We start from the raw sequence: 57671 nt of genomic DNA, 5'->3' as shown, positions 1-57671 counted from the left end.
GGAGAGCACCCTGTCCCGGCTGGAGAGCGGCCTGCGCCGGCCGACGCTGGAGCTGCTGCTGCCACTGGCCCGTATCTACGACGTTCCGCTGGACGACCTGGTGGGCGCGGCGCGCACCGGCGACCCCCGGATCCACCTCAAGCCGATCAGACGCTTCGGTATGACCTTCGTGCCCCTGTCGCGGCGGCCGGGCGGGGTGCACGCGTTCAAGATGATCATCCCCGCCCGGCCGGAGCCCCTCGCGCCGACCCCGCAGACCCATGAGGGGTACGAGTGGCTGTACGTGCTCAACGGTCGTCTGCGGCTGGTGATCGGCGAGCGCGATCTGACGCTGCCGGCCGGTGAGGCGGCCGAGTTCGACACGTCCGTACCGCACTGGCTGGGCAGCGCCGACAGCGGGGCGGTCGAACTCCTCATCCTGTTCGGCCTCCAGGGGCTGCGGGCGCATGTGCACACCGGCCCCGACCGGCGGCCCGAGGCCGGGTCCCGGTGAGGGATGCGCGTCCGGTCAGCTCCAGGAGCCGCCCGGAGTGCTGGACGAGGCCCGGCCGCGCCGCCCTCCAAGTGGCCGACGCGGGTCCGCGGGCAGGCTCTCAGCGCCGTACCAGTGCGGCGTTGGCCTTCATGAGCAGCGGGATGAAGACGTACGCGGCGATGGGGACGACTATCACCGTGAGGATCAGCGTCCGCAGCACCAGCGGCAGATGGGCCGTGGTCGGGCCGAGCAGGCCCAGGACGGCGGTGATCGTCGGATAGACGGCGAGCCAGGTGATCACGGCGCGGCGGTGGATCGACGGAGCGGCGGCAGGCTGGCGCGCGGACATGAGACCTCCTGGTCAGACGTGGTGGAGTAAAGATCTCCAACCATCGGGTTGGAGTCTGGCACGGCTGCGGTCCGCATGTCCAACCCTTCGGTTGGAAATGGGTTACAGTCACGGCATGGCCTGGGACACAGCACGCACCAGACAGCGTCTGCTCGACGCGGCGGTCGAGGAGTTCGCCGAGCACGGTCCCGAAGGGGCCCGCGTCGCCCGGGTCGCGACCCGCGCGGGCATCAACAAGGAGCGGATCTACCAGTACTTCGGCAGCAAGGAGAAGCTGTTCGTCGCGGTGCTGGAGTCCGAGCTGGAGAAGGTCGCCGCGGCCGTGCCGCTCACCGCCGAACAGGCCCTCGACCTGGGCGACTACGCGGGCCGGATCTTCGACTACCACCGTGAGCACCCGCACTTCGTACGGCTGTTGGCCTGGGAGGGACTGCTCTGCCAGGACCGGGTGGCGGCCGAGTGCGAACGCACCGACCACTACGCCGAGAAGATCGCCACCGTCGCCGCCGCCCAGCGCGGCGGCGCACTGACCGACACGGTCGGCGCGGGCGAGCTCATGCACGCGGTGATCGCGCTGACCGCGTCCTGGTTCACCCTGCCCCAGCTCGCCCGCATGCTGCTGGCCCCGGCCGGCCAGGGCGCCCCCGAAGACCGGCGCGAGGCCCTGGTCACCCTGGTCCGACGGCTCACCTCCGCCTGAGAGTCTGTCCCTGAGAGTCTGTCGTCGAACCGCCGTCCGCCGCGGCGGCGGACGGCTCGCTGCCGGCGCTGTCAGAACCAGTGCAGGCAGTGCGGGGCGCGGTCGCTGTGGAAGAGGGCGTCGGCGAGGCCGGCCGCGCCCGGCCGGTGGGCCCGGATGTGTCCGGCCCGCACCAGGGTGCTCGGGGTGGTCCCACCGAGGTAGACCGAGCCGAGATCGCTCACGTCCAGGGACAGGTCGGGCTCGCGGTCCGTGGGGACGCACTCGGCCTTGCTGTCCCGCACGCTCAGCAGATAGCGGCCGCGCTCGCCGAGGAACGCGTCCTCGACGTCGAGGACGAGCTCGCCGTCCGTGAAGTAGCCGCGGGCGCTCAACGCGCGCGGGATGTCCAGCAGCCGCACCCAGAGCCAGTCGGTGTCCTGGGTGATCTCGCCGGCGCGGAAGTCCATGAGCTGCCAGCGCAGCGGATGGCCGGGCGGGAAGTGCTTGAAGACCACCTGCTTGACCAGGTCGTGGCCGAGGAGGAACCGGGCCAGTGCCGTGAAGGCGGCGTCGTCGGCGGCGATGGTCTCGTCGACCGTCAGGGTGTGGGGCTCGGTCAGCGAGTAGCTGGCGTACCCGTCCGGCACTCCGTCGGCGTCCCGGTGGACGGCCACGTAACGCGGCGCCGGGGAGATGGGCGGCTGCCCCGCGCGCAGGGCCCACCAGCGGTGCGGCCGGGACAGCGCGCCGGGCTGGGTGCGGCGGTACCGGTCGTACACCTCCTCCAGGAGCTCGCCGCACTCCGCGCGCCGCAGCAGCTCGACCGAGCCGGTGTCCGGGGCGTCGGCCGCTCCACGCGCCCGGGGCAGGGTGAGGGCGGCCTGGTGGCGCGGCACGGTCAGCCGCTGGGTGTAGGTCGCCGGGCCGTAGCCGAACCTGCGGTAGATCACGGCCTCGGAGGCCAGCAGTACGGAGAGGAACTCCCCTCGGCCGCGCAGCTCGGTGAGCTGATGCCGCATCATCGCGCTGAGCACGCCCTGGCGTCGGTGCGAGGGCAGGACACCGACGGCGGTCACCCCGGCGGCCGGGGCGAGTACGTCACCGGGCAGGGTGAGCTCGAAGGTGTACGCACCGGTGGTGCCGACGGTCTGCCCGTCGGCCGTCACGGCGAACAGGCCGCGGTCCATTTCGAGCGCCGACCACCACGCCCCGCCACCGTCCTCGGCCGGGGTGTCCGGGAAGCGCGCGAACGGCGCGTGGAGGGTGGCGACGAAGGCATCGAAGTCCTCGTCGTTGGTGGGACGGATCTCCATCGCTGCCGCTGCCTTCCGTGATGTCCGGCACCACGAAGCGTGGCGCCCGGCCACAGTGCATCCCCGACCCATGAGCGGGTCAAGTGAATTACGGCCGGGTCAGCAGGCGTTGGAGCGCGCGGCACCTGGAGGGCGGCCCGGGTCAGCCGGGCGACGGGACCGTCGTCGTGGTCTCCGGCGTCTTGAACAGGTCGGTCATTTCCTTCTGCAACTGCGCGAAACTCGCCTGGGCTTCCTTGATGGCGTTCTTGACGTCGTCCTGGGCCGTCTTGGCGTCCCCCTCGACCGTCTTCTTCTGGTCCGCGATGAACTTGCTCCACTCGGCGATCCACGCCACCGTCTCGGTCTTCCCGGCCGCATCGCCGTCCCGGCGGTCCTGGACCGGCGCCCGGTCGCCGACAGGCACAGGCTGGGACGCGGCGGCGAAGGCGGGCCCGGCGGTTCCCGCGGCGACGGCCCCGCACAGGGCGATCGCGGCGACGGTGGCGCATCGGCGCATAACGCGCTCCTCATCAGTGGAGAGATCTCGTATCAGGCGTACTCCCGGCCCACTCTTGGCCACCCTCCGCCCGGGCAGCCACCCGGCTCCGTCGAACGGGTGACGCCGCCTCATGCGGCCCGGCCGACCACAGCGGTGGGGGACCGGCTGCCGACCCGCCGTCAGGCGAGCGCGGAAGGCGGCTGACGGGCGGCGGTGGCCGCGAGCGTGCCGAGCAGTGTGAGGGCCTGGGCGCCGGGGCTTCCCGGCTCGGCGTGGTAGATCACCAGCTGCTGGCCGGGAGCACCGCGGACGTCGAAGGTCTGATACGTCAGGGACAGCGGGCCCACCTCGGGGTGCACGAGTTCCTTGGCGTCGTGGGTCTTGCCCCACACCGTGTGAGAGGCCCACAGTGCGCTGAACGGCGGGCTCGCCGCGCACAGGGTGCGTACCAGTTCGTCGAGTCTCGGGTAGTGCGGGGTGAGCCCGGTGGCGTGGCGCAGGGCGGCGACCGTGGCCTGTGCCGTCTGTTCCCAGCGGGCGAAGAATATGGGCGCGGCCGGGTCCAGGAACGTCATCCGGGCCAGGTTGTCCGCCGCCTGGAACGGGGAGAACAGGGCGCCCGCGAGGGTGTTGGCCGCCAGCAGGTCGAGGGGCGGGCTCACGACGAACGCCGGGGTGTGCGCCTGGGTGTCGAGGAGCTGCCGCAGCAGCGGGCTGACCGTCTCGCGTGGCTGCGCCCCGAGCCCGGCCGGGGTGGTGCCCGCGAGACGGTGTGCGTGCTCGCGGGCCTCGGCGTCCAGCCTGAGCGCGCGGCAGAGCGCGTCCAGCAACTGCGCGGAGGGGTGGCGCTCACGCCCCTGTTCCAGCCGCGCGTAGTAGTCGCTGTTCATTCCGGCCAGGACCGCGACCTCCTCCCGTCGCAGCCCGGCCACCCGGCGCCGCCGGTAGGAGGTGAGGCCGACGTCCTCCGGCGCCAGCTGTGCGCGCCGGGCCCGCAGGAATTCCCCGAGTTCGCTGCTCGTCATGGGGAGAGGCTATGGCCAGGGGTTCTCCGCTGCCTGGGTGTGTCCCACCCAGGCAGCGACGGGCCTGGCGGGGGGCCTAGACTGCCGACGCGGGCGCCGTCGCAGCCGGTCGCGGCTGTGCCGCCATCTCCAGCACCTCGTCCAGGACATCGCGCGAGCGCAGCAGATCGGCGATGAGGCGGTCGATCCGCTCCCGCTCCTGGGCGAGTTCGGCGACCAGACGTTCCGTGGCCCGCGCGGAGGGGCCGCCGTCGGCGTCGCGCATACAGGGCAACAGGGTCGCGATCTTGGTGCTGTTGAGGCCCGCCGCGTACAGGGCCTGGATACGGATGACCCGGTCGACCGCCCAGTCGCCGAACTCGCGGTGGCCGCCTGGGGTCCGCTCGGCGGTCAGCAGGCCCTGCTTCTCGTAGTAGCGCAACGAGCGTTCGCTGACGCCCGTGCGTTCGGCCAGCTCCCCGACCCGCATGCTTCCCCCTGCCCCGGACGGCAGCGTCCCGTCCGACTTGAACCTGACACCGGTGTCAACTTCTACCGTACGGTCATGACGCACACAACAGCGAACACCGGTCTCTTCGCCCCCACCCGCCTCGGCCCGCTCCACCTCCGCAACCGTCTGGTCATGGCACCGCTGACCAGGAACCGGGCCGACGCCGACGGCGTCCCGGGGGACCTGATGGCCACCCAGTACGCCCAGCGCGCCTCGGCCGGACTCATCATCGCCGAGGGCACCACCCCGAACGCCGTCGGACAGACCTACGCCAACATCCCCGGGATCCACACCGCGGCCCAGATCGCCGGATGGCGCCGGGTCACCGACGCGGTACGTGCCGAAGGAGGCGCGATGTTCCTCCAGCTCCAGCACGGGGGCCGGGTCGGCCACCCCGACACCAGCGGACTCGTCCCGGTCGCCCCGTCGGCGACAGCACTGCCCGAGACGATCCACACGGCCACCGGACGCCGGCCCTCGGTGGTGCCCCGCGCCATGACGATCGACGACATCCACGCCACGGTCGCCGACTTCGCCCAGGCGGCACGCAACGCGCTCGAAGCGGGCTTCGAAGGGGTGGAGGTGCACGCCGCCAACGGGATGCTGGTGCACCAGTTCATGGCCGAGAACACCAACCGGCGCGGCGACGCCTACGGCGGCTCCGTCCAGGGCCGCATCCGCTTCGCGGTCGAGGTGACCCGGGCCGTGGCGGACGCGATCGGCGCCGAGCGGACGGGGCTGCGGATCTCCCCGGCCAACACGGTCAACGGCATCGAGGAAGGCGACACCGAGAACATCTACCCGGAGCTCATCAAGGCCCTGTCGGACCTCGACCTGGCCTATCTGCACCTGGAGTTGGCCGACCCGCAGACCCCGCTCTTCGCCCGGATCCGCGCCGACTGGCCCGGCACCCTGCTGGCCAACCCGAACCTCGGCTGGCCCGCCCCCCTGCCCGCCGACGGCGGGCGCGCCGCGGGGGAGCGCCTGCTGGCGGCCGGCGCCGACGTCATCGCGCTGGGCCGCGCCTTCCTCGCCAACCCCGACCTGGTGGAGCGTCTGCGGATCGGCGCACCGCTGAACGAGGTACGGGACAAGTACACGATGTACGTGGGCGGGCCGACCGGTTACACCGACTACCCCACGCTGAGCGAGACCGCGGACCTGGCGCTCACCTCGGGGCGTGCGGCCTGACCGGCGGCGCGAGGGGGTCGGCACGGTCTGGGTGCGCAGATGCCCCGCGAGTACGCGCGACACCCTCACACGCGGCCGTACGCGTCGACGGCCAGTTGCGCCAAGGTGGCGGCACCTGCGGCGGTTGCCAGCGCTCTCGCCCGGGCCAACTGGGCGAGTGCGTCAGGGCGGGAGCGGGAGGCGGCCGGCGCGCTCCCCGCGATCAGGCGTGCCCGCACCTCGTACAGGGGCATACGGGCCGTCGCGAACACGTCGGCCGCCCGTAGGGCTGTCGACGCCGCGCCGCCTCCCTGCTGGAAGAGCTCCACCTCGGCCCGGGCGAGCAGGGCGAAGCCCGCGCAGGCGGGGGGCCCGTCCGGCGCCACGGCGGCGACCGCGCACCGCACCCACCGCTCGGCGGCCGCGCTATCGCCCCGCGCCAGTTCGGCACTCGTCAGCACGCCGAACCAGAGGGGACGCAACGGGGCCTCGTACCCGGTGAGTCCGGGGCCGCCACCGCCGTCGAGGACGGCGCGCACACATCCCTCGGGGTCCCCGGTGAGCAGCAGTGCCTGGCCGAGCAGGCCGGTGACCGTCGCTCTGCGCGAGCCCGGGTCCGTGCTCGTACGGGACAGGGACTCCTGGCAGATCCTCAGCGCGCCCGGGGCATCCCCTCGCCACAGGTGGACAGCGGCGAGCGCGGACTCGGCCAGCGAACAGGGCTCGTCGCTGCCGACCAGTGCCGCCGCCTCCAGCGCGTCCTGGGCGCAGGCCGCAGCCTCGTCCAGTCGGCCGAGCCACAGGTACACGTAGGCCCTGGCCTCCAGCAGGTCGGCCAGGAGCGTGCCGCGGCCGGTGCGTCGGCAGACGTCCAGGCCACGGTCGATCTGGTGCAGGGCGGCGTCGTAGCGGCCCTGGAACATCTGCGTCCAACCGATCGTGACCAGGGTGTTGAGCCAGTCGGCCGACTCCTCCGTGCTGTCCAGCGCGCTCAGCGCACGGTCGAGGTGGTGAGCCGCGCCGACGTTGTCACCCGCCTGGACGTGCGCCAGGGCCAGCATGCCCTGCGCCTCGGCCAGGCACGGCAGGTTCGTGGTCCGGTCCGAGGCGACGCGTGCGCGTTCGGCCCAGTCGACGGCGGCGGGAAGGTCGAAGGAGCGCAGGGCCACGGCCGCACCTGCCAGGTACAGGCCCGCCCTTGGGGCCTCCGCCACTCGCCCTGCTCCGTGTGTCAGCTCCTGCCGCAGGAGCGAGAGCGCCTCCCGGTAGCGGCCGAGCAGCCATTCCGTCCTGGCGAGCGAGGCGGTCAGACGCGCCCGCGCGTCCCAGGCGTCGGCGGGCAGCAGCGTGGCCGCTTCTCGCAGGACTGACCGGCTGTCCCGCAGCTGACCGGCCAGGCTCAGCGCGTCGGCCTGCTGGAGGAGGAGTTCCGGCCGGTCGGGACCGGGAGCGTCGAGCAGCCGCAGCGCCTCGCCCGTCCACGAGGCCGAGGTGACCGGGGCGACGGTCATGATCTGACGGGCGGCACGCACCAGCAGCCGGGCCGCGTCCGTGTCCCCCAGGCGGGCCGAGCGCTGGATGTGCGAGGCCCTGGCGGCCAGGGAAGCGCCGCGTGCCGCCAGGCCCTCGGCGGCCCGGGCGTGAGCCTCGATCCGCCATCCCGCGCCCAGCCCCTCGTACACCGCCGTACGCACCAGCGGATGGCGGAACCGGAACCGCCGGGTGAGGCCCACCTGCCGTACGAGGTCGCGCTCCGTGAGCTGGTCGACGGCTGACAGGGTCCGCGGTACGCCGATCCGGGACACGGCCGCGGCCAGCTCCACGTCGAAGGTGTCACCGAGCACGGCGGCCGCCCCGGCCGTGGCCCGCGCGGCGGGTGACAGCCCCTCCAACTCCTCCTGCAACGCGGCCCGCACCGGCCGCGGCAGCTCGTCCACCTGACCGGGCGGGCGGAGGAGGTGCGGCTGCTGCGGGCCAATGCCTCCAGGTAGAACGGGTTGCCCTCGGCGGCCGCGTACAGCTGCCCGAATTCCCAGCCGCGCGCCGCGACACCGCACAGCTCCGCGCTCTCGGCCGGGGAGAGCGGCCCCAGCTCGACCCTGGTGAAGTGGCCCGCCTTCTCGGCTCGGGCCAGCGATGCCACCAGCCGAGGCGGCGACTGCCGGGGGCGGTGGGCGAGTACGAGCAGCAGCGGTGTGCGGGGCGGGTGCCGCACCAGGTGGTCGAGGAACTCCACCGTCGCCGGATCCGACCAGTGCAGGTCGTCCAGGCCGAGGACGAGTCCGCCGGAGCCGCCGAGCGCCTTCAGCAGGCCCTGTAGAGAGCGGTGGAACCAGTACCGTTCCGCTTCCAGCGGCTTCGGCCCCGAGCGCCGCTCGGCAAGGGTGGGGAACACCGTGCCGAGCAGATCGAGCGAGGGGTCCGGTAAGTCGACCGGGGCGGCCAGGTGTGGGTCCAGCGCGTCGACGAGCACGCCGTACGGAGCCTGGTCGAGCTCCGCGCAACGTCCGGCCAGGACCGTCAGGCCGCGTCGGCGGGCCCGCTCGCCCACCTCGTCGAGCAGGCGGGTCTTCCCGATGCCGGGCTCGCCCACGACCTCCAGCACACCCGTCCGGCCGGCCACGGCCGCGTCGATCGCGCGCTGGGCGAGCGCGAGTTCCGCCGTGCGCCCGACGAGCCGCCGGGCCGGGGCGGCGCGGAGCACGACAGCGGGTTCGGCGGCGACCGGGAGGTCGAGCGCGGGGTCGGTGGTGAGGATGCGCTGGTGCAGCTCCCGCAGCCGTGGACCCGGGTCGCAGCCGAGCTCCTCGCACAGCCGCTGAGTGAGCTGCCGGTAGTGGTGCAGGGCGTCGGCCGGCCGGCCGCACCGGTACAGGGCGAGCATGAGCTGCCCGGCCAGTCTCTCGTCCAGCGGGTGTGCCTGGGCGAGCCGGGCCAGTTCACCCGACAGCTCGGCGTGGCGGCCGCACCCGAGCCGGGCGTCGACGCGGTCCAGCTCGGCGGCGAAGCGCTCGTGGTCCAGGGTGTCGCGGAGTTCGTTGGTCCACGGTGTGTCGAGGCCGGACAGGGCGTCCCCGCGCCACAGGGCCAGCGCCCGGTCGAACAGGTCGGCCGTCCGGTCGTCGCGGTCGGCCGCCCGGGCCCTGCCCACGAGGTCGCGGAACCGGTGCAGATCCACCACCGCCCGCCCGACCCCGAGGACATAGCCGCCGGAACGACGGGTGATGTCCACACCTTCCACGTCCGCCAGAGCACGCCGCAGCCGGGAGACGTAGCCGTACAGCGTGTCGCGGGCGCGTCGGAGGGAGGCCGGGTCCGTCCACACGCGCTCGACGAGCCGGTCGGCCGGCACGACACGGTCGACGTCCACGAGGAGGGCCGCCAGCACGCACCGCTGCCGTGCGTGGCCGAGGTCCACCGGCCGACCGTCCACATGGGCCTCGACGCTGCCGAGCAGACCGAACTCCACCAGCCGGTTCAAGGTTTCCCCCAGATTCACCACAGGCCGACCGTGCACGGTAACGAACCGAACGATGGCATGAGCATCAACGGGAATCCACCACGGGAATCCACCGCTGCTCAGCCCCTCCACCCACCCATCAAGGGAGCGTGCACCATGCGGAGAACCGGCACGAAGGCCGCGGCCCTGCTCGGCGGGGTCGCGTTGATCGGGGGCGCGGCCCTCGCGACCGCACCGCTCGCCCAGGCCGACAGCGCGCCGGCGGCGAAGGCGGCCGGGACAGTGGCACGGTTCGAAGGCAGGACGATCGACCTCTCCAAGGACTGGGGCGCCGCGAAGGCGTGCACGGTCTGGCGGACCCAGGGCGTGGTCGAGTGCTACCGCACGCAGAAGGAGCAGGAGCAGGCCGCCACGAAGCTGGCGCGGCTCCAGAGCCGGACCATGGCCCTCGCCTCATGTTCCACGCCACTGCGTCTGTACGAGCACGGTGAGTTCAACTACAACGGCTCCGTCAACGGCCGCACCCTGTCCTTCTACGACCGGGGCTACTGGCAGAACCTGACCGACTTCGGCTTCAACGACGAGGCGTCGTCGTACCGCACGGGCAGCTGCGGAGCGCACCTCGCCGAGCACACCGGGGGCCAGGGCTACTGGTACCCGGGCAACACCAACGCCTGGTACTCCGAGGGAGTCATGTACCAGGGCTGGAACGACCGGATCAGCTCCGTCTACAACACCTGAGCCCACAGACCGGGTGGGCGGCTCCTACGGGGGAGGAGCTGCCCACCCCGACGGGGAAGCGGCGCGTGTACGGCTGCCGGGCAGGTGCGGCAGGCCCCGGTACAGGAAGCCGGGGCCGCGCGCCACGCCAACCCGCCCACACCCCTTGACATTTGATCATGCACCTGACTGGAGTGGCACCGCACGACTGCTACGTACGGGCACCACACTCCGAGGGGGCGGATCAGCGCATGACCACATCTGAGAGCGCGGGAGACGGCTACGACGTCGTCATCAGCGGAGCCGGCCTCGCCGGCTGCGCCGCGGCGATCCTGCTCGCCCGGCGCGGGGCCCGCGTCGCACTGCTGGAGCGCCGCTCGGACCCCGAGGCGTACAAGGTGCTGTGCACCCACTCCATCACGGCCAACGCGTACCCGGTGCTGGACGAGCTCGGTCTCGTGCCCGCGCTGGAGAAGGCGGGGGCTCCGCGCAACTCGGCCCGCTGGTACACCCGCTGGGGATGGATCGAGCCGAAGGCCGCGCCGAGCGGTCCCGAGCTGCCGTACGCGTACAACGTCCGGCGCAGCACCCTCGATCCGCTCATCCGGTCCCGGGCGGCGCAGACCCCCGGCGTCGATCTGCTCCTCGGGCACCAGGTGACCGCGGTGGTGCGAGAAGCCGGGCGAACCGTCGGCGTGCGTGCGTCGACGCCGCAGGGGGAGCGGGAGCTCCGGGCGCGGCTGGTGGTCGGGGCCGACGGGAAGGACTCGGCCGTGGCGAAGTTCGCCGAGGTGCCCGCCCGGCAGCACGAGAACGCGCGGTTCGGCTATCTCGCCCACTTCCGCGGCCTCCCCGTGCACGAGGGGATCGGCCAGGTCTGGTTCCTGGACCCCGACATGGCGTACGCGTTCCCGAACGACGACGGGATCACGGTCCTCGCGGTGCTCCCGGACAAGAAGCGGCTGCCCGCCTTCCGGGAGGACCTGGAGGGCAGTTTCCTCGACTTCGTCCGCGCCCTGCCCGAGGCGCCGGCGGTCGACTCCGCCGAGCGCGTCTCGAAGATCACCGGCACGGTCAACTACCCGCTGATCAGCCGGGAGCCGACCGCGCCCGGCCTCGCGTTGATCGGCGACGCCGCCCTGACCGGCGACCCGCTGTGGGGAGTGGGGTGCGGGTGGGCCCTGCTGTCCGCGCACTGGCTGGCCGAGGCGGCCGGTGCGGCCGTGACCGGCCGGGGCGACCTCGACCGGTCGCTGGCGGCCTACGCCCGCAGACACCGGCGCCAACTGCGCGGTCAGCACTTCCTGGCGGTCGACTACGCCAAGGGCCGCCCGTTCAACCCCGTGGAGCGGCTGATCTTCTCGGCGGCGGCGCGGGACGCGTCGGTGGCGCGGCACATGCATCTGTTCGCCTCCCGCCTGATCAGCCCGTCGCGGTTCCTGAGCCCGGTGGCGCTGGCGAAGGCGTCGGTCGTCAACATCAGGCATCGGGGGAAGGCGAAGGCGCCCGCGCGGCGGTAACACGCGGGGCCGTGACCGGTGAGGGGCCCGGGCCCGGTGTGTTCCACGGCCCGCGCCGCCGACCCCGTCACCTCCGTCACTCCTCCCCGCGCAGCCGTAGGACGTACGCGGCCGTCAGCGCGACGGCGCGGTCCTCGTCCCGCGACAGCTCCACGAGGGCGCGTGTCGCCCTCGCTCCCGGGATGCCCGCCAGCGCCTGGGTCAGCCGGCCGCGTGCGGGCTCCGGCGTGGTGGCGTCGGCGAGGCGGTCGACGAGGCGGGTCGCGATCCGGTCCGTCGTGGTGGGGTCGCACGCCAGCATGCTCAGCGCGTCGGCCGCGTCGGTGTCGTTGCGGCCGTCCACGACCATGTCGACGAGCGTCGGGATCGCCTCGGTGACCCCACGCGTCCCGAGCGCCGACGCGGCCTGCGCGCGGACCACGGCGTCGGGGCTCGCGAGGGCGTACCGCAGGTGCTCGGTGGCGTCGTCACCGGGCAGCTCGGCCAGGGAGCGGACGGCGCGTTCGCGCACCGCGGCCACCGGTGAGCCGAGGCCCCGCGCCAGCAGGGCCGGGCCGCCGTCGCCCGATCGCGCCAGCGCCCATCGAAGGGCTCCGGCGACGTTCGGGTCCGACTCGTTCAATACCGCCTCGACCAGGGCCTCCACCGGAACCGCGCCTTCGTCTACGGAGGAGAGGGCCGCCCGCTGCCGCGTGTCGGCGCTCTTCGACCCCAGTGCCTGAAGGAGCGCGACGACCTGGAGGACGTCCTCCCAGCCGCCGGGCTCCGACGCGTCGATCCGGCGCAGCCGCGTGAGCAACTCGGTCTCGGCCGCGATGCGTTCGCGTGTCTGACGGATGAGGTCGCCGACGAGCGCCGAGGGCGTGGAGCCGGGGTCGTCGAGTGCGCGCCCGATCTCCCGCAGCGACAGCCCCAGCGACCGCAGGCTCTCGATCTGGAAGATCCGCCGGATGTCCTCGCCGCAGTACTCCCGGTAGCCGGAGCCCGTACGCCCCGAAGGCCGCACCAGGTCGAGCGACTCGTAATGCCGCAGCATGCGGGCACTGACCCCGGACCGTCGCGCCACCTCACCGATCAACACACCTCATCATCCCTCCTGGCGTTCCCCGCCGAGAGCCACGACCCGCTTCGCCTCCTCGATCGCGAACGCGAACCCGGTGTCCGGGTCGCGCAGCAGCCGCTCGGTGGCGAGCGCGTGCGCCCGTACGTGCGGGTCGGGGCTCGCCGTCGCCGTCCGCAGAGCAGGCACGGCCACTTCACCCAGCTCGACCAGCGCCCGGCTGAGACTCAGCTGCGTCTCGCGCCCGCCGCGCCCGAACTGCGTGGCCAACGCCTCGGCCAGCGAGGGCTCCTCGCCCTCCGGTACGAGGAGCACGGCGGTCCGCCAGGCGGCCCGCGCCACCTCGTCGTCGGGGTCGGTCAGCAGCGCCCGTGTGATCGACGGCCACGCCCGCCGGTCCCCGATCTTGGACAGCGTGTGCAGCGCCTGGCTCCGCGCCTGCGCGTGCTCGGAACGGACCGCGCCGAGCAGCCCGGGGAGCGTCATGGACACCGGGTGGCGGGTGAGCGCCCAGGTGAGCATGTCGCGGACGAAGAACTCGGGCTCGACCGCGCAGCGCTCGACGAGCTTGTCGACGAAGCGGGGGTCGGGCGTCGTACCGACCGTGAGGGCGGCCCGCAGCCGTACGGACGAGCGGTCGTCCTCCAGCCCCTGAAGCACCCGCATCGCCTCCGTGCCGTCCTGCTCTGTGATCGTCATCGGACCACCTCCTTGGTGAGCAGTGAAGGCCTTGTCACGGTGTCAAGGTCAAACGGAGCCGGGCCGGCTGCGGCGATCCGACGCCCTCCTTCAGCCCCGCAGAGGCCTCGGCAGGCGTACGTACGTCACGGTCGTCTCGACGCCGCTGTCCACCAGTCGGCCGTTCGGGTCGAAGGCCGCTGAGCCGTCGGTCATCCCGAAGTCGTTGTCGTTGATGAGCGCGAGGGTGTCCGGGCCGGTCTGTGCGATGCCCTCGATCTTGCCGGGCACGCCCGGGACCTTGCCGAAGTCGGCCACCAGGGTCTTGCGCAGTACGGGGGCTCCTGCGGCGGTGGGGTCGTCCAGCTGCTCGTACGACGGGGAAGCCGTCGGGTCGTCCCAGCGGCTGTCCAGGAAGCCGGGGCCGACCGGGAGCGTCACCCGGTGCACACGAGAGGTCCTGTCGGTGCGCTCCTGCACCAGCAGCTTGTTGCCGCCGACGGCCACCAGGGAGGAGATCTTGAGTTCGGAGGTGTCGTGCTGACCCGGGTCGACGACGTCCACCGGGTCGAAGCGGTAGGCGTACTCGGCCGTCACGGCGCGCTTCTTGGGGGAGAAGCGCAGCAGGCGCGTGTTGCGGGAGCTGTTCCCCGCCGCCGCGTCCGGCACGGACAGCGGGCTCTGCACGGCGAGGACCAGGTCGCCGCCCGGGAGTTGGGCCAGCCCCTCGAAGCCCCGGTTGGTCTTGCGCTTGAGCAGGATGGCGGGCAGCGACTCGACGACGGGGTAGTCGGCGCCCTTGAGGGCCAGCCCTCGGGGGACGTACCGCGTGAGCACCTGTCCGCGCGCGGAGACGTGCACGAGCGACGGACCGTACTCGTCGACGAGCCAGAAGGTGCCGTCCGCCGCGCGGACGATCCCCTCGGTGTCCAGGCCGTTCGGGTCGTACGGGAGCGGGGTCCTCGCGTCGTACGTGTACGGCGCCTCGTCGCGCGAGGGCTGGTTGGGCAGGCCGGTGACGGGCTTGCCGGAGCGCGTGGTGACCGCGATCGCCTTGAGGACCCGCACATGGTGGCCGGACACCCGGATCTTGACGATCGCCGGGTCGAAACCGGGCGTCGGGAAGGTGCGGCGCTTGGCGCCGTCCACCTTGATCTGGCCGTTGGGACCTCGGTCGGTCACCGTCCAGAACTCGCCCTCGCGCCCGGCGGGGTAGAGGTCGCTGCCGATCCCGCCGAGGTCGATGCCGCGGTCGTCCGCGACCGAGCCTGGCAGCAGCGCGTTGCTGAACGGGCCGAGCGGGATGTCCCCGAGCGTGGCGCTTCCCACGACACGCGCGTCCCGGCCTTCGGCGCCGGGTGCGCCCGTGGCCGTCCCGGCGACGGTGAGCGCCGCGAGCAGCGCGAGGGGCACGCCCACGGCGACGGAACGGCGTACGGTGCGCTGGGTGTGCGCGTGGGATGACATCGGGCCTCCTGGCCGGCAGGGCGTGTGACTGTGGCCAAGCTGAAGGCTCCGAACGAACGTGACGAGGCGTCAGGGTGAATGCCGCCCGACGCGCTGCCGACGCGCTGCCGACGCGCTGGGAACCGGTGGGCCGCTGTCTCGGAGTGCGCCCCCGCGCGGCGGCTCCGCGGGGGCGCGCACCAGCCGGTGGGGGAGCGCGGTCAGTGGTGCAGCTCGGCGAGGAGCAGGTTGGGATCGGCCGCGGTGAAGTAGGCGGCGCTGGTGACGTAGACGGTCTTGCCGCGTACGGCCACCGAAGTCGGGTTGGACAGGCCGTCGCCACGGGTGAGGACGGTGTGGTGGGTGCCGTCGCCCGAGATGTAGGCGGCCTCGTTGGCGAGGTTGAGGGTGGCGATCGCGTGGTCGTCGTGCCCGGTGAAGGCGAAGTCGTCGATGCCCGGGAGGTCGCCCGCGCGGACCTCGGCCGCTCCGGCCTCGCCGCCGCGGCGGATGGGGATGCGCAGCAGCCGGCCGGTGTCGGTGTTGCTCACCCAGACGGCGTGGCGGTGCACCTTGAGGCCGTTGGCGCCGAACGCGGTGGTGGGCTTCAGCAGGTCGTCGTCGGACCAGGTCGTGGCGGGGCCGCCCTTCGTCGGGACGACGTGGACCACGCCGAGCGCCGAGTCGGCGACGTAGAGGCAGTGTGCGCCCTCGTCGAGGTCGAGGCCGTTGGGGAAGCCGGTCACGGGGAGGGCGGCGATCCGCTCGGGCCTGCCGCCGGGGCGCAGCCGCCAGATGCCGTGCAGGCGCTCGGTGCCGGTGGCGTAGCCGAAGTAGAGCGTGCCGTCGTGGGCGCGGGCGATGCCGGTGACGAGGGCCGCGCCGATGAGCGGAGTCTCGGCGTGGGCCGGGGCGGGCAGGGTGGCGAGGGTGGTGAGGCGGCCCTTGCGGTCGATCCGGGCGATCCGGCGGGCGAAGGACAGGGTGACGTCGGCCGAGCCGTCCGGCTCCAGGGCGATGTTCTCGGGCTGCTGCTTCTGGGCCAGGTCGAGGTGGCGCAGGACCCGGGGATGGGACAGCGGCGGCGAGACGGCGACGGCCGGGGTCGCGGCCGGCAGTGCCAGGGCCAGGCCGGCGGCGAGGACGGCGTAGGCGGTACGGAGCGTGCGACGGGCGGGCCGGGAAGGGTGGGCCATGGTTTCTCCTCGTCCTGTCGACCGGTCACCCTGTCCATGGGGCGTCGGCCGTCGGGTGGGGTGCTCACGCCAGCAGAGCACGCCCCTCGCCCTGCCGGCCCGGACCGCCGTCCCACCCGCCCCAACATCCCCCGGTCGGCCGCCCGCACGGCGCACGCTCCCGCGCGACGGCGGCCGCTCGCGCCCCGGTCTCCGCCGACGGAGCCGCGGCCCCTTGCGTGAAGCCAGGTGCCGACCTGATCACCCACAGTGAGGGAAACTTCCGGATAACGGACAGACCAGACGCAAGATCGCCTATTCGTCTCACAATCGGGCGTACTTCGATCTCAGCAATTGGACATTTCCCGTATGAGCCGGACCCTCCCTTCCCCCTCCCCGCAGCAGGACGAACACGAGCAGCGACAGGACGCGCCCGAGCGCGAGCAGGGCGCGCCGCTCTCAAACGGCCTCAAGCAGCGGCACCTTTCGATGATCGCCCTCGGGGGTGTCATCGGGGCCGGTCTCTTCGTGGGGTCGGGCGCCGGGATCGCCGCCGCCGGGCCGTCGATCGTGCTGGCCTACGCGCTGTCCGGCGTACTGGTGATGTGTGTGATGCGCATGCTCGGCGAGATGTCCGCGGCCGATCCGGCCTCCGGCTCGTTCTCCGTGCACGCCGACCGGGCGATCGGCCCATGGGCCGGGTTCACCGCCGGGTGGATGTTCTGGACCCTGCTGGTCGTGGGCGTCGGGATCGAGGCGATCGGCGCCGCCCACATCATGCAGGGCTGGTTCCCCGGCACCCCGTCCTGGCTGTGGGTGCTGGCCTTCATGGCGCTCTTCTGCGGGGCCAACCTGGCCGCCGTGTCGAACTTCGGCGAGTTCGAGTTCTGGTTCGCCGCCCTCAAGATCGGCGCAATCGCGCTGTTCCTGGTCCTGTGCGCCCTGGCGGTCCTGGGGCTGCTGCCCGGCACCGCTTCTCCCGGCACCGCGCACCTCGTCCACGACGGCGGATTCCTGCCCACCGGGGTCAGCGGACTGCTCGTCGGACTGCTCGCCTCGGTCGTCGCCTACGGCGGGCTGGAGACCGTGACCATCGCGGCCGCCGAGTCCGACGACCCGGTGCGCGGTGTGGCCCGGGCCGTGAAGACGACGATGTGGCGAATCGGCATCGTCTACGTGGGCTCGATGCTGATGATCGTCACCCTGATCCCGTGGCACGACCCCGCCGTCACCGAGGCCGGCCCGTACGCCGCCGTCCTGGACCGGCTCGGTGTCCCCGGCGGCGCGCGGATCATGGAGGCCGTCATCCTCGTCGCGCTGCTGTCCGCGATGAACGCCAACATCTACGGCTCCTCGCGCATGGCCTACTCGCTGGTCGCACGCGGTCAGGGGCCCGCCTTCCTCGGCAGGGTCTCCGGCCGGGTCCCGCGCCACGCGGTCCTCGCCTCCTGCGCGTTCGGCTTCTTCGCGGTGCTCCTGTCCTACTGGTGGCCCACCACCGTCTTCGCGTGGCTGCTCAACATGGTCGGCGGGGTCGTGCTGATCGTCTGGGGCTTCATTGCCGTCTCCCAGCTGGTGCTGCGCCGCCGTCTGGAGCGCGAGGCGCCCGAGAAGCTCACGGTCCGGATGTGGCTCTTCCCGTATCTGACCTGGGTGGCCCTCGCCGGTGTGGTCGGCGTGCTGGTCCTGATGGCCGTCGACTCCGGGACGCGCGTCCAGGTGTACTTCACCGGCGGCCTGGCACTTGCCCTGGCGGTGATCGGGTACGCGCGCCAGCGGGTGGCGACGGCACGCTGAGCCGGCGGGTGACCGGGCGACCGGGCGGCCGGGCGAGGGGGCGACCGGGCGGTGGGGCGGCCGGGCGCCGGGCGAGGGGTGGAGGAGGGGCGGCCGTGAACTCCACCCATAGCTCCACCCATGGGTCCAGGTGCTGAGCGCCTTCTCACAGCAGCCTTGAAGGCATGACAACCACCGAGTGGATCACCGACATCGCCCTTCTCCTGGTCGTCTTCCGGCAGCTGCGGGAAGGCCGGCTCGACCTCAGGTCCTTCGCGATCCCGCTGGGGATCGTCTCCTTCGTGGCCTACTCCTACCTGGACACCATCCCCACCGAGGGCAACGACCTGGTGCTGATCGCGGCCCTGATGGGCGTGGGAGCCGCGCTCGGGATCGCCGGAGGCGTCTACACCCGGATCCGGAAGCTCGACGGCCACGTCCTGATCAAGGCGGGCGCGGTCTCGGCGGTCCTGTGGGTGGTCGGCATGGGTGCGCGGATGGCCTTCCAGCTGTGGGTCGAGCACGGCGGCGGCGCCGACGACGTCGCCCGGTTCAGCCTCGCGCACCACATCACCGGCGACCAGGCCTGGGTGGCGGCGTTCGTCCTGATGGCGCTCACCGAGGTGGTCACGCGACTGGCCACGATCTTCATACGCAGCCGGGCCCGGGCGGTCACCGCGAGCCCCGCGCCCGTCCTCGACCGTACGGCCTGACCGTGCAGTATGTTCGGCCCGTGTCCGCGACCGAGAGCGCCCCGCCCCCCGAGGGGACCCCGTCCCCCGGGAAGGCCGGGGTGCCCGGGGCGGCCCCGCGGCGGGTTCCGGGGCAGGACCCCCGGGTGCGGTGGGTGCTCACCCTGGCGGTCGTTGTCGTCGGTGCCCTGACCATCAGGCCCATGGGCTTCAGCGGCCGGGGGCCGGCCGTCACCGCCCTCTTCGTGGTGAGCTCGCTGGCACTGCTGGCCCGGGCCCTGCCCGAGAACGCCGTGTCCCCGCGTCTCACCCTCCTCTGGCTGACCCTCGGCATCGTCGCGGCGGCCGGCTTGATCGGCGCGAGCAGCAGTGGTACGAGCTATCTCTTCGCCTACTTCCTGGCCGGGCACATCGGATACCGGCTCGACACCAGACCGGCTCTGGTGCTCGCCGGACTGTGCAGTCTGCTCTGCGGCGGGGTCCTCTATCTGCGGCTCGGACCCGGACACCATCTGCTGCCCTGGGCACTCGGTCTCGCCGCCGGTACCCCGGTCCTGATCGGCATCATCAACCGCGGTCAGCGCCGGGCCGTGGAGGCGGTGATCGCGGCGGCCGAGTCGGCCGAACGCGCCGCCCGGGCCGAGGCCCGCACGGCGGTGCTGACCGAGCGCGGCCGGATCGCCCGCGACGTGCACGACGTCCTGGCGCACTCGCTGGCCGGGATCAACATGCAGTTGGAACTGGCCGACGCGCTGCTCGACACCGGCGACCTGGAGAAGGTCCGGGAGGCCAACAACAAGGCGCACGGCCTGGTCAAGGAGAGCCTGAAGCAGGCGCAGTGGACCGTGCACGCGCTGCGCGAGGACGCGCTGCCGCTGCTGGAGAGCCTGACCGCGATGCTCGAGTCGTCCGGCCACCGCGACGCGCTCACGGTCACGGGGGCCGTCCGCGAGGTGCCGTCCCCGGTCACCCAGAACCTGCTGCGGATCGCCCAGGAGGCGCTGACCAACGCCGCCCGGCACGCCCCTGGGGGAGAGGTCGGCGTGGAGCTGGCGTTCACGGCCTCGTCGACCACACTGAGGATCCGCAACCGCCCCGCGACCCGCGAGGCGACGGCGGGAGCCGGCAGCGGGATGGGGCTGATCGGCATGCGTGAACGCGTCGCCCTGCTGGGCGGCACGGTGACCGCGGGCCCGGTCACCGAGGGACCGGACCGGGGCGGCTGGCAGGTGGAGGCGGTGATTCCGGGATGAGTGAACCGACGGAGAAGCAGCAGCGGTTGAGGGTGGTCGTCGCCGACGACCAGGCAGCCGTACGGGAACCGCTCGCCGCGGTGCTCGGGCTGGCCGAGGACATCGACGTCGTGGCGGCCGCCGCCGACGGCGCCGAGGTGTTGACGGCGGTCGCCGCCGGGCCGGTGGACGTCGTGCTGATGGACCTGAGAATGCCCGTCATGGACGGGATCGAGGCGACCCGTCGGCTGAGCGAGGAGTATCCGGGGGTGGCGGTGGTGGTGCTGACCACCTTCGCCGACGACGACTCGATCCTGGGCGCCCTGGGCGCGGGCGCCCGGGGGTACTTGACGAAGAACGCGGGACGCCAGGACATCACCCGGGCGATCCGGGCCGCCGCCGCCGGTCAGTCGGTGCTCGACCGCGAGGTCCAGGACCGGCTGCTCGCCACCGTACGGACCGGGGCGGCGGCGGTGGGACGAGCCCTGCCCGGGGACCTCACTCCCCGCGAGCGCGAGGTGCTCGCGCTGATCGGCCAGGGCCTGCCCAACCGGGGCATCGCCGAGAAGCTCTTCATCAGCGAGGCCACCGTCAAGACCCACATCAACAACCTGTTCGCCAAGGCGGGGATCCGCGACCGCGCCGATGCCGTCCGCCGCGCCATCGAGGCGGGCCTGACCTGAGAGCGGGTACGTGACCGGTCTCCCCGATGGGTTTCCCAGGTGAAGAGGGGGGCTGGCCCTACCATCGGCCACCTGGTGCCCGGATGGTCCGGCAGGCCTCGGGCGACGAGGCTGCATACATACGGATTCACCGAGCAAAAAGGGAAGCCTCTGTGTTCAGCCTCAAGCCGTTGCGCCACCGTACCGCCCGTACCGCCCGTACCGCCGCCGTCGGCGTTCTCGCCGCCGCTGCCTGCGCCACCGTCCTGTCCGGCAGCGCCGGAGCCATCGTCAACGGGTCCGACTCCACCGAGAGCTACCCCTTCATGGCGGTCGTCCCCGAGTCGGCCCCGGACCAGGGAGTGCTCGACGCCAACTGCGGGGCGTCGCTGATCGACAAGCAGTGGGTGCTGACGGCCGCCCACTGCGTCCAGGGCGAAGGCCTCAAGCTGGACGGCACCGTGCGCATCGGCAGCGACCACCGCAAGTCCGGCGGCACCGTCCGCAAGATCGACCGGACGTTCGTCCACCCCGGCTATGTCAACGGCGACAACAAGGCGGCCAACAAGGACGACATCGCGCTGATACGCCTGGACCGCCCGGTCACCCAGAAGCCCATCAGGATCGCCGAGCAGGCCGGCCGGCCCGGCACGCCGACCCGGCTGCTGGGCTTCGGTACCACGGTCGACACCGAGTTCGCGTTCCCGGACCGGCTCCAGCAGCTGAACACCCGCCGGGGCGCCGAGTCCGAGTGCGCGCCCGGCTACGCGGACCGGACCCGGCTGTGCACGATCTCCACCGTGCCCCACGCCATGGCGTGCTTCGGGGACTCCGGCGGACCGCAGATCCGCAAGGGCCGGGACGGCCGCTGGGAGCTGATCGGCGTCACCTCGGGGCCCGGCGCCCCGGACGTGCCGTGCTCGCAGGGCCCCGGCCTCTACACCAGCGCCCCCGCGTACGCGCAGTGGATCCACACGACCATGCGAACCCGGGGCTAGCCCGGATGGCGAGCGGGGCCCGCTGACGCCAGTCCGCGGGCACCGATCGCCCATGTCAGCCTGAACGAAAGGGGGTTGGGGGACCGCGATGAACAGCGGCTCCCCGCCCCCGCTACGGTCTCCCCGTGACCGAACTCGACACCCTGCACGCCACTCGCGAGGCCTACGACGCCATCGCCCCCGTCTACGCCGAGCAGTTCCACGACCCGCTGCACGACCGCCCCCTGGAGCGCGCCCTCCTGGGTGTCTTCGCGGAGCGGGTGCGGGCGGACGGCGGCGGCGACGTCGCGGATCTCGGCTGCGGACCGGGCTACCTCACGGCTCACCTCGTCGGCCTGGGCCTGAACGCCTTCGGCGTCGACGCCTCGCCCGTCATGGTCGAACTCGCCCGTGAGGCCAGCCCCGGACTGCGCTTCGAGGTCGGCTCGATGGCCGCACTGGACCTCGCGGACGGCGAGCTGGGCGGGGTGCTCTCGCGGTGGTCCCTCATCCACACCCCGCCACGGGACCTGCCCGCCGTCCTGGCCGAGATCGCCCGGGTCCTGGCCCCCGGCGGGCACCTGCTGATCGAGTTCCCGGCCACGGACGGCCCCCACATCGAGACCCAGTCCTACGACCACAAGGTCGTGACGGCCTACCGCTGGTCCCCCGACCACCTCGCCGAGCTCTTGCGCGAGCACGGGCTGGTGGTTTCTTCCCGTACGGTGGTCGAGCCGAGGCCCACCGACCAGCGGCAGTTCCAGGAAGTCCTGCTCCTCGCGCACAAGATGCCGGCCGAGGAGTCCTGAAGGGGTCAGGCCGGGCCCTCCCTGTGCCCCGCGGCGGCGGTCCCGGCGACCGCCGCGCGGCGGACCTTGCCCAGCGAGGTCTTGGGCAGCGACGCCACGAACTCGATCCGCGCGGGCACCTGATGGGCCAGGAGCCGGTCACGGCAGTGCGCGGCGAGCTCGGCCCCGCTCAGCGGGGAGCGCGGCACGACGGCGGCCCGTACGCGCTCGCTGGTCTGTTCCTCCACGAGTTCGCCCCAGACCACGGCCTCGGCGACGGCCGGGTGGGCCAGCAGGACCGCCTCGACCTCCAGCGGGTTGACCTTCTTTCCGCCTACGTTGATGAACGAGTCCTTGCGGCCCACCAGGTGCAGTCGGCCCTCACCGTCGAGGCGCGCCATGTCGCCGGTGACGTACCAGCCGTCGCGGAAGGCCCGCTCGGACGGCTCCGGGGGACCCAGGTAGCGGGTGAACATGGCGGGGGTGCGCACCAGCAGGGCGCCCGTGCCGCCCGGTGGCACCGGTCGGTCCTCCTCGTCCACCAGGCGTATCCGCACCCCGCGCACCGGCCTGCCCACCCCGGCGTCCGCCGCACCGTCCGGCTGGGGGAGCTGCGCGGCGACGACACCGGCCTCGGTGCTCCCGTAGACCTGCTGGACAGCCGGGCCGCAGTGCTCGGCGAAGCGGTCCGCGACCGCCGGGGGCAGGGCCGCCCCGGACGACAGACACAGCCGTACGGTGTCGCTCAGCCGGGACGTCTCGCGCCCCGAGGCCGCCGAGCGGGCCGCGAGGTCATAGGCGAGCGGCGTGCCCACCACGATGGTGCAGGCGTGCTGACGCGCGGTCCGGAGCATGTCGGCGGGTGCGAACCGGCCGAGCAGCACGAGCTCCGCGCGGGCGTGCAGCGCGGCGGTGAGCGCGGCGACCATGCCGAAGGAGTGCAGCAGGGGCACGGCGGCGAGAATCCGGTCGGCGGGGGTGATGCCGTAGGTGTGGACGTAGATCTCGCCGCCGCGGACCAGGTCCTGCTGGGAGTGGACCGCGGCCCTGGGCTCGCCGGTGGAGCCGGAGGTGTAGTGGTAGAGGGCCTCTGCCGGTGGAGCGGGCAGCGGTGCTGGTGCCGGTCCGGTCTGCGCGCCGGGGCGGGCGGTCAGCTCGTGTACGTCGACGAGGACACCGCCCCGCCACCCCTCGGGTGAGCCGGTGCCGGGAGGGCACAGAGTGCGCAGCCTCGTCTGCCGGCCGATGAGGTGCAGCGGGCCCAGGTCGCCGTGGACGCCGAGGAGATGGGACTCGGCGCTGTCGGGTTCCAGGGGGGTGAGGGGGACGCCCGCGCGCAGCGCCGCCAGGAAGGCGACGGCGCCCTCCAGGGTGTTCTCGAAGAGCAGCCCCACGGTGGCGTCCCCGGGCGGGAGACGGGTGCGCAGGCGCTCCGCCGCGGCCTGGACCCGGTCGGCGAGTTCGCGGAAGGTCAGCGCCCGTACCCCGTGGCGTACGGCGGTGGCGCCCGGGGAGAGGCGGGCGGCGTGTTCGACGAGGTCCCACAGGGTGGCGGGGGAGTCAGTGGTCGACGGCATCGCTGGCCTCCGCTGGGTGCACGCCCGCGCCGACCGCTGCCCGCTCGGTGCCGGACGGTTCGTCGGCGGGGTCGTGGTCGGGGTGCTGGTGGTGGAAGTACTGCCGGTACAGGCGGCTGTAGGCGCCGCCTCGCCGCATCAGGGTGGCGTGGTCGCCCTGCTCGACGAGGCGTCCGTCGTCGACGACCACGATGCGGTCGGCCTTGCGGACGGTGGGCAGCCGGTGCGCCACCACGATCGTGGTGCGCCCTGCCGCGAGCGCGTCGAGCCCCTCCTGGATCTGGGCTTCGGTGAGCGGGTCGACGCTGGCGGTGGCCTCGTCGAGGATGAAGATCGGGGCGTCCTGGAGGAAGACCCGGGCCAACGCGACGATCTGGCGCTGCCCGGTGGACAGGTTGCGGCCGCCCTCGTCGGTGGGCGTGTCCAGGCCCTCGGGCAGCTGCCGCAGCCAGGCGCCGGAGGCCACCGCGTGGGCCGCGGCCTCGACCGCCGCGCGGTCCGCGCCGGGCCGGCCCAGCGCGATGTTGTCCGCGACGGTGCCGGAGAAGAGGAAGGGCGTCTGGGTGACCACGCCGAGGCAGCGCCGGTACTGGGCCAGGTCGAAGGTCCGTACGTCCCGGCCGTCGGCGAGCAGGGTGCCTTCCTGGAAGTCGTACGAGCGGGTCAGCAGGCGCACCAGGCTGGACTTGCCCGCCCCCGTGTGGCCCACCAGCGCGAGGGTCTCCCCGGCCGCGACGGTCAGGTCGATGTCGTGGAGCACGGGCCGCTCGGGGGTGTAGTGGAAGCTGACACCGCGCAGTTCGAGTGCGCCGCGCAGCCGGGGCGGGGGCAGCTGTGCGCTCTGGCGGACGGCGGGTTCCCGGTCGATCAGGGCGAAGATCCGCTCGCCGGCCGAGAGGCCCTGTTGAAGCTGCTGCCAGAAGGAGGCGATGGCGGCGACCGGCGACCAGAACAGGGCGAGGGCCTCCAGGAAGAGGACCCACTCACCGGCCGAGAGGTCGCCGGAGGCGACGTTGTGGCCGCCGACCAGCACGACCGCCGTGGTGCCCAGGCCGGTCAGGGAGATGAGCAGCGGGAAGATGCCGCTGAAGAGGCGGTTGAGGCGCACACTGGCCTGGTACCAGCGGCCGTTGACCTCCCGCAGCCCCGCTTCGGCCGCCGCTTCGCCGCGGTGGTTGCGGGCCACGGTGATGCCCCGCAGGGTCTCCTGGACGTAGCCGCTGACCTCGGCGAGGGCCTGCTGCTGGCGGGTGGAGGCGGTACGGGCGCGCTTTCTGAAGGCGAGGCTGACGGCGACGATCAGGGCGACCACCGCCGTGGTGAGCAGCGCCAGCGGCACGTTGATGACGAAGAGGGCCGTCAGGATCAGCAGGACGACGAGGACCTGGCCGAAGAGGGAGAGCACCAGGGAGAGCAGGGCCCCGAACGTCTGGGTGTCGTTGGTGACGCGGCTGACCACCAGACCCGTGGGATGGCCGTCGTGGAACGCGAGGTCCTGGCGTACGGCCGCGGCGAAGGCGTCCTCGCGCAGCTTCAGCACCGCGTCGCCGACCAGCGCGCCGGTGAGGCGCTGCTGGAGGACGGTGAACAACCAGGCCGCGGCGCCGGTGAGGAGGACGGCCACGGCCAGCAGCGTCATCACCGACCGGGCGTCGTCGTCCAGGGCGGAGTCGACCGTGCGGGCCAGCAGGATCGGTACGGCGCTGCCGGCGGCCGCCGCCACGACCACGGCCGCGGTGACGAAGGCGACCGCGCCGCCGCGGCCCCGGAAGTAGGGGGTGATGCGGCGCAGCAGCTGCCGGTCGCCGTAACGGCGGTCGTAGCTGTCCTCGGCGCCCGCCTCGATGCCGTCCAGGAGTGCCATCAGCGGGCCCCTTCCTCTGCTCCGGCCGCGACCGGGGCGGTGGTTCCCTCCGCGGCCGGTGCGTACGGCGCGAAGATCGTGCGGTAGAGCGCGCAGGTGCGCAGGAGGTGGTCGTGGGTGCCCTGGCCGACGATCCTTCCGGCGTCCAGGACGACGATGTGGTCGGCGGCGCGGATACGGGAGAGCCGGGGGGTGACGAGGAAGGTGGTGCGGCCGGTGGCGGCGCGGCGCATGGCGAGTTGCAGCTCGTGTTCGGTCACGCTGTCGACGGCGCTGGTGGCGTCGTCCACGGCGAGGATGCGCGGGTCGGTCACCAACGCGCGGGCGATGGCGAGACGTTGGCGCTGGCCGCCGGAGAGGGTGACACCGCGCTCGCCCAGCACCGTGTCGTAGCCGTGCTCGCTCGCCATGACGAAGTCGTGCGCCTGGGCGGTGCGGGCCGCCTCTTCCAGCTGTGCCCGGCCCGTGCCCGGCGCGGCGCCGAAGGCGAGGTTCTCGGCGATGGTGCGGGAGAAGAGGACCACGTCCTGCTCGACGACGGCGACCTGGCCGCGCAGCGCCGAGGGGTCCCAGGCGGTGGTGGCCACGCCGTCGACGAGGACGCGGCCCTCGGTGGGCACATAGGTGCGGTTCAGCAGGTGCAGCAGGGTGGACTTGCCGCTGCCGGTGGCGCCGACGACGGCGACGGTGGTGCCGGGGGCGGCGCGGAAGGAGATGTCGTGCAGGACGGGCTTGCCGTTCCCGTAGGCGAAGGAGACGTTGTCGAAGACCACTTCGCCGGCGATGACCGCCGTGTGCCGGCCGCCTTCCTCGTCCTCTCCGGCCCGGTCGTTGATGATCTCCAAGATGCGCTGGGCGCCGGAGAAGCCGAAGAAGATGAGCCCGATGCTGAAGGGGGCGAGCTGGGTCGGGGCGCGCAGACTGCCCATCAGGCCGAGGACGGCGACCAGTTCACCGATGCTCAGTGAGCCGTCGCGCAGCAGGAACACGGCGTGCAGCAGGGTTCCGGCGGTGGCCACCGCGAGCAGCAGCGGGGAGAAGGACAGGGCCTGGACGCGGGCCTGCTCGACGGCGGCGTCCCGGTAGGCGGCGGCGGTCCGGCGGAAGCGCTCCTGCTCGCGCTCGGCTCCGTCGGTCGCCTCGACCGCCTCGATGCCGGTGATGCTCTCGGTGGCCTGGGCGGACATCGCGCCGAACTCCTCGCGGGTGAGGTCGGAGACCGGTTCGAGGCGCCGCCCGTGATCCATCAGGGCGACGACGAACAGGACGACGAACACGCCGGGGAAGAGCAGCAGCCGCCAGTCGAGGACCGCGATGAAGACCAGCGGAATGAGGGTGTTGAGCGCCATGTCGAGCGTCATGTCGAATCCCGGCGACACCATGAGTCCGAGCGCCTCGGCGTCGCCGGTGGCGCGGGTGGACAGATCGCCGGTGCGGTGCCGGTTGAAGAAGCCCTGCTTCTTGCGGAGCATGCTGGCGAACACGTCCGCCCGCGCGTCGCGTTCCAGTCCGCTGGCGAAGGCCTCCAGGGCGTAGGTGGAGGCGATGCCGCAGACGCCCCGGACGACGACCAGGCCGAGCAGGGCCGCGCACACGGCGTGCAGGGCCCCGAGGTCCGCCTCCTGTCCGTTCTTCTTGAGTACGGCGTCGAAGGCCAGCCCGACGACCAGGGGCAGGGCCGCGGTGAGGGACTGCCAGAGGAGGCTTCCGGCGAGGTGGACCGCGATGTGCCGACGGAAGTGACGCATATGCAGGCGGAGCCAGTGGCCCACGGTCAGCTCGGGCTCGGGGGCCGGCGCCGGGCCGGACGCGGAGTGGGTCTGCGCGGCGGTCTCGGTCGTCATCGGTCTCTCCCGTGCGGTGTCACGGAGCCGGAGGGGTCGGCGGTCAACGGTTCGGTGCTCCCTTTTTCCTCGGGCGAACGAATTTCTGACGGGCTTTCACGCCGGACGGGATCCACCACGGTGTTTCCGGGCGGGCTTCCGGTTTTTTCCAGCCCCCTGCCGTGCCCTTCGGGCAGGCGGGAGCCGGGGCGGTAAGTGCTGCGTCAGGACGCGAAGTTAGCTGTTTTTTAGAAAAAACGAAACCGGGGTCCGAGGGGGCTGCTTCCTGCCGGAGCGGGAAATCACGAAGAGGTGCGGCACGTTCGCGCCATGCCCTGTATGGGATTATATGACCGGTTTATTAAGTTTGTTGGTCTGTAAAATTTACCGATGGCTCATTGCGAGGGTAATTGGCCGGATGGTACTGGTCCTTCTGAGTCACGGTTGTTATAGTCAAGGTAAATTCGCGACAGGAGTCGACGGTGGCGAATTAGTCTGGACGCCCACGGTCGCCGCGTCCGCGGAATGCCCACTTACAGCCTTGATCCGGAGGAGTACGGTGAGCGATTTAGCATGCAAACCCCCCGCCCCCTCACGACGCTTGGTCGTCGCGACCCTTGTCCACGACGGTGGTGCGCGCCAGGAGTTGGAAGCCGCCCTCGCGCAGGCCGCACTCGTCCGCGAGACCCTGCACTGTGCCGACCGGCGCGAGGTGCGGGAGGTGCTGGGCGCCGGGCGGGTGGACGTCTTCGTCGTCGCCAAGCCCGACTACGACGCCCATGCCGACTTGCTTGACGACTTCCGCTTTCCGCTGCCGAGCATGCTTGTGCTGTTGAGCCACGCCGACCCGGATGAAGCGATGCTGTCCGGTCCACCAGCGCCCGACGGATTCCTGCTGCGGGGCGCCCTGACCGCTGCGGACGTGGACAGCGCCCTGCGGCGCATGGCGGCCGGTGAGGTGCCCATGCCGGCCCCGCTGGCCCGCGCCCTGATGGACCGCGCCAGTACGACCCGCCGACCGCACGGACGGCGTGACATCGCTGTCACCGCCCGGGAGACCGAGGCGCTCCTCCTGCTCGCCGAGGGGTTGAGCAACAAGCAGATGGCCCGGCGCCTGGAGATCACCAGTCATGGCGTGAAACGGCTGGTGGCCAGTCTGTTGCTCAAGCTCGGGGCGCCGAACAGGACGGCCGCGGTGGTCCTGGCCATCCACGCCGGTCTGATCCGCACGACCCTGCCGGACCAGGGCACGGCCGACCGCCGACCGGTCCGCGTGCAGCTCGCCGGGGGAAGAGCGGACGTCCGGCTCCCGGTTCCAGCGGCGCGATTCGTCAGTCGCGAGGCGGAACAGGAGCGGGCCTCCTGACCGACCACCGGCTCCTGTGACCACGGGCACCGGCGCGGCTGCTCCACGACCGACGGCACCCGCCGCCGTGTGCCCGTCCGCCCCTTCGGCCATGCCCAAAAGGGCAGATCTCCTTCGCGGGATTCCCCAGCTAGCGTGAAAGCGTTTGAGGGAATCGAGAGAAGGGAATCCTGCCGTGGAAAAAATCGAGACCCGTGCTGTCCCCTTTTACGGACGCCGTTCGGTCACAGCACCGGCCACCTGTGCGCAACGGCACATGTGGGATCTGATCCGCCGTGAAATGCCGGACGCCTCCTTCTATGATTTCTGCCAGGAGGTATTCCTTCCCGGCAAAGGAACCGTGGACGACGTCGTCGCCGTGTGCGCGGAACTCGTCACCCGGCACGAGTCGCTGCGTACGAAATTCTTCTCCGGCGCGGACGGGAGCCTGGTGCAGGCCGTCGCCCGCTCCGGTTCCCTCGAGGCGGAGATATACGCCACCGGGCCCGGCGAGGACGCGCAATTCGTGTACGACGCCTGGCGGCGGCGGTCGCGTGACAGGACGTTCGACCTGCGCGGCGGGCCGCCGCTGCGGGCGCTGGTCGTCGTCACCGGCCACACCCCCGTACTGGCGGCGTTCTGTGTGTCGCACCTGGCCGCCGACCTCATGTCGATGCGCACGCTGGCCGCTGAGGCCCTGTCCCTGCTGGCCGCGCGGACCGCCCGTACCTGCGGCCCGCCGCCCGCCGTGACGCGCCAGCCCGTCGAACAGGCCGAGTTCGAGCGCTCCCCGCAGGGCCGCGCCCTGCTGGCCCGGTCCCACGCGCACTGGCGGCAGCAGCTGGCGAGCGCCCCCGTCACGATGTTCCCCGGCCGCCCCGACCCCCGGGGACCCGGCCGGCCGGACCGCTCCAGCGCGGCCATGGACTCCACGGCCGCCTTCCTGGCCGTCCGCGCCCTGGCCGGGCAGTGGCGGGTGAGCACCTCCGCGGTCCTTCTGACGGCGGTCGGGCTGCTGCTCGGCGCCCGCTCCGGACAACCGGTCTGCGCGCTGCGGCTGCTGGCCGCCAACCGTACGCACCCCGCCCTCCAGCACACCGTGGCCAACCTCCACCAGGAAGTCCTGACCAGCTTCGACCTGCGTGCCGAGAACGTACGGGCCGTGGCCCGCCGGGCGTTCGCCGCGGGCACCGTCGCCTACGCCAACGGCCTGTTCGACCCCGACGGGGCGAACGAGCTGATCCGGGCCGAAGGGCTCAGAAGGGGCGAGCCGCTCCATCTGTCGTGCTGCTTCAACGACATCCGCACCGACCACGATCCGCGGGCCATGGGCGAGGCGGCGTCCGCCGAGGAGATGCGTGCCGCCCTGGCCCGTACCGTCGTCGCTCCCTGCGACTTCGAGGAGGCCGAGACGTTCTTCCTGGTCGTCGTCGACACCGACCCGGGGTGGCTCAGGTTCGTCCTGTGCGCCGAGACGGCCGTCCTGCCGCCCGAGGAGGTGCGGGCCTTCCTGCGCCGCCTCGAAAGGCTCCTCGTCGACTGCGCCGAGCAGCCCGAACGCCCCTGGCCACGGCTCCTCCAGGGGCCGGATCCGCAGGCCGGCCGGCCCCTGCGGACGGCTGCCCGGGGGTGACCGGATCTTGGCCGTAGCCGAATGGGCATGCCCCAAAGCGGAGGATGCCTCAGGCACTTGCGCGTGGTGAGACTGGGACCTGTCCGAGCAGGGCGCGCAATGCCGCAGCACCGGGTGACGGGGGAACGACTGTGTTCACGCAAGCACCGGCACGTGAGACCGCCATGGGCGTGGAGAACCCCGCGCACGGGACGGTCTTCGCCCACGCTCCCCGCTGCACCGAGGCCGAACTCGACGCGGTACTGGCCGACTCGGCCCGGGCGTTCCCCGGATGGGCGGCACTGCCGCCGGACGGCCGCCGCCGGCATCTGTACGCCTGCCGGGACGCGCTGCGCGCCGCCGAGGACGCCGTGGCGGAGCTGCTGACCCGGGAGCAGGGCAAGCCGCTGCGGCACGCGCGCCAAGAAGTGCGCCTGGCCGCCGAGTGGTTCGGGCACACCGCCGCGCTCGCCCTGTCCCCGGAGCTGATCGTGGACGAGCCGACCGCCCGGGTCACCCTGGAGCGGGTGCCGCACGGCGTCGTCGCGGCGATCGCCCCGTCCAACTACCCCGTCCTGCTGGCCGTGTGCAAGATCGCCCCGGCGCTGCTCGCGGGCAACACGGTCGTCCTCAAACCCTCGCCGGCCACCCCGCTGTCCAGCCTGCTCATGGGCGAGGTGCTGGGCCGGGTCCTGCCGCCCGACGTACTGCGGGTGGTCAGCGGCGACAGCGCGCTGGGGGCACAACTCACCGGTCACCCGGCCGTACGGCTGGTCTCCTTCACCGGTTCGACGGCCGCCGGCCGTGCCATCGCCCGCTCGGCCGCCGCGGACTTCAAACGGACCATCCTCGAACTCGGCGGCAACGACCCCGCCATCGTGCTGCCCGGCACGGACGCCGAGAGCCTGGCGCGCGCCCTGTTCGACCGGGCGATGGTCAACAGCGGGCAGTTCTGCGCCGCCGTCAAACGCGTCTATGTGCCGCGCGACCAGCAGGCCCGGCTCACCGGAGCACTGGCCGCCCTGGCCGAGGCCGCCGTGGTCGGCGACGGCCTCGACCCCGCGACCGAACTCGGCCCGCTGGTCAGCCGCGAACAACTCGCCCATGTCGCCGGCCTGGTGGACGACGCGGTACGGCGCGGCGCCCGGCTCGTCACCGGCGGGCGCGCCCTGGAGCGGCCCGGCCACTTCTATCCGCCCACCGTCGTCACGGACCTGCCGCCGGGGACACGGCTCGCCGAGGAGGAGCAGTTCGGCCCGGTGATCCCGGTGATCGCGTACGACGACCTCGACGCCGTCACGGCACACGTCAACGCGTCCCCGTACGGCCTGGGCTGCTCCCTGTGGGGCGACCCGGACCGGGCCGCCGCGGCGGCCGGGCGGCTGGACTGCGGAACGGTGTGGACCAACACCCACGGCGACCTGCGGCACGACGTGCCGTTCGGCGGCCACCGGCACTCGGGCACGGGCGTCGAGTACGGGCCATGGGGCCTCCTGGAATACACCCAGATCACCATCCACCACCTCGCGCTGCGCGGGGGAGATGAGGGGAAGGCATGAGCGATACCGTTTCCGGCGGCGCCCCCGGCGCGGGCCTGGTCGATCTGTCGGGGCTGCGCGTGTTCGTCGGCGGACCCATCCAGCACGCCCTCGGCCCCGACGGCCTCGACCACACCCTCGGCCACGACATCTTCCACCGACCGCTGCGCGACACGATCCAGGCCGTCGTCTCCGCGGTGACGGAGGCGGGCGCCACCGTCTTCTCCGCCCATGTCGTCGAGAAGTTCGGCCTGGAGACACCGCACTTCTCGCCGGAGGACGTGAGCGTGCGGGACCTGGACTGGATGCGCCGGTGCGACGTGTTCGTACCCGTGCTGCCCGCGGACGCCGACGGCGGACTGCTGCGCACCGACGGCACCCACATCGAACTGGGCTGGGCGTCCGCGCTCGGCCGCCCCATCGTGATGGTGGCGCCGCTGCCGGTCCCGGCCAAGGCCAGCCATCTGCTGCGCGGGCTGCCGTCGGTGGCCGACGTGAGCACGGTCGACCTGGCCGAGCTGCGCCGCAGCGGCCCCGGTGAACTGCTGCTGCGGCTGGGCAAGGTGGGCCGCGACACGGTGGTGACGCCATGACGACCGTCGAGCACACCGCGTCGGCCACCGAGGTCCTCGGGCTGCGGCTCGACAGCCCCCTCGTCGTCGGCTCGGGCCTGCTCACCGACCAGGAGCGCAACATCCGCCGGCTGCTCACCGGGGGCGCGGGCGCCGTGGTCACCAAGACCATCCACCCCGGACCGCTCCCCGGCGGCGACGAACGGCTGCTGCACCTGCCGACCGGAATGATCAACAGCACCACGTACTCCCGGCGCGGCGTGGCCGCCTGGTGCGCCATGCTGAGCCGGTTCGCCGAGGACGACCTGCCGGTGATCGCCTCCCTGCACGCGAGTTCGCCCGCCGCGCTGGCCGAGTTGGCCGCGCGCGTCGCCGACACCGGCTGCCGCGCCCTGGAGCTCGGCATCTCGTGTCTGAACGAGGACGGCGGGCCGGACGACAGCGCGCGGCGGGTCGCCGACTACACCAGTGCGGTGCGCCGGGCGACCCGGCTGCCGTTCAGCGTGAAGCTGGCCATTGGGGAGCGGGCGGGCGAGCGCGTCGCCGCCGCGGTGGAGGCGGGCGCCGACGCGATCACCCTCAGCGACACGATCGCCGGGCTCGCGGTGTCCCCCGACAGCGGAGAAGTGCTGCTCGGGCGGGCCTTCGGCTACTCGGGCGCCGGGATCAAACCGCTGGTGCTGGCCGCGATTTACGAGCTGCGGCGCGGCGGCCTCTCCGTACCGGTGATGGGCAGCGGCGGCGTGCGCAGCGGCACCGACGTGGCGGAGTACCTCACCGTGGGCGCCGACGCCGTACAGGTCTACACCGCCCTGCACACGCGGATGCACCAGACCCTGGCGGAGATCCGCCGGGGCTTCGACACCTGGCTCGGCGCACGCGGCGGATCCCTCGCCGACGTGGTGGGGCGGGCACTCGACGGCGCGAAGGGGTGAGCCGCGTGCGGCAGCGGACCACGAACGTGACGGCCTACGGCGATCTGACCAGTCCCGAGGCACCCGCGGCGCTGAGCGGCGCCACCCTGGTGTGGCCGGTGGGCGGACTGGAGCAGCACGGCCCGCATCTGCCCCTGTCGGTGGATTACGACATCCCCGACGCGCTCGCCCGGCAGCTGGTCGCGGACGTCGACGGAGTCCTCTTCCCGGGCCAGCCGCTGTCCGCCAGGTCGCTGCCGCACAGCGGCGGCGGACTGCGCTTCCCCGGCACCGTCCACATCGACGGGGGAACCTTCATCGACTACGTGGCCCAGTGTCTGCGGGGGCTGGCGAGGCTGGCCCCGGCCCGGCTGGTCGTCGTCAACGGGCACTACGAGAACGAGGCCCTGCTGTTCGAGGCGATCGACGGACTCGACCCGGCGCGCACCTTCCCCGCCACCGAGATCGTCGCCTTCAGCTGGTGGAGCCTGGTCGAGGAGGACTGGCTGCGCAAGCGGCTGCCCGCGTTCCCCGGCTGGCACGCCGAGCACGCCGGGGTGACCGAGACCAGTCTCATGATGTATCTGCGCCCCGAGGTGGTCCGCCCGGTGCGCGTGGACCACCCCACACCGCCCGCCGCCGGGGTGTACCGCCACCCGGTCGACGCGGACCGGATGTCCACCCAGGGGGTGCTCACCACGACCTCCGGTGCCAGTGGCGAGCTGGGGGAGGAGCTGTTCTGGCACGTGATGGACGGGGTGGCGCGGACGCTCGCGGACAGCCCCTCCCCGGGCACCGGGCGGCGAGCGAGCGAGTGACGACTTCCAGCAGAGGGGGATCCATGCGCCTGCCGACGACCGAACGCGATGCCTTCGAGGCCCGGCTGCAAAGCCTCTTCGGCGACAAACTCCGGCCCGTGGAGGAGTGTTTCGAGGCCATCCAGCACTTCAAGGACGGATCCTTCGCGGTGGGGCAGCTCGGGCTGATGCTCTACACCAACGGATACAACCTGCGGGGCACCAGCACCCTCCACCCCAACGGCATGGTCTTCCACGACGGGCAGAACCTCTTCGGCGTCGGCTACTTCAGCAAGGAGCAGGACGACCGCAAACACCTGCACATCGTCGCCCCCAAGGGCAGGGACCGGGTCGCCGCGGTCCGCTCGTTCATCTCCGCCACCCGCGAGGCGGGCCTGGCGCGGACCTCCGTCTACGTACGCCACCTCTCGCCCGACGACCACGCGCTGTTCCTCGCCGCGGGCTTCGAGACGGTGGCGGCCGACCCGTGGCACCCCGAGGCCCCGGAGGAGGACGAGACCTACCCCAACCGGGTCTACCGCCTGGACGAGCTGCTGGCGCAGGACGCCGACGGCCGTCTGGTGGTCAAGAACCTGGAAGGCGACGACAACCGGCGGCACAGGAACAAGAACCGGCTCGCCTACCGCCGCTTCCAGAACTTCCTGGCCCGCAACGACCATCTGGAGCTGCGGATCCGCCCGTACGGGTACGGCCCCGACGAGGCGAAGATGGCCAGGTCCGTCGTCGAGGGCTACTTCGAGGCCCGCCGGGAGCAGGGCGAGGTCGTCGGATCCACCCCGGAGGACTACGCGGCGATCGTCAACCAGCGGCCCGGAGGCCGCAACGGACACGACTACTTCGCCTACCTCGGCGTGCTGGCCCGGCAGGGCGGCGACGAGGTGCCCGTGATGTTCTTCGCGGGCGAGCGCACCGCGCCCGAGCGGGCGTCGCTGTACTGCACGATGTCGATGCGCTTCGCGGACCGGCTCAGCGACCTGTTCAAGGACGCCACGGGATTCACCGCGATACCGCAGTACATCTGGCTGACCGTGTTCAAGAAGCTGTGGGACCGCGGTATCCGCGTGGTCGACGCGGGCGGCTCCGAGGTCAAAGGCCTCGACGACCAGAAACGGCAGTTGGGCGGACGGCCCGAAAAGACCCACTGGGTCGTGGGCTGACCTCCCCGACCCGGACCTTCCCAAGTCGCGCCCAGGGGGTACGTACACATGCAATCGCGCACCACGCAGCAGGACTTCACACCCTTCGACGTCTGCGTCGTGGGGATGGGATACGTCGGCGTCACCCTCGCCGCCGCCCTCCTGTCCACCGGCAAGCGGGTCCTGGGGTACGAGAGCGACCCAGCCGTCGCGGGCGACCTGGCCCGGGGCCGGCTGCGGCTGGCCGAGCCCGGCGTCGCCGAGCTGATCGAACGAGCGGCCGCCGACGGCACGCTCGCGGTCACGGCGGACCTCGCCGGGCACCGGCTGCCACCCGTCGTCGTCATCTGCGTCGGCACACCCATCGCGCCCGGGGGCACCACCCCCGAGCTCGCCCACCTGACGGCCGCCGCCGAGGCGGTCGCGGCGGGCGCCGACGAGAACACCCTGGTGATCGTGCGCAGCACCGTCCCCGTGGGCACCACCCGCGAGCTGGTTCTGCCGGCCCTCGCCCGCCGCATACCCGAGCCGCTGCTCGCGTTCTGCCCCGAGCGGACCATCCAGGGCAAGGCGCTGGCGGAGCTGCTGTCGCTGCCGCAGATCGTCGGCGGGCTGACCGAGGAGGCGACCAAGCTGGCGGCGGGGTTCTTCACCACCGTCAGCGGGCGCGTGGTCCCCGTCTCCTCGCTGGAGGCCGCCGAGCTGGTCAAACTCGTCAACAACTGCCACACGGACCTCATCTACGGCTTCGGCAACGAGGTCGCCCTGATCGCCGAGAAGCTCGGCCTGGACGCCATGGAGGTCATCACCTCCGCCAACGCGGACTATCCGCGCCCCGACCTGAGCCGCCCCGGCTTCGTCGGCGGCAGCTGCCTCACCAAGGACCCCTATCTGCTGGCCCACTCCCTCGCCCGCCACCAGCACACCCCGCAGATGGTCATGGCGGCCCGCTCCCTCAACGAGTCGCTGCCGCGGCGGGTCGGCGAGCGCGTCCTGGACGCGCTGCGCGCCGAGGGCCAGGACCCGCGGCGATCCACCGTCCTCGTCTCCGGGTTCGCCTACAAGGGCCGCCCCGAGACGGACGACCTGCGCGGCGCCCCCTGTGTGCCGCTGCTGGAGTTCCTGCGCGGCAAGGTCGACCGCGTCCTCGGGCACGACTTCGTGATCACGCCCGACCGCATCGCGTCCCTGGGCGCGCAACCCGTCACGATCACCGAGGGGTTCACCGGCGCCCACGCCGCCATCCTGCTCAACGACCACGCCCGGTACGGAGAGTTGCCGGCCGACGAGCTCATCTCCCGGATGAGCCCGCCCGCGCTGGTGTACGACGCCTGGCGGGTGCTTCCGCAGACGACGAGGACAATGAGGCTCGGCAGTGCCTGAGAAGATCCTGATCACCGGGGGAGCGGGGTTCATCGGGCTGCACCTGGCCGCGGAACTCGCCGCCCGCCATGACGTCACCCTCCTCGACGACTTCAGCAGGGGCCGGCGCGACGCGCTGCTCGACTCCCTCCTGGAGCGCGTCACGCTCGTCGAACACGACCTGACCACCCCGATCCCCGACACCCTGCTGCCCGACGACTTCGACACCGTCCACCATCTGGCCGCCGTCGTCGGCGTGGTGCACTCCAACGAGGAACCCCAGCGGGTCCTGCGCACCAACCTGCTGTCCACCGTGCACGTCCTGGACTGGTTCACCGGGCGCCCCGGTATGTCCGGCGCCACCTTCTGTTTCGCGTCCTCCAGCGAGGCGTACGCGGGCAGCGTCGCGGCCGGCCTCGCCGCGCTGCCCACCGGCGAGGACGTCCCCCTGCTGGTCCCCGACCCCGAGGTGCCCCGCTCCTCGTACGGCTTCAGCAAGATCGCCGGGGAGCTGCTGTGCCGCACCTATGCCGGCGTCCACGGCTTCGCGTTGCGGATGGTGCGCTTCCACAACGTCTACGGACCGCGCATGGGCTACGAACACGTCATCCCGCAGTTCATCGAGCGGGTCATCGGCGGCGCCGACCCCTTCTCCGTCTACGGCGCCGACCAGACCCGGGCCTTCTGCCACGTGGACGACGCGGTGGCCGCCCTGCGCGCGCTGGCCGCCCTGCCCACCAAGGAGACCCTGCTCGTCAACATCGGCAACGACCAGGAGGAAGTCCGCATGGACGACCTCGCCCGGATGGTCTTCGAGACGGCCGGGCGCAGGCCGCGCATCGCCGCCCGGCCGGCGCCGCCCCTGTCCCCGGCGCGCCGCCTGCCCGACCTGACCCGGCTGCGCGAACTCACCGGCTACCGCCCGGCGGTCGACCTGCGCGAGGGCCTGCGCCGCACCTACGCGTGGTACGCGGACGACCTCGCCTCCCGCGAGGCGGGGCGGTGAGCGGCATGCGGGTGCGCTATGTGCACCAGGGGTACTTCCCCGCGCGGGCGGGCGCCGAGCTGATGGCCCGGTCCCTGGCCGTGGCCATGCGCCGCCGAGGCCTTGACGTGGGCCTGTACGGAAGTGAGGGGGACCCGGAGGACGCGCGGCTGATGAAGGCCGAGGGCATCGGCGTCGACCCGCTGCCGGTCCGCGACGGCGAGGAGCGCGCGGCCGACCTGGTGCACGCCGTGGACGCCTTCCAGCCCGAGAACATCCGGGCCGGGCTGCGCCTGGCGCGGTCCTGGGGCGTGCCGTTCGCCGTGACCACGGCCTCGGCGCCGGAGGTGTGGCCCGACCGCGCGGCCGTGGTGGAGGGCTGCCGCCGGGCGGACGCCGTGTTCGTCCTGACCGACGCGGAGCGCGAGATGCTGCTCGCCGAGGGCGTGGCCGACTCCGTGCTGCACCGGATCGGCCAGGGCGCCCATCTGCCGGGCACCGCCGACCCGGAGGGGTTCCGTGCCGCGCACGGCATCACCGGGCCCGTGGTGCTCTTCCTCGGCCGCAAGATGCGCTCCAAGGGGTACCGGGTGCTCCTGGACGCGACGCGGCACGTATGGGCCCGCCACCCCGAGGCGCACTTCGTCTTCCTCGGCCCGCGCTGGGACGCGGACTGCGCGGAGCGGTTCGCCGCGCACGCCGATCCCCGGATCACCGAGCTGGACCGGGTGGACGAGGACACCAAACACAGCGCCCTCGCCGCCTGCGACCTGCTCTGTCTGCCCTCGACGGCCGACGTCTTCCCGCTGGTCTTCGTGGAGGCGTGGATGTGCGGCAAGCCGGTGATCGGCTCCGCCTTCATGGGCAGCGCGGAAGTGATCGCCGACGGCCGGGACGGGCTGATCGTGGCCCCCGCCGCCCGGCCGGTCGCGGACGCGGTGAGCCGCCTGCTCGCCGACCCGGCCGAGCGGGCGCGGATGGGGCGCGAGGGCCGGCAGCGGGCGCGCCGCGAGCTCACCTGGGACGCGGTCGCCGCGCAGGTGCACCGCGTCTACACCGAACTGGTCCCGGCCCGGAGTTGAGCGGAGGCAGTCCCGTGAAAGCAGTCGTACTGGCCGGCGGCGAGGGGCGGCGCCTGAGGCCCGCCACCTTCACCGTCCCCAAACCCCTCATCGAGGTCGACGGCACCCCGATCCTGCACCTCATCCTGCGGCAGCTCCAGAGCGCCGGATTCACCCAGGTCACGCTCTCGCTGGGCTACCGCGCCCAACTGATCGAGGCCAGCTTCGACGGCCCCCACTGGGCGGGTCTCGACCTGCGCTTCTCACTGGAGCACGAACCACTGGGCACCGCCGGACCGCTGGGCCTGCTCGCGCCGCTGGAGGACTCCACCCTGGTGATGAACGCGGACCTGCTCACCGACATCGACTTCGCCGACCTGTTCAGGCGGCACAAGAAGTCCGAGGCGGCGGCGACGATCGCCCTGGTGCCGCGCCATGTCGACCTCGCCCACGGCGTGGTGGAACTGGACGGCGAGAACCGGGTGGCCGGCTTCCGGGAGAAACCGAGGATGAGCTTCCTGGCCAGCAGCGGCATCTACGTCCTGGAGCCCTCGGTGCTGCGCCTGCTGCCCCGGCGTACCCGCTACGACATGCCGGCGCTGCTCAAGGACGCCGCCGCCCGGGGCGAGCGCGTCGAGGGCCATGTCCTCGACGCCGCCTGGCACGACATCGGCACCCCCGAACAGCTCGCGGCCGCCGACGCCGCGCTCCGCGCCGACCGGGCGCGCTATCTGGGCGCCTTCGAACAGCACGGCCCCGGCGGCGGCACGAACTCCGCGGAGGAGGCGGTGCGCGGATGACCGACTGGAAGATCCCCCTGTACGCCCCGAGCACCGGCGCCGCCGAGGCGCACGCCGTCGCCGAGGTGCTGCGCGCGAACTGGCTGTCCGTGGGCCGGGTGACCCAGGACTTCGAGGAGCGCTACGCGGCCGCCCTGGGAGTCGAGGACGCGGTCGCGGTCAGCAGCGGGACCGCCGCGTTGCACCTGGCCGTCCTGGCCCTGGGCATCGGCCCCGGTGACGAGGTCGTCCTGCCGTCGCTGAGCTTCGTCTCGGCCGCCGCCGTCATCGCCCTGTGCGGGGCCACCCCGGTGTTCGCCGAGGTGAGCGGCGCCCATGACCTGGGTGTGGACCCGGCGGACGTGGCCGCCCGGATCACTGCCCGTACCCGGGCCGTGGTGGCCGTCCACTACGGCGGCCACGCGGCCGACCTGCCGGCCCTGACCGAGCTAGCCCGGCGGCACGGCCTGGCCCTCATCGAGGACGCCGCGCACGCCCCGGCCACCAAGACCGCGTACGGCGTCCTGGGCACGGTCGGCGACATCGGCTGCTACAGCTTCTTCGCCACCAAGAACCTCGCCATGGGGGAGGGCGGTGCCGTCGTCGCCCGCGACCCCGCGGTGCGCGCCCGGATCAGGGCGCTGCGCTCGCACGCGCTGACCGTGGGCGCCGAGCAGCGCCACCGCGGCGGGCCCTCGGCGTACGACGTGGACGGGTTCGGCCTCAACTACCGCCCCACCGAGATCGCCTGCGCCCTCGGGCGCGTCCAGCTGGAGGCCCTGGCCGAGCGCCGGGTGCTGCGCCAGGAGGCGGTGCGGGCCTATCGCACGCTGCTGTCGGGGCTGCCCGGCCTGGAAGTGCCCTTCGCCGACCGCCCGGTGGAGGAGGGCGCGCACCACCTGTTCCCGGTCGTCCTGCCCGAGGGGCTCGACCGGGAGGGCCTCCAGGCGGGGCTGCGGGCGGCCGGTGTCCAGAGCGGGGTGCACTACCCGCCCACCCATCTGTTCACCGCCTACCGCGAACGCTTCGGCACGCGCCCCGGCAGCCTCCCGGTCACCGAGAGCGTCGCCGCCCGCCAGCTGTCGCTGCCGCTGCACGCCGCGACCACGCTCCAGGACGTGCGCCATGTGGCCGAGGCGGTGAGCCGGACATGGCCGCACCAGCCGTGAGCACCGCCCGGGGCACCTCTCTCGTCGACGGGGTGCCGCACCGCGACGGACGCCCGTTCTTCTGCGTCGGCGTCAACTACTTCCCCTCGCGCGCGGGTTGCGACATGTGGCGGGACTGGGACCCGGCGGTCCTGGACGCCGACTTCGCCAGGATGGCCGCGCTCGGCTTCAACACCGTGCGGATCTTCACCTTCTGGGCCGACTTCGAGCCCACCGAGGGCGGCTACGACCCGAGGATGACCGCCCGGCTGCGGGAGCTGGCCGCCCTGGCGCACCGGCACCACCTGCTGGTGCTGCCCTCGCTGCTGACGATCTGGATGAACGGGCAGCTCTTCGACCCGCCGTGGCGGGCCGGCCGGGACCTGTGGCGCGACCCGGACATGGCGGAGCGCCAGCGCGCCTTCGTCCGGCATGTCGCGGGCGCGCTGCGCGACGCGCCCAACATCCTCGCGTACGACATCGGCGACGAGATCCCGCACGTCGACCCGGCCGCCTCCCACTCCCTGGACGCACCTGAGGTGCGGGCGTGGTGGGACGGCCTCGCCGCGGCGATCCGGGCGGCGGACCCGGGCGCGCTGGTGCTCCAGGCCAACGAGGGCTCGGCGGTCTTCGGCGACCACGCCTTCCGGCCCGAGCACGCCCGTCCGCTGGACCTGGTCGCGCTGCACGGCTTCCCGCTGTGGACCCCGTTCCACATCGAGTCGGCCGCCGCCGTCAAGGCCACCGCCTATCTGCCGTATCTGGTGCGGCGCGGGCGGGCGCACGCCCCGGTGCTCGTCGACGAGATGGGCAGCTACGGCTGCGACGAGGCCACCGCGGCCCGCTACCTCCGGGCCGCGGCCCACAGCGCCTTCGCCGCGGGCGCGGTGGGCATCTGCGTGTGGTGCTGGCAGGACTTCACCTCGGAGAGCAAGCCGTACGCGCTGCGGCCCGGCGAACGCTTCGTGGGGCTGCTGGACATGGACGGCCGCGAGAAGCCCGCCCTGGACGTCTTCCGCGGCTTCGCGCGCCGGGTGACCGGGGAACTCGCCGGCTTCCGCCCGCTGCCCGCCAAGGTGGGCGTGTTCCTGCCGGAGCGGACCGGCGACCACGACGGAGGCTATCTGGCGTCCGGGTCGGACACCGAGACCGCCGCCTTCTACGCCCACTGCCTGCTCCAACAGGCCCATCTGCCCTACGAGTTCATCGGGGCCGAGGACCTGGAGCGGTACGCGATGGTGATCTGCCCCTCCGTACGGCCGCTGCCCCTGGCCGCGCAGCGGCGGCTCGGCGAGTACACGGTCGCGGGCGGGGTGCTGCTGTACTCCACCGGCGACCTGCTGGGCCCGGCGGGTCTGGAGGAGCTCTTCGGCGTACGCGTCCGGGACTTCACCCAGGACCCGGCCGAGCAGGATCGCTTCACCTGGGCCGACACGCCCTTCCCGGTGCACTGGCCCGCCGGGCCGGTCCCCGTGGTCGACAGCACGATCGCCGAGACGCTCGCCCGCTACCCCAACGGCACGCCCGCCCTGACCCGCCAGCAGCGCGGCGGCGGCGTCGCCTACTTCCTCAACGCGCCGCTGGAGGCCCTGCTGAACGCGCCCTACCGGCTCCAGGAGACGCGCTGGCACCGGCTGTACGCGGCGATCGGCGAGAAGGAGGGGATACGGCCCGAGCTGTTCGCGGACGAGCCGCTGGTGGAGACGACCGTCCTGGCGCGCGGCGACGAACGCTGCGGAGTGGTCGTCAACCACGCCACCGCGCCCGTGACGACGACGGTGTACCGCACGACGCCGTCCGGAGACCCGCGCGCGGAGCGGCACCTGAGCCTGGAGCCCAAGGGCGTCGCGTTCGTGCGCTGGCAGAGCGGGCCGCACCCCGCCACGGACGCCGGACCCGGCCGGGACGGCGAGAAATGATCATCGACGCGCATGTCCACGCCGGTGAGTACTACCGCCACTTCACCGCCCGGTTCGCCGACCAGATGATGGCCACCACCGGGCTGCCCCCCGAGGCGCTGTCCGCGCCGGAGGACAAGCTGCTGGCGGAGATGGACGCCGCCGGGGTGGACCACGCCTTCCTGCTCGCCTTCGACGTCCGGCGGGTGGAGGGCTTCTCGGTGCCGAACACGTTCGTCGCCGACCTGTGCGCCCGCCACCCCGAGCGGTTCACCGGCTTCGCCTCGGTCGACGCGGGGCGGCCCGGCGCCGCCGAGGAGCTGCGCCACGCCGTGACCGAACTGGGCCTGCGCGGGCTGAAGACGGCCCCCTGCTATCTGCGGATGTCCCCGGCCGACCCCCGCTGGTTCGAGGTGTACGAGACCGCCCAGGAGCTGGGCGTTCCCGTCCTCGTCCACACCGGCTACACCCCCGCGAAGAACGCCGACGCCCGCTACTTCTCCCCCCTGCTCCTCGAGCCGGTCGCCAAGGAGTTCCCGGAGCTGCGCCTCATCCTGGCGCACCTGGGCACCCCGTGGACGACCCCGTGCATCGACCTGCTCTCCCGCCATCCCCAGCTGTACGCGGACCTGTCGATCTTCGGCACCTACCAGTCGCCGCCCACGGTCGCCGCCGCGCTCGCCCACGCCCGCGTGCGGGGAGTGCTGGACCGTCTGCTGTGGGGCACCGACTTCCCCTTCGCCACCATGTCCGCAGCCGTGGCCCGGATGGCCCGGCTCACCACCGACGCCACGCCGTGGCCGTCGGGCAGCGCCCCGCTGACACCCGACGAGCACCGGGCGCTCATGGGCGGCACCGCCGCACGACTGACCCAGAAATGAGGAGACGGTGGCCTTCATCCAGGGATACGAATTCGACGCCATGTCCCGCCGCCCGCTGTACGGGGACGTGACCCAGCGGCTCGTCGACCTGTGCGCGTGCGCCCCGGGCAGCGTCGTCGCCGACGTCGGCTGCGGATCGGGGCTCGCCACCGAGCTGCTCCTCGAGCGGTTCCCGCAGCTCGGCTCCGTCGTCGGCATCGACCCCTCCGACCACGAACTGGCCCTGGCCAAGGAGCGCCTGGGCCACCACCCCCGGGCCCGCTTCGTCACCGGCCGGGCCCAGGACGTGGGCGCCGTCGTCGGACCGGTGGACGCCGTGGTGCTCAGCAACGTCATGCACCAGATCCCCCGCGCCGAGCGCCACTCGGTGCTGCGCGGCTGCCACGACCTGCTCGCGCCCGGCGGCAGGCTCGCCCTGAACACGCTGTTCTACGAGGGCGCCGTGCTGCCCGAGAGCCGCCGCTTCTACGCCGCGTGGCTGCACGCCACCCGTACCTGGCTGCGCGGCCGCGGCGGTGACCTGGTCCTGGAGCGCGAGGCGCCCGTCGCGCTGGAGACGCTGACCCCGGGCGACCACGAAGCCCTCATGGCCGAGGCGGGCTTCGCCGACGTCCGGTCCGAGGAGGACGTCTACGCCTGGACCCTGGAGGACTGGCAGGCGCTGTGCGGCTACTCGATCTTCGTGGAGGGCGCCACGGGGCTGACGGACGTGGACCTCGGCTCCCGGGCGCTGACGGCCGCCCTGCACACCGTCTTCCGCGACCTGGGACTGAGCAGCGTGCCCCGGCGCTGGCTGTTCGTGCACGGCACGAGGCAGCGGTGACCGCGGCGACCCGGCCCGCGGTGGGCGCCGCCACCGGGCCGCTCTCCCACGCCCAGTCGGGCATGTGGTTCCTGGAGCGGCGCGCGGGCACCACGCTGTACGCCGAACCGCTGACCTTCCGCCTGGTGGGCGAGCTGGACGTGCCCGCCCTGCACGGCGCCGTGGAGGAGGTGGTGCGCCGCCACGACGCGCTGCGCACCCGCTTCACCGTGGTGGACGGGTTGCCGCGCCAGCATGTCGTGGCCGACGCGACGGTGCCGATGGCCCGGATCGACCTGGCGTATCTGCCCCCGGCCCGGGGCCTGCGACAGGCCGAGCGGCTGCTGCGCGCCGAGCTGGGCCGGCCCTTCGACCTCGCCGTGGGGCCGCCCGCGCGGGTCACGCTGATCCGGCTCGCCCCGCGCGAACACGTCTTCCGCCTCACCCTGCACCATCTGGTGTGCGACGCCTGGTCGTGGTGGATGGTCGTCCTGCGCGAGCTGGAGCAGCTCTACACCCGGCGCGTCCTTGGCACCCACGCGCCCCTGGAGCCCGTCCGCACCCACTACGCGGACTTCGTCGACTGGCAGGCCCGCTGGCTGGAGAGCCCCGCGCACACCCGCCAGCTCGCCCACTGGCGCCGGGCCCTCGACGGGGTCGCCCCGCTGCCCGAGCTCGCCCTGGCCCGGACGACCGCGCCCGTACCGCACACCGCGTCCGCGACCGAGTGGGCGGCCTTCCCACAGCCGCTGTACGACCGGCTGCGCGCCCTGGGCCGCCGCGAACACGTCACCCTGTACATGCTGCTGCTGACGGCCTTCACCAGGGTGCTGCGCCGCCATGTGCCGGGCGACGACATCCTGGTCGGCACCCGGGGAGGCTTCCGCAGCCGTCCCGAGTTCGAGAAGACGGTGGGCCTGTTCGTCAACATGCTCCCCATCCGCACCCGGGTCGCCGAGAACACCGGCTTCCGCGAGCTGCTGCCCCAGGTGCGCGACACCCTCCTCGCCACCTACCTCAACCGCGACCTGCCCTTCGAGCGCCTGGTGGCGGAGCTGGGCCTGCGCCGGGCCGGGCTGCGGCCGGTGGTCAACGTGTGCGTCTCCTTCCAGACCACCCCCGAGGTCATGCCGCGGCTGCCGGGTCTGGACGTCACGCTGCTCAACCACGACCCGTACTCGCCCTTCGACCTCGACCTCGGCTTCTACACCGAGGACGGCGGGCTGCGCGCCCTGATGATCTACAACCCGGGCCGCTACACCCGCGACGCGGTACGGCACCTGCTCGACGCACTGCGCCGGGAGCTGTCGGACGCCACCCGCCCGCCCGGACCCGTCCGCGCCGACGACGACGAGGAGACCCCCTCATGAGGGCTTTGCAGTGGCACGGCGCCCACCGGGTGGCCCTGACCGAGGACGCCCCGCCGCCGCGCGTCGAGGCGCCGGAGGACGCGGTCGTACGGGTCGTCCGCAGCGCGATCTGCGGCACCGATCTGCACCCCTACCGGGGCGAGATCGCCTCCTTCACCCCGGGCACCGTCACCGGCCACGAGTTCACCGGGGTCGTCGAGGCCGTCGGGCCGCAGGTGCGCGGTCTGCGGCCGGGGCAGCGGGTCGTGGCCTCGGACATCATCGCCTGCGGCCGCTGCTGGTGGTGCCGCCGGGGCGCCCACTACCAGTGCGAGCAGGTGGGGCTGTTCGGCTACGACACGGTCGTGGGCGCGCGCCCGTACGGGGGCGGCCACGCCGAGCTCGTCCGCGTCCCGTTCGCCGACGTGGTCCTCTTCCCGGTCCCCGACGACGTCGGCGACGAGCGGGCGCTGTTCATCGGGGACGCGCTGGCCACCGGGTACGCCTGCGCGCTGGGCGGCGAGGTGCGGCCCGGAGACACCGTCGCGGTGATCGGGTGCGGCGCGGTGGGCCTGCTGGCCGCCGAGGCCGCCCGGCTGCTGGGAGCCGCCCGGATCCTGGCCGTCGATCCCGTCGCCGCCCGCCGCAAAGCGGCCGCCGAACGCGGTGCCCACGCCCTGGCCCCCGGGGACGGCCTTTCGGAACAGGTACGCGAACTGACCCGGGGACGCGGCGCCGACGCCGTGCTGGAGGCGGTCGGCACGGACGCCGCCCTGCTGAGCGCGCTGGAGATCGTACGGCCGCGCGGCGTGGTGTGCGCGGTCGGCGCCCACGCGTCCACCGCGATGCCGCTGCCGACGGTCATCGCCTTCGCCAAGGAGGTGACCCTGCGGTTCGCCGTCGGCGACCCCATCGCCACCCGTGAGCCGCTGATGGAACTCGTCCGACAGGGCCGCGTCGACCCGTCCTTCGTCATCACCCACCGCCTCCCGCTCACCGAAGCCCCCGAAGCCTTCCGGCTGTTCGACGCGGGCGAGGCCATCAAGGTGGTGCTCGTCCCGTGACCGCCCGGCTCCCGGCGCCCCCGCCCGTCCCGGATCCGCTGATGAGCACCGTCCACCGCCTCGTCGAGGACCGCGCGGCGCACACACCGGACGCCGACGCCGTGCTGAGCGGGACCGAACGCCTCAGCTACGCCGAGCTGGACCTGCGGGCCGAACGCCTCGCCCACCGGCTGCGCCACCGCGGAGTGGGCCCCGAGGTTCCGGTGGGCGTACATCTGACGCGCTCGCCCGAACTGGCGGTGGCTCTCCTGGCGGTGCTCAAGGCGGGCGGCGCCTGCCTCCCGCTGGACCCCGCCCATCCGCCGGGCCGACTGGCCCAAGCGCTGCGCGACGCCGACGCCCCGTTGGTCCTGAGCCGACGCACACTGGCGACGGGCCTGGGTGCGCACACGGCCACCGTCCTGTACCTGGACGAGGAAAGTGACGAGCCGTCAACCAGTGAGCGGCAGGCCGGGCGTCCGGCCACGGGGGCCGTCGCCGGACCACCGTCCGCACGCCGCCTCGCATGGATCTCGTACACCTCCGGCTCCACCGGCCGGCCCAAACCCGTGGGCCTCGAACACGGGCCGCTCGCCAACCTCGCCGTACAGATCGGCCGTCGGCTGGAGCTGGCCCCCGACGACCGCGTCCTCCAGTTCGCCTCCGTCGGCTTCTCCGTGGCCGCCGAGGAGATCTTCTCGACCTGGGCCGCCGGAGCGTGCCTGGTCATCGACCCCGACGACGCCCTCGCCGACAGCGCGGGGCTGCTCACCGCCGTGGAGAAGCACGCCGTCACCGTCCTCCAGCTCACCCCGGCCGTGTGGCACGAGTGGCTGCGTGAGCTGAGTGGGGACGGCACCCTGCGCCCGCCCGCCTCGCTGCGGCTGCTCGTGGTGGGCAGCGAGCAGGCCGCGCCCGACCGGGCGGCGGACTGGCTGGCCACGGGGGTGCGCCTGGTGCACGAGTACGGTGCCACCGAGGGCACGGTGTCCCAGCTGCTGTACGAGCCCGAGGTGCCCCCGGCCGAGCTGAGGAGCTGGCAGCGCCTGCCCATCGGCACCCCGCTGCCGGGTGTCCGCGTCCACATCCTCGACGCGCGGCGCCGACCGGTCGCCCCGGGCGAACCCGGCGAGCTGTACCTCGCCGGAGACACCCTGGCACGCGGCTACCTGGGCCGGCCGGCGCTGACGGCCGAGCGCTTTTTGCCCGATCCGTTCACCGGGCGCCCCGGCGCGCGGATGTACCGCACGGGTGACCTCGTACGCCAACGTCCGGACGGCAACCTGGAGTTCCTGGGGCGCGTCGACCACCAGATCACCCTGCGGGGCCTGCGCATCGAGCCGGGTGAGGTGGAGGCGGCGATCGGCCGGTACCCCGGTGTCACCGAAAGCGCCGTGCTGGCCCGCACCACGCCACGGGGGGACGACCAGCTGTGCGCGGGCGTGGTGTGGGAGGAGGAGCCCGACGAGCCGGGGCTGCGCGCCCACCTGCGGGCCGCGCTGCCGCCCGCGCTCGTCCCCGCCCGTCTGCTGGCCCTGCCCGAACTGCCGCTCACTCACCACGGCAAGGTGGACCGCCGGGCCCTGCGGGCCATGCGCTGGGACCTGGACGCCGTCGACTCGCGGGGCGACGCGCCGCGCACGCCGCTGGAGGCCGCCCTCGCCGCACTCTGGGCCTGGGCCCTCGGCGTGCCCCGGATCGGGCTCGACGACAGCCTCTTCGACCGGGGCGGCGACTCCCTGACCGCCACCCGGCTGGCGGCCCAGCTGCGCGAGGTGCTGACGGCGGACGTACGGCAGCGGACCGTCTTCGACGCGCCGACCGTACGGGCCATGGCCGAGGTGATCTCGCGACAGCGCGGCCACGCTCACGCCCCCCGCGACGGGGCGGATACGTGCGAGGACGCCCCGCTGACGTCGGCGCAGTGGCGGATGTGGCTGCACCACCGCAGAGACCCGAAGAGCGCGGCGTACCACGAGCCCGTGGCTCTGCGGCTGCGCGGCCCGCTCGACCCCGACCACCTCGTACGGGCCCTGCGCCGCACGGTCGGGCGGCACGCCGCCCTGCGTACCACCATCGCCACGACGGCGGGTCAGCCGCTCCAGCGGGTCGCGCCGCCCGCCACCGCGGAGACGTTCCCCGTGGCCCGGCGCGATGTGAGTGGCCACGGTGAGGGTGAACTGACGGAATTCTTGAGGGAGTTGGCGGTCGCCCCCTTCGACCTGCGGCGCGGCCCCCTGATCCGCGCCCACCTCCTCCGGCTCGCGTCCGACGAACACGTCCTCGTGCTGGTCCTGCACCACATCGTCTTCGACGGCTGGTCGATGGACGTGCTCTTCCGTGATCTGGCGGCCTTCCACGACGAGGCCGTGACGGGGGTGGCCACGGCGCTGCCGCCGCTGCCCTCCCCGTCGTACGGAGGCCCCGCCCCCCGTGCCGGCGAGCAGCGCGCCTACTGGAAACGGCAGTTGGAGGGTGCTGCGCCCGTCACCAGGCTGCCTGTCACCCGGCTGCCCGCCGGCCGCCGTACCTCCCGATCGGGCACGGTCAGCTGCCCGTTCACCGTCCCGGCCGCCACCGCCGCGCGCCTGCGGGAGCTGGCCGCCGAGGAGGGCGCCACGCCGTTCATGGTGTTGCTCGCCCTGTTCAAGGCGCTCGTCCACCGAACCTCCGGCGCCCGGGACGTCGTGGTGGGGACGCTGCTGGCGGGCCGGGACGAGCCCGGCACCGCCGACCTGATCGGCCTGTTCACGCACACCGTCCCGCTGCGCACGCGGGTGCCCGAGGGGACCACGGCCCGTCAGCTCGTGCGGCGGGTGCGGGAGACGGTGCTGGGCGCGGTGGCCCATCAGGAGGTGCCGTTCGAGGACATCGTGGCGGACCTGGGCCCGCCCCGGGACCCCCGGCACAACCCCGTGTTCCAGATGGTGTTCTGCCAGGGGGCCGCGTCCGCCGCCGCCCCGAGGCTGCACGGCCTGACGGTGACGCCGGTGGAGGTCGCCGTGCCCTTCGCCAAGTTCGACGTCACCGTCATGGTCGAGGAGGACGGGCAGGGCCGGTACACCATCGACCTCGCCTACGACCTGGCGCTCTACGACGAGAGCACTGCTCACAGCCACACGGCGGCGTTCCGGGCGCTGCTGGAAGCCGCCGTGGACCGGCCGGAAGCGGTGGTGTAGATGACGGCCACCGCGACGAGAGCGCGCGCCCCCTAGCGGCGGGCTGCCTTCCGCAGATTCCCTCGACGACCGCCGCCTTCCCGTGCGGCCCTTCCACGGCACAGCCGCCCCAAAACGGCGGCGGCGCCGACCCGCGCAGACGCCATCCGACCCCTTGGGGGAGACGTGTCCACAGAATCGACCGCCCGCATCACCGCAACCCCGGACGACGCCACCGCGCCGAACACCGCCGCAGCGCGGACACCCGAGGCCGCACCGGCCCGCGTGGCCGAATCGGTCCGCCGGATCTGGGCCGAACTCCTCCAGATCGACCCCGAGGCGATCGACGTCCGCCACAGCGACTTCTTCGAGCTCGGCGGCTATTCGCTGCTCGCGCTCCAGGCCATCGGCAGGCTGCTGGAGGAGCGCGGCTACGACGAGGTCGAGGCGGCGGAGCTGGAGGGTGCGCTGCTGAACCGCCTCTTCGAGGATCCCACGGCCCTGGCCCAGGCGGAGTGCCTGCTGTCCGCACAGACCGACGGGGCACCGACCGTATGACAGCCGCCGACTGCCGGAGCGCGAGGTTTGCACCCCGGTGCGCGGCGGCGGAAACGCGGCCGGCTCTGGCGCTGTCGACAGCGCCAGAGCCGCCGTAGGCTCGTACGCACGAGCGCACGTGTCAAGTGACCAGTCCTGGGGGTGGGTTGACGTGCTGTACGCATTCGGCTTCGAGCGGGTCGGCGTCGTGGTGAGCGACCTCTACTTCATCGATCCGCACCCGTCGCCCGGCCAGGAGACCCCCGAGCGCGGGGTGCGGCTGGAGCTGCGGGTCCTGGAACCCGGCGAGCTGACCGGCACCATCTACGCCGCCCGGCCCATCACCGTCGGCCGCCCCCTGTGGCGGGTGGACCTCCTCCAGGACGCGGACGCGGCCCCGCGCACCTTCGACCGTACCCACCACCACCCGGACTTCAACGGCTGGGACCCCTGCCCACGGGTCTTCGTCGACGAGCTCACCCGCGACCCGCTGGCGTGGCTGAGTGGCAAACTCACCAACGCCGCCCAGCTGTTGAAGGAGACCGGCATCGCACCGGACGACATCACGGCGGCCGACGCGGACGCTCTGCGCACGGCGGCGCCCGAGATCGTGGACACCGTCCGCCGGCTCCTGGAGCGGGTGTGGTCCGGCGAACTCGGCCGCCCGCCGGCCCAGGCGGGCCCGGACGCCACCGGCGTGCGCGTCAGCTGGCTGTGAAGGGCGGCGGGCACACTCCTTGGCTCCGGGCAGCACCGGACCGGCCCGTGCGGCGGCGCCCGCGCACCCCGCTCCTGCTCGCCCTCCTCCTGGCCGTGGCCGCCGCCTGCCTCCCGTCCCCGGTCGCGGCCCGCCCCCGTGCCGACGCGGCCGCCCAAGAGCCGGCCGCCCGTTACGACGACGTCCTCGACCTGCGAGGCGCGCCCGCAGCCGCGCTCCCCGGAGACGCGAAGGACAACAACCCGGTCAACGTCTTCGCCGATCAGGGGGCTTGGCACGCCTACGCCCTGCCCCTCGCGGACAAGCCGGAAGGCTATGGCGGATTCACCGGCCCCCTCTACATCGCCCAGGAGTACCCCTGGTGGCTGAGCACCTCGTTCAGCCGTATCCGCCTGAGCGAGCAAGGCCGTGCGCTCGACCTCGCCGCCGGCGGTGAGCCGCGCTTCACCGCGCGGCCGGGATCGCTGCTCCAGGCGTACGACATCGGCGGCGGCCTCGGGCTCACGCTTGAACTCCGGTACGCCACCCACCGCACGGCGCTGGTCCGGGCCACCGTGCGCAACACCGGTCGCGCCCCGCGTACCCTCGCCGCCGACTGGACCGGCAGCCTTCTGCGGCCCGTGGAGGACCCGATGCGGCAGGCGCCCTCGCTGAGGGCCGCGCCCGAGGGCGTCGCTGTCGCCTTCGCCAAGGTGCGCGCGGCGGACGACTTCCTCACCGACGGCACCGAGCGCTTCGAGGTCCGGCACGCGGACGCGGTGCGTACGACCGTGGCGGGCGACTCCTACCGTACGGAACTGGCCCAGCCGTTCACGCTCGCGCCCGGCGGGCGGCGGTCTGTGGACTGGACCGAGAGCTACACCTTCACGCGGGCCGAGCGCGCCTCGGAAGCCCGAGCGGCGCGGCAGGTGCTCGCCGACCCGGGGAAGACCGTGCGAGCCGTCGACACCCGCTGGCGAGGCTATGTGGAGCGGGTCACCGACGGGGTGCCGGTCGCCCGGCGGCGGCTCGCCGTCAAGGCGCTGGAGACGCTGGTCACCAACTGGCGCGGCGCGGCGGGCGACCTCGCCCACGACGGGATCACGCCGTCCCTGTCGTACAAGTGGTTCGCGGGCGGCTTCTGGGCGTGGGACACCTGGAAGCAGGCCGTCGGCACGGCGCGCTTCGATGCGCGGCTCGCCCGGTCGCAGATCCGCGCGATGTTCGACCACCAGATACCGCCCGGCTCGACGACCCGGCCGCAGGACGCGGGGATGATCCCGGACGTCGTCTTCTACAACGGCCCGGGGCGCGGCGGCACCAACTGGAACGAGCGCAACAGCAAACCGCCGCTGGGCGCCTGGTCGGTGTGGCAGGTCTACCGGCGCGGCGGCGACAAGGACTTCCTGCGGGAGGTGTACCCGAAGCTGGTCGCCTGCGAGCGGTGGTGGTACCGCAACCGGGACCACGACCACGACGGGCTCGCGGAGTACGGAGCCACCGTCGACCCCGCCAACGACTCGCCCGCGCGGCAGCGGCTGGCCGCGGCCTGGGAGAGCGGCATGGACGACGCGCCGCGCTTCGACGCCGCACTGGGCACCTCGGTCGTGCCCAACCGGGACGGCGCCGGCCGGGTGACCGGCTACTCCCTGACCCAGGAGTCCGTGGACCTCAACGCCTACCTCGCCGCCGACCAGGGCTACCTGGGCAGGATCGCCGCGGAGCTGGGGGAGCGGACGGCCGCCGAGGGCTGGCGCGCCAGGGCGGCCGCCACCGCCCGGGCCGTACGGGAGCGGATGTACGACCCGGCGACCGGGTGGTTCTACGACACCGGGCTCGGCACGGGCGCCCGGCTGACGGAGCGGGGCCGGGGCATCGAAGGCGCCATCGCGCTGTGGACCGGCGTTGCGAGCCCCTCCCAGGCGTCCGCCGTACGCCAACACCTGCTGGACCCGGGCGAGTTCGCGACACCGCTGCCCCTGCCGGCCGTGGCCAGGAGCTCGCCGTACTTCTCCGCGCGGCAGTACTGGCGCGGCCCCGTCTGGCTCGACCAGGCGTACTTCGCGATCGCCGGGCTGCGCCGCTACGGCTTCGGCCACGACGCGGACGCGCTGACCGCGCGCCTGACCGACGGCGCGGCGGGCCTGACCGGGAACGGGCCGATCCGGGAGAACTACGACCCGCTGACCGGCGCCGGTCTCAACGCGCCGAACTTCAGCTGGTCCGCGGCGCTGCTGCTGCCCCTGCTCACGGAGCGCTGACCGAGCGTCGTCCACTCCACGTCCGGGCCAAAAGAGAAAGGCAAGGAGAGCACTCTCCTTGCCACTCTTAAGTTATAGCGCGGTGGGGGGCTTGCGGCAAGGCCCCCGTCGTACCGCAGAATCGTCGGCCGAGGCCACAGCCTGCGGAAATGAGGGCACGACCGGTGACCGAGCAGTACGTACGGGATCTTGAAGAGGTCGACGGGACACAGACCGCGGTCGTCGGCGGCAAAGGCGCGCATCTGGGAGCCCTGGCCGGGATCGAGGGTGTGCAGGTACCGGGCGGCTTCTGTGTGACGACGGACGCCTTCCGGCGGATCATGGCGGAAGCGCCGCCGATCGAGGGTCTGCTCGACCAGCTGGCGCGCTTGGAGCCGGACGACCGGGAGGGGATCCGCACGCTCAGCGCGGAGATCCGCCGGAGCATCGAGGGGATCGCCATCCCGGACGATCTCGCGGCGGCGATCACCCGCGCGCTCGCCCGGTCCGGCGAGGACGCCGCCTACGCCGTGCGGTCCAGCGCGACGGCGGAGGACCTGCCGACGGCCTCCTTCGCCGGTCAGCAGGACACCTATCTGAACATCAGGGGCGCGTCCGCGGTCCTCCAGCACATCAGCCGCTGCTGGGCCTCGCTGTTCACCGAGCGGGCCGTGACCTACCGACGGCGGGGCGGCGTCGACGACCGTACGGTCCAGATGGCCGTGGTCGTGCAGCGGATGGTCTTCCCGGACGCGGCGGGCATCCTGTTCACGGCCGACCCCGTCACGGGCAACCGCAAGGTCGCCACCGTGGACGCCGGGTTCGGCCTCGGCGAGGCCCTGGTCTCCGGACTGGTGAACCCGGACGTCTTCACCGTGCGGGACGGTGCGGTGGTGGCCAGGACGATCGCCGCCAAACAGCGTGCGCTCGAGGCCCTGCCGGAGGGCGGCACGCGGGAGGTGGCGGTCGACGCCCAGCGGCAGGAGCAGCCGGCGCTGACGGACGCGCAGGTCGTACGGCTCGTAGAGCTGGGGCGGCGGATCGAAGCGCACTTCGGCCGCCCGCAGGACATCGAATGGTGCTGGGCCGACGGCACCTTCCAGATCGTCCAGAGCCGGCCGATCACGACGTTGTTCCCCGTCCCCGAGGCCCACGACCAGGAGAACCACGTCTATGTCTCCGTCGGCCACCAGCAGATGATGACCGACGCCATGAAGCCGCTGGGGATCTCCATGTGGCAGCTGACGGCCATGGCGCCGATGCACGAGGCCGGGGGGCGGCTGTTCGTCGACGTCACCGGGCGGCTGGCCTCGCCCGCGAGCCGCACCGCCCTGCTGGATCTCATGGGGAAGGGTGATCCGCTGGTCAGGGACGCGCTGGAGACCGTACTCGAGCGCGGCGACTTCGTTCCCTCGCTGCCCGACGCCGCTCCCACGGGGCCGCCTGCCGGAGGCGCGCCCGCCCCGATCGAGACCGATCCCGCCCTCGTCACCCAGCTCATCGAGCGCAGTCGGGCGTCCGTCGAGGCCCTGGAGCGCGGGATCCGGACGAAGACCGGACCGGCGCTGTTCGACTTCCTGCTGGAGGCCTTCGAGGAGCACAAGCGGAACGTCCGTGATCCGCTGAGCATGCAGGCGATCATGGCGGGGATGGAGGCCACCTGGTGGCTCAACGACAAGCTGGGGGAGTGGCTGGGCGAGAAGAACGCGGCCGACACGCTCACGCTGTCCGCTCCCGGCAACGTCACGTCGGAGATGGGGCTGGCGCTGCTCGACGTGGCCGATGTGATCCGGCCGCGGGCGGAGGTCGTGGCGTTCCTGGAAGGCGTGCGGGACGAGGACTTCCTGGAGGAACTGGCCAAGCTCCCGGGCGGGACCGGGGCGCGCGACGCCATCGAGGCCTACCTCGACCGGTACGGCATGCGCTGCGTCGGCGAGATCGACATCACCCGGCCGCGCTGGCGCGAACGCCCCACCACGCTCGTCCCGGCGATCCTCGACAACGTCCGCAACTTCGGGCCGGGCGCCGCCGAGCGGCGCTTCGAGGAAGGCCGGCAGCGGGCGCTGAAGAAGGAACAGGACGTGCTGTCGCGTCTGCGGGCTCTTCCGGACGGCGACAAGAAGGCCGACGAGGCCAAGCGGATGATCGACCGGGTCCGCACCTTCATCGGGTACCGGGAGTACCCGAAGTACGGCATCATCAGCCGTTACTTCGTCTACAAGCAGGCCCTGCTGGCGGAGGCGGAGCGCCTGGTGCGGGCCGGTGTGCTCCGGGAGAAGGACGACGTCTTCTACCTCACCTTCCAGGAGTTCCACGACGTCGTGCGCTCGCAGCAGATGGACGACCGGCTGGTCCAGCAGCGCAAGGACGCGTTCCGCTCGTACCAGACGCTCACCCCGCCCCGGGTGCTCACCTCGGACGGTGAGGCCCTCTCGGGGGCGTACCGGCGCGACGACGTGCCGGCCGGAGCCCTGGTCGGTCTGCCGGTCTCCGCCGGGACCGTCGAAGGGCGGGCCCGCGTGGTCCTCGACATGGCGGAGGCCGATCTGGCGGCGGGCGACATCCTGGTCACCGCCTACACCGACCCCAGCTGGTCACCCCTGTTCGTCGGCATCGCGGGCCTGGTGACGGAGGTGGGCGGGCTGATGACCCATGGCGCGGTGATCGCCCGGGAGTACGGGCTGCCGGCCGTGGTGGGCGTGGGGCAGGCCACCCGGCTGATCCGGGACGGTCAGCGCATCCGGGTGCACGGGACCGAGGGGTACGTCGAGATCCTGTCCTGACCGGCCGCACGTGCACGGCCCGGCGCCATTCTCTACGGGGAGTGGTGGCGCCGAGCCGTGCCCTTCCGGGTGCCGTGGCGCATCGCCGAGACGATGTCGAGGAGCGACGAGCCCCACGCCCACACCCCCAGGGGCAGCACCGCGGCCTTGGCCCAGAACCACACCGATCCGGGCTCGGGGTGGGCGAGCACGTCGTAGCCCCATCTGAGGCCGATCGCGCACATGGCCACGGCCGGGATCAGATGGGCGCGCGCCGACCGGCTCTTGCGCCCCGGGGTGTCGGCCAGCCGCAGCGCGTACACCTCGACCGGACCGAACTCCTCGGCCGCGCCACCGCCGGACGCCCGCAGATGGTCCCGGGCCTCCTCCCGGCAGCGCGCGGCCGCGGCGGGCGGGTAGCCGTGCCGCCCTCGAAGCAGCGCTTCCAGGCGCGCCAGCCAGGCGTCGTCCCCCACCGGCTCCGCCGTGGCGCGCCGCCCCAGGAACCAGCGTCCGGCCCGCTCCTCGGACAGCCGGAACCCCGCGACGGCCAACAGGCCCCCGACACCGAACAGCGCGGGCGCGGGCACCTCCATCAGCGGCCGGGAAGGGACGGCGGTGAACAGGCCGGCGGTGGCCATCACGAGGACGCAGACCGCCGCCAGCGAGAAACGCCAGGCGCGCAGCCGTGCGGCGGCCCGCAGTTCGGGCAGCACCCCGGACACCGCGACGGACAGCACGGTCAGCAGCGCCGCGCCGGTCAGTTCGGGCCATCCGGCCGACAGCCAGAACCCGTCGCTCATCCAGAGCACGAGGCCGAACAGCGCTGTCTGGACGCCCGCGAGCACCAGCCCCGCCGTGAACCGGCCGCCCGCCGTGGCGCCGTCCAGGCCCTCGGCGCTGCGCCGCGTCTCACTGATGCGCTCCGCCGCGACCGTATCGGCGTAGGTCTTCGGCTCCCCGACCACCTGACGCAGGGGCTGGCCGGCCTCCGCCGCGATCTCGTGGACCTCGGCGAGCACCTCGGCGACGAGTCCGTCCGGCGGGTTGTGGTGGTAGACCAGAGCGAGTTCGAACTGCGCCGCCCAACTCTCGTCGTCCTTGTGCGTCCAGGCAGGCCGCTGCTCGGTGCCGTGCGTCATCGATCCTCGCCCCCATCGTTCCCGGGTGTCGTGCGTGCGGAGGAGCCGTCCCCGGCCAGCGCGCTCACCACGTCGTCGAGAGCCCGCCAGGAGCGGTACTCCTGGGCGAGCCGAGTGCGACCGGTGGGCGTGAGGCGGTAGTACTTGCGCCCGGGGCCGCCGTCCCCCGCACTCCAGCGCACCTCGACGGCGCCCTCTTCCTCCAGCCTGCCGAGAGCCGGATAGAGGGTGGCCGCCTTGAGACCCCCGAGACCGGCCTCGCCCAGCCGCTGGATCAGGGCGTAGCCGTAGCTCTCGCCCTCGGTGGCCAGCACGCCGAGCAGACACAACGGCAACGACGCGCGCAGCCACGCGGCTTGGACCTCCGGCATGGCCCCTCCCCGAGCACCCCGACTAGTTGGATTTTGATAATAGTCGAAGAGTCGGAAGAGTTGTTCCTGGTGGGGGAGGGGAGAGC

Annotated in this window: 48 protein-coding genes and 1 pseudogene (1 of these 49 cut by a window edge); 33 read left to right on the top strand and 16 right to left on the bottom strand. The window is 73.0% G+C overall.

The features are described 5' to 3' along the window. Positions 1-493 carry the 3' portion of a helix-turn-helix domain-containing protein gene (locus ABD236_RS07705; RefSeq protein WP_344071618.1) on the top strand. It extends 113 nt beyond the left edge of the window, so only the last 493 of its 606 coding nucleotides appear in the window; its start codon lies beyond the left edge, outside the window; the stop codon is at positions 491-493. A 100-nt stretch (positions 494-593) separates the two neighbouring features. Here ABD236_RS07705 and ABD236_RS07700 read toward each other — a convergent pair whose 3' ends face one another. Continuing rightward, on the bottom strand, positions 594-824 hold the full coding sequence (locus ABD236_RS07700; RefSeq protein WP_344071616.1) for a putative antibiotic biosynthesis monooxygenase: 231 nt from the start codon (positions 822-824) through the stop codon (positions 594-596). 115 nt (positions 825-939) lie between these two features. On the opposite strand from ABD236_RS07700, the gene ABD236_RS07695 reads away from it, so the two are divergent. Next, entirely contained in the window at positions 940-1524 is a 585-nt protein-coding gene (locus ABD236_RS07695) for a TetR/AcrR family transcriptional regulator (RefSeq protein ID WP_344071614.1), read from the top strand. 71 nt (positions 1525-1595) lie between these two features. Here the strand turns inward: ABD236_RS07695 and ABD236_RS07690 are convergent, their stop codons facing one another. From ABD236_RS07690 to ABD236_RS07675, 4 genes are all read right to left on the bottom strand, one after another. Then, positions 1596-2819, bottom strand: coding sequence for a GNAT family N-acetyltransferase (locus ABD236_RS07690; protein ID WP_344071611.1), 1224 nt, complete (start codon positions 2817-2819; stop codon positions 1596-1598). Between the two features lie 142 nt (positions 2820-2961). Beyond that, on the bottom strand, positions 2962-3318 hold the full coding sequence (locus tag ABD236_RS07685) for a hypothetical protein (RefSeq protein ID WP_344071609.1): 357 nt from the start codon (positions 3316-3318) through the stop codon (positions 2962-2964). Positions 3319-3479: 161 nt separating this feature from the next. Further along, positions 3480-4325 (bottom strand): helix-turn-helix transcriptional regulator, encoded by an 846-nt coding sequence (locus tag ABD236_RS07680; protein ID WP_344071607.1) that lies wholly within the window; start codon positions 4323-4325, stop codon positions 3480-3482. Positions 4326-4401: 76 nt separating this feature from the next. Further along, complete coding sequence (locus ABD236_RS07675; protein ID WP_344071605.1) at positions 4402-4794, bottom strand: MerR family transcriptional regulator; 393 nt, start codon at positions 4792-4794, stop codon at positions 4402-4404. A gap of 75 nt (positions 4795-4869) precedes the next feature. Here ABD236_RS07675 and ABD236_RS07670 point away from each other — a divergent pair, with 75 nt between their 5' ends. Further along, positions 4870-6006 (top strand): alkene reductase, encoded by a 1137-nt coding sequence (locus ABD236_RS07670; protein ID WP_344071603.1) that lies wholly within the window; start codon positions 4870-4872, stop codon positions 6004-6006. A 65-nt stretch (positions 6007-6071) separates the two neighbouring features. On the opposite strand, the gene ABD236_RS07665 is transcribed toward ABD236_RS07670, so the two are convergent. After that, positions 6072-7496: a tetratricopeptide repeat protein gene (locus ABD236_RS07665; protein ID WP_344071601.1), complete on the bottom strand. Its 1425-nt coding sequence runs from the start codon at positions 7494-7496 to the stop codon at positions 6072-6074. Beyond that, entirely contained in the window at positions 7493-9466 is a 1974-nt protein-coding gene (locus ABD236_RS07660; RefSeq protein ID WP_344071599.1) for an ATP-binding protein, read from the bottom strand. Before ABD236_RS07660 ends, ABD236_RS07665 begins: the two co-directional genes overlap by 4 nt. A gap of 135 nt (positions 9467-9601) precedes the next feature. Here ABD236_RS07660 and ABD236_RS07655 point away from each other — a divergent pair, with 135 nt between their 5' ends. Then, positions 9602-10186, top strand: a complete 585-nt coding sequence (locus tag ABD236_RS07655; RefSeq protein ID WP_344071597.1) for a beta/gamma crystallin family protein — start codon at positions 9602-9604, stop codon at positions 10184-10186. Positions 10187-10416: 230 nt separating this feature from the next. Further along, complete coding sequence (locus ABD236_RS07650) at positions 10417-11685, top strand: NAD(P)/FAD-dependent oxidoreductase (RefSeq protein ID WP_344071595.1); 1269 nt, start codon at positions 10417-10419, stop codon at positions 11683-11685. A gap of 76 nt (positions 11686-11761) precedes the next feature. Here ABD236_RS07650 and ABD236_RS07645 read toward each other — a convergent pair whose 3' ends face one another. The 4 genes and pseudogenes from ABD236_RS07645 to ABD236_RS07630 all read right to left on the bottom strand — a co-directional run bounded on the left by ABD236_RS07645 (position 11762) and on the right by ABD236_RS07630 (position 16065). Further along, the gene (locus ABD236_RS07645) at positions 11762-12766 is read right to left on the bottom strand and encodes a HEAT repeat domain-containing protein (protein ID WP_344071593.1); all 1005 of its coding nucleotides are present in this window, start codon (positions 12764-12766) and stop codon (positions 11762-11764) included. 6 nt (positions 12767-12772) lie between these two features. After that, a pseudogene (locus ABD236_RS07640) lies at positions 12773-13467 on the bottom strand (HEAT repeat domain-containing protein). A 67-nt stretch (positions 13468-13534) separates the two neighbouring features. Beyond that, a complete protein-coding gene (locus tag ABD236_RS07635; RefSeq protein ID WP_344071589.1) occupies positions 13535-14890 on the bottom strand; it encodes an esterase-like activity of phytase family protein in 1356 nt (451 codons plus the stop codon). Positions 14891-15090: 200 nt separating this feature from the next. Beyond that, complete coding sequence (locus ABD236_RS07630; RefSeq protein ID WP_344071587.1) at positions 15091-16065, bottom strand: NHL repeat-containing protein; 975 nt, start codon at positions 16063-16065, stop codon at positions 15091-15093. Positions 16066-16413: 348 nt separating this feature from the next. On the opposite strand from ABD236_RS07630, the gene ABD236_RS07625 reads away from it, so the two are divergent. The 6 genes from ABD236_RS07625 to ABD236_RS07600 all read left to right on the top strand — a co-directional run bounded on the left by ABD236_RS07625 (position 16414) and on the right by ABD236_RS07600 (position 22192). Next, entirely contained in the window at positions 16414-17841 is a 1428-nt protein-coding gene (locus ABD236_RS07625) for an amino acid permease (protein WP_425543835.1), read from the top strand. Positions 17842-18005: 164 nt separating this feature from the next. Then, complete coding sequence (locus ABD236_RS07620; protein ID WP_344071585.1) at positions 18006-18533, top strand: hypothetical protein; 528 nt, start codon at positions 18006-18008, stop codon at positions 18531-18533. Between the two features lie 2 nt (positions 18534-18535). Next, the gene (locus ABD236_RS07615; protein WP_344071583.1) at positions 18536-19765 is read left to right on the top strand and encodes a sensor histidine kinase; all 1230 of its coding nucleotides are present in this window, start codon (positions 18536-18538) and stop codon (positions 19763-19765) included. Continuing rightward, complete coding sequence (locus ABD236_RS07610) at positions 19762-20427, top strand: response regulator (protein ID WP_344071581.1); 666 nt, start codon at positions 19762-19764, stop codon at positions 20425-20427. The genes ABD236_RS07615 and ABD236_RS07610 overlap by 4 nt, the downstream gene beginning before the upstream one ends. 152 nt (positions 20428-20579) lie before the next feature. Continuing rightward, positions 20580-21404, top strand: a complete 825-nt coding sequence (locus tag ABD236_RS07605) for a S1 family peptidase (RefSeq protein ID WP_344071579.1) — start codon at positions 20580-20582, stop codon at positions 21402-21404. Positions 21405-21529: 125 nt separating this feature from the next. Beyond that, entirely contained in the window at positions 21530-22192 is a 663-nt protein-coding gene (locus tag ABD236_RS07600) for a class I SAM-dependent DNA methyltransferase (protein WP_344071577.1), read from the top strand. A 5-nt stretch (positions 22193-22197) separates the two neighbouring features. Here ABD236_RS07600 and ABD236_RS07595 read toward each other — a convergent pair whose 3' ends face one another. The 3 genes from ABD236_RS07595 to ABD236_RS07585 are packed head-to-tail and all read right to left on the bottom strand — an operon-like array spanning position 22198 to position 27456. After that, a complete protein-coding gene (locus ABD236_RS07595) occupies positions 22198-23748 on the bottom strand; it encodes a class I adenylate-forming enzyme family protein (RefSeq protein WP_344071575.1) in 1551 nt (516 codons plus the stop codon). Beyond that, entirely contained in the window at positions 23732-25612 is a 1881-nt protein-coding gene (locus ABD236_RS07590) for an ABC transporter ATP-binding protein (RefSeq protein ID WP_344071573.1), read from the bottom strand. Before ABD236_RS07590 ends, ABD236_RS07595 begins: the two co-directional genes overlap by 17 nt. Further along, the gene (locus tag ABD236_RS07585; protein ID WP_344071570.1) at positions 25612-27456 is read right to left on the bottom strand and encodes an ABC transporter ATP-binding protein; all 1845 of its coding nucleotides are present in this window, start codon (positions 27454-27456) and stop codon (positions 25612-25614) included. Before ABD236_RS07585 ends, ABD236_RS07590 begins: the two co-directional genes overlap by 1 nt. A 580-nt stretch (positions 27457-28036) precedes the next feature. Here ABD236_RS07585 and ABD236_RS07580 point away from each other — a divergent pair. The 22 genes from ABD236_RS07580 (at position 28037) to rph (ending at position 56093) form a co-directional block, all read left to right on the top strand. Further along, positions 28037-28801, top strand: a complete 765-nt coding sequence (locus ABD236_RS07580; RefSeq protein ID WP_344071567.1) for a helix-turn-helix transcriptional regulator — start codon at positions 28037-28039, stop codon at positions 28799-28801. A 175-nt stretch (positions 28802-28976) separates the two neighbouring features. Beyond that, positions 28977-30413, top strand: coding sequence for a condensation domain-containing protein (locus ABD236_RS07575; protein WP_344071565.1), 1437 nt, complete (start codon positions 28977-28979; stop codon positions 30411-30413). 131 nt (positions 30414-30544) lie between these two features. Then, a complete protein-coding gene (locus ABD236_RS07570) occupies positions 30545-31951 on the top strand; it encodes an aldehyde dehydrogenase family protein (protein WP_344071563.1) in 1407 nt (468 codons plus the stop codon). After that, a complete protein-coding gene (locus ABD236_RS07565) occupies positions 31948-32523 on the top strand; it encodes a nucleoside 2-deoxyribosyltransferase (RefSeq protein ID WP_344071561.1) in 576 nt (191 codons plus the stop codon). Before ABD236_RS07570 ends, ABD236_RS07565 begins: the two co-directional genes overlap by 4 nt. Next, positions 32520-33437: an alpha-hydroxy-acid oxidizing protein gene (locus ABD236_RS07560; RefSeq protein WP_344071559.1), complete on the top strand. Its 918-nt coding sequence runs from the start codon at positions 32520-32522 to the stop codon at positions 33435-33437. The genes ABD236_RS07565 and ABD236_RS07560 overlap by 4 nt, the downstream gene beginning before the upstream one ends. 5 nt (positions 33438-33442) lie before the next feature. Further along, complete coding sequence (locus ABD236_RS07555) at positions 33443-34234, top strand: creatininase family protein (RefSeq protein WP_344071557.1); 792 nt, start codon at positions 33443-33445, stop codon at positions 34232-34234. A gap of 23 nt (positions 34235-34257) precedes the next feature. Beyond that, positions 34258-35391 (top strand): hypothetical protein, encoded by a 1134-nt coding sequence (locus ABD236_RS07550; protein ID WP_344071555.1) that lies wholly within the window; start codon positions 34258-34260, stop codon positions 35389-35391. A gap of 48 nt (positions 35392-35439) precedes the next feature. Continuing rightward, complete coding sequence (locus ABD236_RS07545; RefSeq protein WP_344071553.1) at positions 35440-36753, top strand: nucleotide sugar dehydrogenase; 1314 nt, start codon at positions 35440-35442, stop codon at positions 36751-36753. Continuing rightward, the gene (locus tag ABD236_RS07540; protein ID WP_344071552.1) at positions 36746-37738 is read left to right on the top strand and encodes an NAD-dependent epimerase/dehydratase family protein; all 993 of its coding nucleotides are present in this window, start codon (positions 36746-36748) and stop codon (positions 37736-37738) included. Before ABD236_RS07545 ends, ABD236_RS07540 begins: the two co-directional genes overlap by 8 nt. A 5-nt stretch (positions 37739-37743) precedes the next feature. Then, positions 37744-38799: a glycosyltransferase family 4 protein gene (locus ABD236_RS07535; protein WP_344072242.1), complete on the top strand. Its 1056-nt coding sequence runs from the start codon at positions 37744-37746 to the stop codon at positions 38797-38799. 14 nt (positions 38800-38813) lie between these two features. Further along, positions 38814-39578 carry a nucleotidyltransferase family protein gene (locus tag ABD236_RS07530; RefSeq protein WP_344071550.1) on the top strand — a complete coding sequence of 255 codons (765 nt, stop codon included), beginning with the start codon at positions 38814-38816 and terminating at the stop codon, positions 39576-39578. Further along, positions 39575-40726 carry a DegT/DnrJ/EryC1/StrS family aminotransferase gene (locus ABD236_RS07525; RefSeq protein ID WP_344071549.1) on the top strand — a complete coding sequence of 384 codons (1152 nt, stop codon included), beginning with the start codon at positions 39575-39577 and terminating at the stop codon, positions 40724-40726. The genes ABD236_RS07530 and ABD236_RS07525 overlap by 4 nt, the downstream gene beginning before the upstream one ends. Next, positions 40708-42624 (top strand): beta-galactosidase trimerization domain-containing protein, encoded by a 1917-nt coding sequence (locus tag ABD236_RS07520; RefSeq protein WP_344071548.1) that lies wholly within the window; start codon positions 40708-40710, stop codon positions 42622-42624. Before ABD236_RS07525 ends, ABD236_RS07520 begins: the two co-directional genes overlap by 19 nt. Further along, the gene (locus tag ABD236_RS07515; protein WP_344071547.1) at positions 42621-43484 is read left to right on the top strand and encodes an amidohydrolase family protein; all 864 of its coding nucleotides are present in this window, start codon (positions 42621-42623) and stop codon (positions 43482-43484) included. Before ABD236_RS07520 ends, ABD236_RS07515 begins: the two co-directional genes overlap by 4 nt. A gap of 7 nt (positions 43485-43491) precedes the next feature. Next, on the top strand, positions 43492-44307 hold the full coding sequence (locus ABD236_RS07510; RefSeq protein WP_344071546.1) for a class I SAM-dependent methyltransferase: 816 nt from the start codon (positions 43492-43494) through the stop codon (positions 44305-44307). Beyond that, positions 44304-45656: a condensation domain-containing protein gene (locus ABD236_RS07505; protein ID WP_344071545.1), complete on the top strand. Its 1353-nt coding sequence runs from the start codon at positions 44304-44306 to the stop codon at positions 45654-45656. The genes ABD236_RS07510 and ABD236_RS07505 overlap by 4 nt, the downstream gene beginning before the upstream one ends. After that, positions 45653-46699, top strand: coding sequence for an alcohol dehydrogenase catalytic domain-containing protein (locus ABD236_RS07500; protein WP_344071543.1), 1047 nt, complete (start codon positions 45653-45655; stop codon positions 46697-46699). The genes ABD236_RS07505 and ABD236_RS07500 overlap by 4 nt, the downstream gene beginning before the upstream one ends. Next, positions 46696-49857, top strand: a complete 3162-nt coding sequence (locus ABD236_RS07495) for an amino acid adenylation domain-containing protein (RefSeq protein WP_344071542.1) — start codon at positions 46696-46698, stop codon at positions 49855-49857. Before ABD236_RS07500 ends, ABD236_RS07495 begins: the two co-directional genes overlap by 4 nt. A gap of 165 nt (positions 49858-50022) precedes the next feature. Next, the gene (locus ABD236_RS07490; protein WP_344071541.1) at positions 50023-50394 is read left to right on the top strand and encodes an acyl carrier protein; all 372 of its coding nucleotides are present in this window, start codon (positions 50023-50025) and stop codon (positions 50392-50394) included. 151 nt (positions 50395-50545) lie between these two features. Continuing rightward, positions 50546-51091, top strand: coding sequence for a hypothetical protein (locus ABD236_RS07485; RefSeq protein ID WP_344071540.1), 546 nt, complete (start codon positions 50546-50548; stop codon positions 51089-51091). A 47-nt stretch (positions 51092-51138) separates the two neighbouring features. Continuing rightward, positions 51139-53331, top strand: a complete 2193-nt coding sequence (locus ABD236_RS07480; RefSeq protein ID WP_344071539.1) for an MGH1-like glycoside hydrolase domain-containing protein — start codon at positions 51139-51141, stop codon at positions 53329-53331. 164 nt (positions 53332-53495) lie between these two features. Next, the gene (gene rph, locus ABD236_RS07475) at positions 53496-56093 is read left to right on the top strand and encodes a rifamycin-inactivating phosphotransferase (RefSeq protein WP_344072241.1); all 2598 of its coding nucleotides are present in this window, start codon (positions 53496-53498) and stop codon (positions 56091-56093) included. Positions 56094-56125: 32 nt separating this feature from the next. Here rph and ABD236_RS07470 read toward each other — a convergent pair whose 3' ends face one another. Continuing rightward, complete coding sequence (locus tag ABD236_RS07470; protein WP_344071537.1) at positions 56126-57214, bottom strand: hypothetical protein; 1089 nt, start codon at positions 57212-57214, stop codon at positions 56126-56128. Next, the gene (locus ABD236_RS07465) at positions 57211-57585 is read right to left on the bottom strand and encodes a PadR family transcriptional regulator (protein ID WP_344071535.1); all 375 of its coding nucleotides are present in this window, start codon (positions 57583-57585) and stop codon (positions 57211-57213) included. Before ABD236_RS07465 ends, ABD236_RS07470 begins: the two co-directional genes overlap by 4 nt. Positions 57586-57671: the final 86 nt, after the last annotated feature.

This window comes from Streptomyces crystallinus (assembly GCF_039521265.1).
GTDB classification, from domain to species: domain Bacteria; phylum Actinomycetota; class Actinomycetes; order Streptomycetales; family Streptomycetaceae; genus Streptomyces; species Streptomyces crystallinus.
The sequence above is the reverse complement of the archived record's forward strand: the minus strand, read 5'-3'. Positions and strand labels throughout refer to the sequence as shown.

Coding starts and splice junctions, on each gene's coding strand:
- ABD236_RS07700 (WP_344071616.1), bottom strand. CDS start 824: ATGTCCGCGCGCCAGCCTGCCGCCGCTCCGTCGATCCACCGCCGCGCC.
- ABD236_RS07695 (WP_344071614.1), top strand. CDS start 940: ATGGCCTGGGACACAGCACGCACCAGACAGCGTCTGCTCGACGCGGCG.
- ABD236_RS07690 (WP_344071611.1), bottom strand. CDS start 2,819: ATGGAGATCCGTCCCACCAACGACGAGGACTTCGATGCCTTCGTCGCC.
- ABD236_RS07685 (WP_344071609.1), bottom strand. CDS start 3,318: ATGCGCCGATGCGCCACCGTCGCCGCGATCGCCCTGTGCGGGGCCGTC.
- ABD236_RS07680 (WP_344071607.1), bottom strand. CDS start 4,325: ATGACGAGCAGCGAACTCGGGGAATTCCTGCGGGCCCGGCGCGCACAG.
- ABD236_RS07675 (WP_344071605.1), bottom strand. CDS start 4,794: ATGCGGGTCGGGGAGCTGGCCGAACGCACGGGCGTCAGCGAACGCTCG.
- ABD236_RS07670 (WP_344071603.1), top strand. CDS start 4,870: ATGACGCACACAACAGCGAACACCGGTCTCTTCGCCCCCACCCGCCTC.
- ABD236_RS07665 (WP_344071601.1), bottom strand. CDS start 7,496: ATGACCGTCGCCCCGGTCACCTCGGCCTCGTGGACGGGCGAGGCGCTG.
- ABD236_RS07655 (WP_344071597.1), top strand. CDS start 9,602: ATGCGGAGAACCGGCACGAAGGCCGCGGCCCTGCTCGGCGGGGTCGCG.
- ABD236_RS07650 (WP_344071595.1), top strand. CDS start 10,417: ATGACCACATCTGAGAGCGCGGGAGACGGCTACGACGTCGTCATCAGC.
- ABD236_RS07635 (WP_344071589.1), bottom strand. CDS start 14,890: ATGTCATCCCACGCGCACACCCAGCGCACCGTACGCCGTTCCGTCGCC.
- ABD236_RS07630 (WP_344071587.1), bottom strand. CDS start 16,065: ATGGCCCACCCTTCCCGGCCCGCCCGTCGCACGCTCCGTACCGCCTAC.
- ABD236_RS07625 (WP_425543835.1), top strand. CDS start 16,414: ATGAGCCGGACCCTCCCTTCCCCCTCCCCGCAGCAGGACGAACACGAG.
- ABD236_RS07620 (WP_344071585.1), top strand. CDS start 18,006: ATGACAACCACCGAGTGGATCACCGACATCGCCCTTCTCCTGGTCGTC.
- ABD236_RS07610 (WP_344071581.1), top strand. CDS start 19,762: ATGAGTGAACCGACGGAGAAGCAGCAGCGGTTGAGGGTGGTCGTCGCC.
- ABD236_RS07595 (WP_344071575.1), bottom strand. CDS start 23,748: ATGCCGTCGACCACTGACTCCCCCGCCACCCTGTGGGACCTCGTCGAA.
- ABD236_RS07590 (WP_344071573.1), bottom strand. CDS start 25,612: ATGGCACTCCTGGACGGCATCGAGGCGGGCGCCGAGGACAGCTACGAC.
- ABD236_RS07585 (WP_344071570.1), bottom strand. CDS start 27,456: ATGACGACCGAGACCGCCGCGCAGACCCACTCCGCGTCCGGCCCGGCG.
- ABD236_RS07565 (WP_344071561.1), top strand. CDS start 31,948: ATGAGCGATACCGTTTCCGGCGGCGCCCCCGGCGCGGGCCTGGTCGAT.
- ABD236_RS07560 (WP_344071559.1), top strand. CDS start 32,520: ATGACGACCGTCGAGCACACCGCGTCGGCCACCGAGGTCCTCGGGCTG.
- ABD236_RS07550 (WP_344071555.1), top strand. CDS start 34,258: ATGCGCCTGCCGACGACCGAACGCGATGCCTTCGAGGCCCGGCTGCAA.
- ABD236_RS07545 (WP_344071553.1), top strand. CDS start 35,440: ATGCAATCGCGCACCACGCAGCAGGACTTCACACCCTTCGACGTCTGC.
- ABD236_RS07535 (WP_344072242.1), top strand. CDS start 37,744: ATGCGGGTGCGCTATGTGCACCAGGGGTACTTCCCCGCGCGGGCGGGC.
- ABD236_RS07525 (WP_344071549.1), top strand. CDS start 39,575: ATGACCGACTGGAAGATCCCCCTGTACGCCCCGAGCACCGGCGCCGCC.
- ABD236_RS07520 (WP_344071548.1), top strand. CDS start 40,708: ATGGCCGCACCAGCCGTGAGCACCGCCCGGGGCACCTCTCTCGTCGAC.
- ABD236_RS07515 (WP_344071547.1), top strand. CDS start 42,621: ATGATCATCGACGCGCATGTCCACGCCGGTGAGTACTACCGCCACTTC.
- ABD236_RS07500 (WP_344071543.1), top strand. CDS start 45,653: ATGAGGGCTTTGCAGTGGCACGGCGCCCACCGGGTGGCCCTGACCGAG.
- ABD236_RS07470 (WP_344071537.1), bottom strand. CDS start 57,214: ATGACGCACGGCACCGAGCAGCGGCCTGCCTGGACGCACAAGGACGAC.
- ABD236_RS07465 (WP_344071535.1), bottom strand. CDS start 57,585: ATGCCGGAGGTCCAAGCCGCGTGGCTGCGCGCGTCGTTGCCGTTGTGT.